The 57,671-nt window shown below is 73.6% G+C and carries 47 protein-coding genes and 1 tRNA gene (1 of these 48 running past the window's edge); 27 read left to right on the top strand and 21 right to left on the bottom strand.

Going from position 1 to position 57,671, the window contains the following annotated elements:
- The 3 genes from B124_RS01820 to B124_RS01810 all read right to left on the bottom strand — a co-directional run.
- Positions 1–1,220, bottom strand: the 5' portion of a protein-coding gene (locus tag B124_RS01820; RefSeq protein WP_496501020.1) for a hypothetical protein. Its footprint begins 103 nt before the window's first position; the window shows 1,220 of its 1,323 coding nt (coding positions 1–1,220); its start codon is at positions 1,218–1,220; its stop codon lies beyond the left edge, outside the window.
- 60 nt (positions 1,221–1,280) lie between these two features.
- Positions 1,281–2,021 carry a cupin domain-containing protein gene (locus tag B124_RS01815; RefSeq protein WP_496500813.1) on the bottom strand — a complete coding sequence of 247 codons (741 nt, stop codon included), beginning with the start codon at positions 2,019–2,021 and terminating at the stop codon, positions 1,281–1,283.
- Between the two features lie 183 nt (positions 2,022–2,204).
- Positions 2,205–3,062 (bottom strand): polysaccharide deacetylase family protein, encoded by an 858-nt coding sequence (locus B124_RS01810; protein ID WP_496500812.1) that lies wholly within the window; start codon positions 3,060–3,062, stop codon positions 2,205–2,207.
- 479 nt (positions 3,063–3,541) lie between these two features.
- Between B124_RS01810 and B124_RS01805 the strand changes: the two genes are divergently transcribed.
- On the top strand, positions 3,542–4,681 hold the full coding sequence (locus B124_RS01805; RefSeq protein ID WP_496500811.1) for a site-2 protease family protein: 1,140 nt from the start codon (positions 3,542–3,544) through the stop codon (positions 4,679–4,681).
- Between the two features lie 121 nt (positions 4,682–4,802).
- Positions 4,803–5,222, top strand: coding sequence for an aspartate 1-decarboxylase (gene panD / locus B124_RS01800; protein WP_496500810.1), 420 nt, complete (start codon positions 4,803–4,805; stop codon positions 5,220–5,222).
- A gap of 84 nt (positions 5,223–5,306) precedes the next feature.
- Here panD and B124_RS01795 read toward each other — a convergent pair whose 3' ends face one another.
- The gene (locus tag B124_RS01795) at positions 5,307–5,849 is read right to left on the bottom strand and encodes a YceI family protein (protein WP_496500809.1); all 543 of its coding nucleotides are present in this window, start codon (positions 5,847–5,849) and stop codon (positions 5,307–5,309) included.
- Between the two features lie 113 nt (positions 5,850–5,962).
- Here B124_RS01795 and B124_RS01790 point away from each other — a divergent pair, with 113 nt between their 5' ends.
- Positions 5,963–6,523: a MarR family winged helix-turn-helix transcriptional regulator gene (locus B124_RS01790; RefSeq protein ID WP_496500808.1), complete on the top strand. Its 561-nt coding sequence runs from the start codon at positions 5,963–5,965 to the stop codon at positions 6,521–6,523.
- 135 nt (positions 6,524–6,658) lie between these two features.
- Here the strand turns inward: B124_RS01790 and B124_RS01785 are convergent, their stop codons facing one another.
- Positions 6,659–7,666, bottom strand: a complete 1,008-nt coding sequence (locus B124_RS01785) for a M28 family metallopeptidase (protein ID WP_496500807.1) — start codon at positions 7,664–7,666, stop codon at positions 6,659–6,661.
- 223 nt (positions 7,667–7,889) lie between these two features.
- Between B124_RS01785 and ppgK the strand changes: the two genes are divergently transcribed.
- The 6 genes from ppgK to B124_RS01755 all read left to right on the top strand — a co-directional run bounded on the left by ppgK (position 7,890) and on the right by B124_RS01755 (position 15,653).
- A complete protein-coding gene (ppgK, locus tag B124_RS01780; protein ID WP_496500806.1) occupies positions 7,890–8,633 on the top strand; it encodes a polyphosphate--glucose phosphotransferase in 744 nt (247 codons plus the stop codon).
- Between the two features lie 84 nt (positions 8,634–8,717).
- Entirely contained in the window at positions 8,718–10,517 is a 1,800-nt protein-coding gene (locus B124_RS01775) for a BCCT family transporter (protein ID WP_496500805.1), read from the top strand.
- Between the two features lie 94 nt (positions 10,518–10,611).
- Positions 10,612–12,822 (top strand): MMPL family transporter, encoded by a 2,211-nt coding sequence (locus B124_RS01770; protein WP_496500804.1) that lies wholly within the window; start codon positions 10,612–10,614, stop codon positions 12,820–12,822.
- A 5-nt stretch (positions 12,823–12,827) separates the two neighbouring features.
- Positions 12,828–14,186: a sensor histidine kinase gene (locus B124_RS01765; RefSeq protein ID WP_496500803.1), complete on the top strand. Its 1,359-nt coding sequence runs from the start codon at positions 12,828–12,830 to the stop codon at positions 14,184–14,186.
- Between the two features lie 13 nt (positions 14,187–14,199).
- Complete coding sequence (locus B124_RS01760) at positions 14,200–14,850, top strand: response regulator (RefSeq protein WP_496500802.1); 651 nt, start codon at positions 14,200–14,202, stop codon at positions 14,848–14,850.
- Positions 14,851–14,954: 104 nt separating this feature from the next.
- Positions 14,955–15,653 (top strand): S1 family peptidase, encoded by a 699-nt coding sequence (locus B124_RS01755; protein WP_496500801.1) that lies wholly within the window; start codon positions 14,955–14,957, stop codon positions 15,651–15,653.
- Here the strand turns inward: B124_RS01755 and B124_RS01750 are convergent.
- Positions 15,640–16,557, bottom strand: a complete 918-nt coding sequence (locus tag B124_RS01750; protein WP_496500800.1) for an alpha/beta fold hydrolase — start codon at positions 16,555–16,557, stop codon at positions 15,640–15,642. The two genes, B124_RS01755 and B124_RS01750, sit on opposite strands and share 14 nt — an antisense overlap.
- Before the next feature lie 137 nt (positions 16,558–16,694).
- On the opposite strand from B124_RS01750, the gene B124_RS01745 reads away from it, so the two are divergent.
- A complete protein-coding gene (locus B124_RS01745; protein ID WP_496500799.1) occupies positions 16,695–18,728 on the top strand; it encodes an AfsR/SARP family transcriptional regulator in 2,034 nt (677 codons plus the stop codon).
- A 207-nt stretch (positions 18,729–18,935) separates the two neighbouring features.
- On the top strand, positions 18,936–22,232 hold the full coding sequence (locus B124_RS01740; RefSeq protein WP_496500798.1) for a S8 family peptidase: 3,297 nt from the start codon (positions 18,936–18,938) through the stop codon (positions 22,230–22,232).
- A 79-nt stretch (positions 22,233–22,311) separates the two neighbouring features.
- Here B124_RS01740 and B124_RS01735 read toward each other — a convergent pair whose 3' ends face one another.
- From B124_RS01735 to B124_RS01725, 3 genes are all read right to left on the bottom strand, one after another.
- Positions 22,312–22,797: a pyridoxamine 5'-phosphate oxidase family protein gene (locus B124_RS01735; protein WP_496500797.1), complete on the bottom strand. Its 486-nt coding sequence runs from the start codon at positions 22,795–22,797 to the stop codon at positions 22,312–22,314.
- 128 nt (positions 22,798–22,925) lie between these two features.
- Positions 22,926–23,483 (bottom strand): CGNR zinc finger domain-containing protein, encoded by a 558-nt coding sequence (locus B124_RS01730; RefSeq protein ID WP_496500796.1) that lies wholly within the window; start codon positions 23,481–23,483, stop codon positions 22,926–22,928.
- Between the two features lie 37 nt (positions 23,484–23,520).
- Positions 23,521–24,120: a flavodoxin family protein gene (locus B124_RS01725; RefSeq protein ID WP_496500795.1), complete on the bottom strand. Its 600-nt coding sequence runs from the start codon at positions 24,118–24,120 to the stop codon at positions 23,521–23,523.
- A 197-nt stretch (positions 24,121–24,317) separates the two neighbouring features.
- Here B124_RS01725 and B124_RS01720 point away from each other — a divergent pair, with 197 nt between their 5' ends.
- Together B124_RS01720 and B124_RS01715 are read left to right on the top strand one after the other, a co-directional pair.
- Positions 24,318–24,734: a helix-turn-helix transcriptional regulator gene (locus tag B124_RS01720; protein WP_496500794.1), complete on the top strand. Its 417-nt coding sequence runs from the start codon at positions 24,318–24,320 to the stop codon at positions 24,732–24,734.
- Positions 24,735–24,744: 10 nt separating this feature from the next.
- Positions 24,745–25,161, top strand: coding sequence for a VOC family protein (locus tag B124_RS01715; RefSeq protein WP_496500793.1), 417 nt, complete (start codon positions 24,745–24,747; stop codon positions 25,159–25,161).
- Between the two features lie 35 nt (positions 25,162–25,196).
- Here B124_RS01715 and B124_RS01710 read toward each other — a convergent pair whose 3' ends face one another.
- From B124_RS01710 to B124_RS01700, 3 genes are all read right to left on the bottom strand, one after another.
- Positions 25,197–25,838 carry a hypothetical protein gene (locus B124_RS01710; RefSeq protein ID WP_496500792.1) on the bottom strand — a complete coding sequence of 214 codons (642 nt, stop codon included), beginning with the start codon at positions 25,836–25,838 and terminating at the stop codon, positions 25,197–25,199.
- Positions 25,839–26,021: 183 nt separating this feature from the next.
- Positions 26,022–27,485 carry a nitrosuccinate lyase gene (locus B124_RS01705; RefSeq protein ID WP_496500791.1) on the bottom strand — a complete coding sequence of 488 codons (1,464 nt, stop codon included), beginning with the start codon at positions 27,483–27,485 and terminating at the stop codon, positions 26,022–26,024.
- Entirely contained in the window at positions 27,482–29,443 is a 1,962-nt protein-coding gene (locus B124_RS01700; RefSeq protein WP_496500790.1) for an FAD/NAD(P)-binding protein, read from the bottom strand. The genes B124_RS01705 and B124_RS01700 overlap by 4 nt, the downstream gene beginning before the upstream one ends.
- 283 nt (positions 29,444–29,726) lie before the next feature.
- Between B124_RS01700 and B124_RS01695 the strand changes: the two genes are divergently transcribed.
- The 4 genes from B124_RS01695 (at position 29,727) to sigJ (ending at position 34,486) form a co-directional block, all read left to right on the top strand.
- Positions 29,727–31,250, top strand: a complete 1,524-nt coding sequence (locus B124_RS01695; protein WP_496500789.1) for a DHA2 family efflux MFS transporter permease subunit — start codon at positions 29,727–29,729, stop codon at positions 31,248–31,250.
- A gap of 67 nt (positions 31,251–31,317) precedes the next feature.
- Positions 31,318–31,836 carry a nuclear transport factor 2 family protein gene (locus B124_RS01690; RefSeq protein WP_496500788.1) on the top strand — a complete coding sequence of 173 codons (519 nt, stop codon included), beginning with the start codon at positions 31,318–31,320 and terminating at the stop codon, positions 31,834–31,836.
- A complete protein-coding gene (locus B124_RS01685; protein WP_496500787.1) occupies positions 31,833–33,557 on the top strand; it encodes an AMP-binding protein in 1,725 nt (574 codons plus the stop codon). Before B124_RS01690 ends, B124_RS01685 begins: the two co-directional genes overlap by 4 nt.
- A 17-nt stretch (positions 33,558–33,574) precedes the next feature.
- Entirely contained in the window at positions 33,575–34,486 is a 912-nt protein-coding gene (gene sigJ, locus B124_RS01680) for an RNA polymerase sigma factor SigJ (protein ID WP_496500786.1), read from the top strand.
- Between the two features lie 36 nt (positions 34,487–34,522).
- Here sigJ and B124_RS01675 read toward each other — a convergent pair whose 3' ends face one another.
- The 7 genes from B124_RS01675 to B124_RS01645 all read right to left on the bottom strand — a co-directional run bounded on the left by B124_RS01675 (position 34,523) and on the right by B124_RS01645 (position 43,699).
- The gene (locus B124_RS01675) at positions 34,523–36,802 is read right to left on the bottom strand and encodes an ATP-binding protein (protein ID WP_496500785.1); all 2,280 of its coding nucleotides are present in this window, start codon (positions 36,800–36,802) and stop codon (positions 34,523–34,525) included.
- A 206-nt stretch (positions 36,803–37,008) separates the two neighbouring features.
- Entirely contained in the window at positions 37,009–38,268 is a 1,260-nt protein-coding gene (locus tag B124_RS01670; RefSeq protein ID WP_496500784.1) for a benzoate/H(+) symporter BenE family transporter, read from the bottom strand.
- Positions 38,268–39,569 carry a nucleotide sugar dehydrogenase gene (locus B124_RS01665; RefSeq protein ID WP_496500783.1) on the bottom strand — a complete coding sequence of 434 codons (1,302 nt, stop codon included), beginning with the start codon at positions 39,567–39,569 and terminating at the stop codon, positions 38,268–38,270. The genes B124_RS01670 and B124_RS01665 overlap by 1 nt, the downstream gene beginning before the upstream one ends.
- 11 nt (positions 39,570–39,580) lie before the next feature.
- Positions 39,581–40,537 carry a UbiA family prenyltransferase gene (locus tag B124_RS01660; RefSeq protein WP_496500782.1) on the bottom strand — a complete coding sequence of 319 codons (957 nt, stop codon included), beginning with the start codon at positions 40,535–40,537 and terminating at the stop codon, positions 39,581–39,583.
- Positions 40,534–41,349, bottom strand: coding sequence for a class I SAM-dependent methyltransferase (locus B124_RS01655; RefSeq protein ID WP_496500781.1), 816 nt, complete (start codon positions 41,347–41,349; stop codon positions 40,534–40,536). Before B124_RS01655 ends, B124_RS01660 begins: the two co-directional genes overlap by 4 nt.
- A gap of 29 nt (positions 41,350–41,378) precedes the next feature.
- Positions 41,379–42,497 carry a DegT/DnrJ/EryC1/StrS family aminotransferase gene (locus B124_RS01650; protein WP_496500780.1) on the bottom strand — a complete coding sequence of 373 codons (1,119 nt, stop codon included), beginning with the start codon at positions 42,495–42,497 and terminating at the stop codon, positions 41,379–41,381.
- Positions 42,494–43,699, bottom strand: a complete 1,206-nt coding sequence (locus tag B124_RS01645) for a DegT/DnrJ/EryC1/StrS family aminotransferase (protein WP_496500779.1) — start codon at positions 43,697–43,699, stop codon at positions 42,494–42,496. Before B124_RS01645 ends, B124_RS01650 begins: the two co-directional genes overlap by 4 nt.
- A gap of 559 nt (positions 43,700–44,258) precedes the next feature.
- Between B124_RS01645 and B124_RS01640 the strand changes: the two genes are divergently transcribed.
- The 9 genes from B124_RS01640 to B124_RS01600 all read left to right on the top strand — a co-directional run bounded on the left by B124_RS01640 (position 44,259) and on the right by B124_RS01600 (position 53,190).
- Positions 44,259–45,311 carry a Gfo/Idh/MocA family oxidoreductase gene (locus B124_RS01640; RefSeq protein ID WP_496500778.1) on the top strand — a complete coding sequence of 351 codons (1,053 nt, stop codon included), beginning with the start codon at positions 44,259–44,261 and terminating at the stop codon, positions 45,309–45,311.
- Positions 45,301–46,218, top strand: coding sequence for a sugar phosphate isomerase/epimerase family protein (locus B124_RS01635; RefSeq protein WP_496500777.1), 918 nt, complete (start codon positions 45,301–45,303; stop codon positions 46,216–46,218). Before B124_RS01640 ends, B124_RS01635 begins: the two co-directional genes overlap by 11 nt.
- A complete protein-coding gene (locus B124_RS01630) occupies positions 46,215–47,516 on the top strand; it encodes a M20/M25/M40 family metallo-hydrolase (protein ID WP_496500776.1) in 1,302 nt (433 codons plus the stop codon). Before B124_RS01635 ends, B124_RS01630 begins: the two co-directional genes overlap by 4 nt.
- Positions 47,513–48,643 carry an Ldh family oxidoreductase gene (locus B124_RS01625; RefSeq protein WP_496500775.1) on the top strand — a complete coding sequence of 377 codons (1,131 nt, stop codon included), beginning with the start codon at positions 47,513–47,515 and terminating at the stop codon, positions 48,641–48,643. The genes B124_RS01630 and B124_RS01625 overlap by 4 nt, the downstream gene beginning before the upstream one ends.
- The gene (locus B124_RS01620; RefSeq protein WP_496500774.1) at positions 48,640–49,569 is read left to right on the top strand and encodes a Gfo/Idh/MocA family protein; all 930 of its coding nucleotides are present in this window, start codon (positions 48,640–48,642) and stop codon (positions 49,567–49,569) included. The genes B124_RS01625 and B124_RS01620 overlap by 4 nt, the downstream gene beginning before the upstream one ends.
- Positions 49,566–50,012 (top strand): DUF6917 domain-containing protein, encoded by a 447-nt coding sequence (locus B124_RS01615; RefSeq protein WP_496500773.1) that lies wholly within the window; start codon positions 49,566–49,568, stop codon positions 50,010–50,012. Before B124_RS01620 ends, B124_RS01615 begins: the two co-directional genes overlap by 4 nt.
- Before the next feature lie 121 nt (positions 50,013–50,133).
- Positions 50,134–51,072: an alpha/beta hydrolase gene (locus B124_RS01610; protein WP_496500772.1), complete on the top strand. Its 939-nt coding sequence runs from the start codon at positions 50,134–50,136 to the stop codon at positions 51,070–51,072.
- Positions 51,065–52,537: an NAD(P)/FAD-dependent oxidoreductase gene (locus tag B124_RS01605; RefSeq protein ID WP_496500771.1), complete on the top strand. Its 1,473-nt coding sequence runs from the start codon at positions 51,065–51,067 to the stop codon at positions 52,535–52,537. The genes B124_RS01610 and B124_RS01605 overlap by 8 nt, the downstream gene beginning before the upstream one ends.
- Positions 52,534–53,190 carry a class I SAM-dependent methyltransferase gene (locus B124_RS01600; RefSeq protein WP_496500770.1) on the top strand — a complete coding sequence of 219 codons (657 nt, stop codon included), beginning with the start codon at positions 52,534–52,536 and terminating at the stop codon, positions 53,188–53,190. Before B124_RS01605 ends, B124_RS01600 begins: the two co-directional genes overlap by 4 nt.
- Positions 53,191–53,570: 380 nt before the next feature.
- Here B124_RS01600 and B124_RS01595 read toward each other — a convergent pair.
- Positions 53,571–53,646, bottom strand: a tRNA-Arg gene (locus B124_RS01595).
- A gap of 1,008 nt (positions 53,647–54,654) precedes the next feature.
- On the opposite strand from B124_RS01595, the gene B124_RS01590 reads away from it, so the two are divergent.
- Positions 54,655–55,488: a hypothetical protein gene (locus B124_RS01590; RefSeq protein WP_496500769.1), complete on the top strand. Its 834-nt coding sequence runs from the start codon at positions 54,655–54,657 to the stop codon at positions 55,486–55,488.
- 144 nt (positions 55,489–55,632) lie between these two features.
- On the opposite strand, the gene B124_RS01585 is transcribed toward B124_RS01590, so the two are convergent.
- Positions 55,633–57,671 (bottom strand): hypothetical protein (locus B124_RS01585; RefSeq protein WP_496500768.1); only part of this gene is annotated, 2,039 nt, incomplete at its 5' end.

The raw sequence follows: 57,671 nt of genomic DNA, 5'->3' as shown, positions 1-57,671 counted from the left end.
TCGAAGTCGGCGCCGGTCTGGTCCCCGCCCTCGTAGCCGTCCCCGCCCGCCCCGCCGCCCGGGGCGTACATGGTCTGCCCCAGCATCGTGCCCACCAGCAGCCCCGGGAGGAGGCCGCCGCCGAAGTAGCCGCCCGCCCACGGGGCGTAAGCCGGGCCGGCGTTCCAGTAGGGCCGCGGGCCGCCGGCCGTCTCGACCGTGCGGGTCATCGGCTCCTCGCCGGCGGCGAGGAGGTTCGCGTCCGCCGTGCACGCCGGCACCGTGCGCGGCGCGGCGCCCGGCGGGGCCCACTGCACGTCGGCGGTCGACGGGCCGTGGCGGGGGTCGAAGAAGCACGGGGGGCGGTGCTCGGGGAGCGCCGCGCCGGTGCGGCGCGCCTCCAGCGTCGCCAGCGCGAACCGCCCCTCCTCCAGCGCCTGTGTCACCCCGCGCACGTCGCGGGGGACGCCGGCCGCGTCCATCCGGGCCTTGGCCTTCTCGTACGCGTCGAGCGCCTTCTGGTAGTCCTCGCGCATCGCGTCGTCCGCGGCCGGGTCGGCGGGGTCGAAGGCGATACGGGTCATCTCCTCGCCGTACGCGGTGATGTCCTCGTCGACGACGGTGCGCAGCCGCGCCAGCTCCGCTCCGGCCCGCTTTGCGCTGCGGCGCTTGCCGCGCTGATGGACGAAGAGCGCGCCGCCGGCGATCAGCAGCACCGTCACGCCGAGGACGACGACCCCGGTCGCGCTGATGCCCACGCTGCCGTTCCAACCGGAGGGCGCGCTGCCGCGGGCCTGCCGGGCGGCCTCGTCGGCGAAGGTGACCACCTGGCCGGTGGCGTCGCCGGGGTGGGCGCCGATCGCGGCGCGGCGGAGGTTGTCGACGGCCCGGTCGGGCAGCACGCGGGAGTCGGCGGCGGCGCCGAAGCCGTCGCCGAGGCGGACGGCGTAGACGCCGGCGATGCCGGTACGCGAGCGGAGGTTCGGCAGCACGTCGCGGGCGGCGACACCGGAGTCCGCGGGGAGCACGGCGACGAAGACGGGGCGGTCCTCGTCCTTGATCCGGGCGGCGAGCGCGTTGGCCCGGCCGACGGACAGTTGGCCCCGGACGTCGGGGTGGACGTAGACGGGGCGCTCGCGCAGCGCCTGGGCGGCGTCGCCGACGGGGTCCTGGGCGTGCGCGGGGGACGCCGTGAGGAGCGTGGCGAGGAGGGCGAGGAGTGGCGCCAGGAACCGGTGCATACCTGACATTCTTCCGGTGTGGTGGGCGGACGCCACCCGGGTTCCGGCCGCTGCCTCCCGCTACGTCCCGACCATCACCGCTCCGTCCAGGTCGCACGCCTGGAGCCGCCCGCACATGCCGAGCCGCGCCGCCGCCCCCGTCCGCTGCACCGACGCCGCCCGCAGGTGGCCGCCGTCCGTGCGCAGCGCGTCCAGGTGCGCGGCCGTCGCCGCCGCGGCGGCGGCCGGGCCCCGTTCCCAGCGGGTCCGCCAGTCGTCCAGGTGCGGACGTACGAGCTCCACCGCCCGCGCGTGGAACGCCGCCAGCGGCCCGGTGTCGCCCGCCCGCGCGGCCCCGGCCAGCTCGGCGAAGCCGGCCAGCGCCAGGTCGCGGCGCGCCTGCGCGGACTTCTCCGGCTCCGCCGGGTCGAGCGCGGCGGCGCGGGCGTAGGCGGCGTCGTCGGAGAGGACGTCGGGCGGGAAGGGGAAGACGGCGTCGCCGGCCTCGGGCAGGCCCGCGTTCTGCATCAGGACCAGGATGTCGAGCCGGCCGTCGGCGTTGACGAGCCGGTGGATGGTGCCGGGCGTGAACCAGACGACGGCGTCTTCGGCCAGCTCGGTCTCGGCGTACCCGGAGGTGGTCAGGGTCTGCACGGCGCCGTGGCCGCCGAGGACGACGTACGCCTCGGTGCAGGCGAGGTGCAGATGCGGGGTGCCGCCGCGGAGGCCGTCGGGGGCCTGCCAGTCGTAGACGCGGAGCCGGGAGACGCTGACGCCGCCGGGAAGGGGCGGGAGTGCGGGATCGGCCATGGGCACCAGCATGACGCAAGCGCTTTCTACGGGCCAGCCCCCCGGACCGTCGGATCTCCGGCCGTGCCGCGGCACGGTGCGGGAGGCGGCCGGCGTGCGGTCCGCCGGCGGCCGGTTCTGTCAGTGGGGCGGCCTACCCTTGGGCGGGTGTGCGGGGGGCGCAGGGGAAGGCAGGGGAAGGCAGGGTTTCGGGTGTTACGCGGGCTGCGCCAGCGTGTAGCCCTCGTCCAGCAGCCGCGGCAGGTAGTACTCCAGCGCCCGTACCGTCGCCCATCTGTTGCCCCCGCCGTCGTGCGCCAGCACGATCGCGCCCGGATGCGCCTGCCCGAGCACGGTCGTCTCGATGAACGCCTGGTCGCGGAAGTCCCAGTCGAGGGTGTCGATGTCCCACTGGAAGGGCTCCATCTGCAGTTGCGCGCAGATCTCCAGGCTCGGCGGGTGCCACATCCCGTACGGCGCCCGCGCCAGCCGCGGCGGCGCACCCAGCTCCTTCGCCACCAGCTCGCAGGTCCGCTCCAGTTCCTCGCGCACCCGCGGGGTGCTGATCAGGTCGAGCTGCGGGTGGGTGTAGGAGTGGTTGCCGACGACGTGGCCGTCGGCGGCGATCCGGCGCAGCACGTCGCGGTTCCAGGGGATGTTCTCGCCGATGACGAAGAACGTCGCGTGCGCCCGGTGGCGTCGCAGGATCCGCAGGATCTCCGGCGTCTGCGTCGCGTGCGGGCCGTCGTCGAAGGTGAGCGCGATCTTCTTGCCGGTCTCCCGGAGCATGGTGTGCGGCGCGGCGCGCACCGCCACCGGCCGGGTCGGTCCTGCGATACGGGCCATGCCGCCGGACGTCGTCATCGGAGCGGCGCCGGTGCGGCCGGCGGCCGGGCGCAGCGGGTACGAGGCGTGGCCGAGCGGCTTGCCGTTCGCCAGCTCCGCCCCGTCGGCCGCTCCCGGCCTGGGGGTGTGTGCGTCGGGGGCGATGGCGAGCTGGTACGCGCCGAGCAGGCCCAGGCAGAGCGCGGTGCGCCGGGGCAGCCCCCGGGTGGGGTATTTGTCATATTTCATGACCAACTGGTCTCACAGGGCGGAGCCCGGGAAGGCCAGCGACACGGGGCGGCGGAGGGAAGCACCGGATCGGGCCCCGGAGAGTGGCGCGCGGGTCCGTAACGGGGTAGTCGTGAGGGCGTCTTGAGCGTCTTGCCCGCCTGCGGAGGCGGGGTGCGCGAGCGTCGCGTCTGCCCCGTGCCGTCGGCCGCACCCGGCACCGACCCCGTCATCCGGCAATTCATCCGACCGGCCCGTGTGCTGTTCTGCCGCCTCCCGGGCGCCCGCCCGGGAGGGCCCGTCGCGGCCCTGTCCCCGGGCTCGTTCCGGTGCCTCCGAGAGGGTCCGGCTACGCCGAACGGCCCAGGTGGCGCCCCTTCGACAGCGTGCCGGGGCGCGGACGGGGCTTCACTGGAGTCATCGGGTACGGAGCCGGGCGCGGCCGGGGAGCGGGCCGCGCCGGTCCGTGCCGCGCCGGGTGCGAGCGGAGGAGTGACGCTGTGCGGGCGACGTTCACGCTGGGGCGCATCGCCGGCGTCCGGATCGGGGTCCACTGGAGCGTGGTCCTCATCTTCGGCGTCATCGCGGTCGGGCTCGCGCAAGGCCAGCTCCCGGAAGCCGAGCCGGGCCACGTCTGGGCGCTGTACTGGGCGGCGGGCCTGGGAGCCGCCGTGGTCTTCTTCGTCTCCCTGCTGGCCCACGAACTGGCGCACGCCTTGGTGGCGCGGCGCAACGGCGTTTCCGTGGACGACATCGTGCTGTGGCTGCTGGGCGGGATGGCCCGGCTGAAGTCGGAAGCGTCGAACCCGGGGGCGGAGCTGCGGATCGCCGGTGTCGGGCCGCTGGTCAGCCTGCTGCTGGGCGGACTCTTCGTGCTGGGCACCTGGCTGCTGCACCTGGCGTCCGCGCCGGCGCTCCTGGTCCTTGTCATGGGGTGGCTCGCGGGTATCAACCTGCTGCTCGCCGTCTTCAACGCCCTGCCGGCCGCGCCGCTGGACGGCGGGCGGCTGCTGCGCGCCCTGCTGTGGTGGCGTACGGGCGACCGGCTGCGGGCGACCGCCGGGGCCACCGCGGCGGGGCGGGCCCTGGGCTGGCTGCTCGTCGTGCTGGGGCTCGTGACGTTTCTGAGAGGCGGCGGGTTCGGCGGGCTCTGGCTGGTCCTGATCGGCTGGTTCCTCATCGGGGCCGCCACCGCAGAGGCGCGGCAGGCGCAACTGCGCGGCCTGCTCGCCGGCGTCCCCGTGCGGAACGCCATGACGCGGGATCCGGTCGTGGTGCCCGAGGAACTGGACGTCGCGGAGCTGCTGGACAACCTGTACTACCGGCACGGGGCGTTCCCGGTGACCGCCGGGAACGGGGAACCGGTCGGGCTGGTGACGCTGCGCGACGCCCGGCACGCGCGGCCCGAGGGCGGCGGGACGGTGACCGTGGGCGAGGTGATGGTGCCGGTGTCCGAGCTCATCGTCGTCGGCCCGGACGACTCCCTCGCCGACCTCCTGCCCCGCATGGAACCCGGTCCCGAGCACCGCGTCCTGGTCACGGAGGAGGGGAGGCTCGTCGGGATCCTGTCGCTGTCGGACGTCAGCCGTACGGTGACCTACCTGATGGAGACCGCCCCCCGCGGGAGACGGGGCCTCTGACCGCGCGCCCCCGGGGCGCGGTGGCGTCGCTCACAGTTCGGCGTTCGTGCTGCCGGGTCGTCGCGGCGGCGCGGTTACCCTGGCGTCGATCCCGTACCCCTGACCGCAGACGAGGCCGCACGTGTTCCGGACGATGCTGAAGTCCAAGATCCACCGCGCCACCGTGACGCAGGCCGACCTGCACTACGTCGGGTCGATCACCATCGACGAGGGGCTCATGGAGGCCGCGGACCTGCTGGCCGGCGAGCAGGTCGACGTCGTCGACATCGACAACGGCGCCCGGCTCACCACGTACGTCATCCCCGGCCCGCGGGGCAGCGGCGTGATCGGCATCAACGGCGCGGCGGCCCGGCTGGTCAGCCCCGGTGACCTCGTGATCGTCATCAGCTACGCGACGGTCGCGGACGCGGACGCGAAGGCGCTGCTGCCGCGGATCGTGTTCGTGGACGGCGACAACCGCCCCGTCCGGCACGGCTCGGACCCGGCCGAGGCGCTGCCGGGCACGGGCACGGTGCGGGGCGACTCCGTGGCCGGCGACTGAGCGGTCGTCACCCGGCGGGGCGGCCCCGCACCGCGGTCGGTGCGGCGGGCGGCGCATGGCCGCCCGCTGGCGTGCGTACGGGCCTCAGGGGCGGCCGGCCTCGATGTCCAGCGTGATCTTGATCGAGTCGCTCACCGCCGCGCCGGCCGCGCCGCCGGTCACGCCGAAGTCGCTGCGGCTGATCTCGGTGCTCGCGGAGAACCCGACGACCGTGCTGCCCTCCGGCCCCGGCGCGAAGCCGCCGAGCTCGGTCTCCAGGGTCACGGCGCGGGTGATGCCGCGCAGCGTCAGGTCGCCGTCGATCAGGTAGACGCCGTCCTTCTCGCGGATGCCGGTGGACTTGAACGTCATCTCGGGGTACCCCTCGACGTCCAGGAAGTCCGTGCTGCGTACGTGGTTGTCACGCATGTCGTTGCGCGTGTTGACCGAGGTGGTCTGGATGACCGCGTTGACCTCGGACTGCAGCGGGTCCTCGTGGGTCACGATCGTGCCCTCGACATGGTCGAACGTGCCGCGGACCTTCGTGACTCCCAGGTGCCGGACGACGAAGGCGACGTCCGAATGCACCGGGTCGATGGTCCACGTGCCGGTCTGGTAGGTGGGGATCTGGTCGGCGTGGGTAGCCATGGAGTACGCCTCTTCCGTAGCGGGTGCCCTCCACCGGGGGCAGGTGGTTGAAAGTTCACTCAAACCCTAGCACATGCTCTGGTTGAGGGCTCAACTATAGGTATGCTGGACGCATGACCGACGTACGCTGGCTCACCGATGACGAACAGCGGATATGGCGCCTCTTCATGAACGCCGTCCGCGACTTCAACGCGCATCTGGACCGCCAGCTTCGGCGTGACTCCGGGATGCCCGTGGCCTACTACGAGATCCTCGTGCACCTCTCCGAGGCCCCCGAGCGCAGCCTGCGCATGAGCCAGCTCGCCGAGCTGGCCCGCTCCTCGCGCAGCCGGCTGTCGCACGCGGTGGCGGCGCTGGAGAAGGCGGGGTACGTCTCCCGCTGCGCCACCGACGCCGACCGCCGCGGGTCCGTGGCACAGCTCACCGACGCCGGGTTCGGCGTCTTGGAGGCGGCGGCGCCCGGGCATGTGACGGAGGTGCGCAAGCACCTCTTCGACGTGCTCACGCCCGAGCAGCAGCAGATGCTCAGCGAGATCAGCGGCGCGGTGCAGGAAGGGCTGCGGCCGATCTGCCGGCAGGCGCTGGCCGAGGATGCGGAGGAAGCCGAGGACTGCGTGGAAGCGGGGGATGCCGGGGACGGGGCGGGGGAGGCGCCGGGCGGGGCTGCCGCCTAGGAAGCAGCTCCGGACGCCGTCCCGGAAGCCTGACGTGCGCCCCGGCGCTGCTGTCCGGGCCCGCCGCCGCGCGGGTGCCCGCCCCGCCGCCGGGGAGCGTGTCCGCCGGAGCGGAGCGGGCGGATGCGTACGGAACTACTCGGCCAGCGTCCACACCGCGTGCGCGAGCGCGTCGCTGTTGCGGTCCAGCGCCGTGTCGTTCACGTTCGACGTGGTGTCGCAGGAGCTGTGGTAGCACCGGTCGAAGGGCTGGCCGGCCGTGCCGCCCCACTTCGCCGCCTGTGCCGACGACTTCGTCGTGCTCGCGCCGGTGAACAGCCCGCCGACGGGCACGCCCGCGCTCTTGAACGCCGCGTGGTCCGACCGGCCGTCGCCCTCGGTCTCGATCTCGGTGGGGACGCCGAGGCCGGCGAAGTAGTCCTTGAAGACCGTCTCGATCTGCGGGTCGTCGTCGTAGACGAAGTACCCGGCGTTGGGCGAGCCGATCATGTCGAAGTTCAGGTAGCCGGTGAGCGCGGCGCGGTCGGCGGACGGCAGGTTGGAGACGTAGTACCGCGAGCCGACGAGGCCCAGTTCCTCCGCGCCCCACCAGGCGAAGCGCAGGTGCTCGCGCGGCTGGAAGCCCGACTCGGCGACGGCGAGCGCGGTCTCCAGTACGGCGGCGGAGCCGGTGCCGTTGTCGTTGATGCCGGGGCCCGAGGTGACCGAGTCGAGGTGCGCGCCGGTCATGAGGACCTGGTCCGCGTCGCCGCCGGGCCAGTCGGCGATGAGGTTGTAGCCGGTGCCGCCGCCCGCGCTGAACTGCTGGATCTGGGTGGTGAATCCGGCGGCGTCGAGCTTGCTCTTCACGTAGTCGAGCGAGGCCCGGTAGCCGGGGCGGCCGTGGGCGCGGTTGCCGCCGTTGGCGGTGGCGATGGACTGGAACTGCGACAGGTGCGCCTTGACGTTCGCGACGGGTATGTCCGGCGCCTGCTCGGGCGCGAGGCGCGCGGCGGGTGCGGCAGTCGCTGCGGGTGCGGCGGTCGCGGGCTGGGCGGTGGGTTCGGCGGCGGCCGAGACCGGCACAAGCAGCGCGGTCAGCAGCCCGCCGGCGAGCAGTGCGCCGGCCGGGCGTGACCCGAGGCGTACACGACGGAGGGGCATGAGTGCTCCCAACGGTGGGGGATTGTCGTGCACATGAGGCTGGCGGAGCTGATGAGGCCGCGTCAAGAAGCTATCCGGTCGCGCGGAACCGGATATCGGACGGGCAGGGGGTGCGTGCCGTACGCGGACGGGCCCGCCCCGCCCCCGCCGGCCGCCGGGTCCGTACGACCCCGCCGGCCGTCCTGACCGGCACCGGGCCCCCGCCGCCGTATTGTCTGGGGCTATGAACATCATGGGAGTCGACATCGGCGGCTCGGGCATCAAGGGCGCCCCGGCCGACCTGGACAAGGGCACCCTCGCCGAGGAGCGGTACAAGGTGCTCACCCCGCACCCCTCGGCCCCCGACGCCGTCGCCGAGGGTGTCGCCGCGGTCGTCGAGCACTTCGCCGGGCACGAAGGGCCGGTCGGCGTCACCTTCCCCGGAGTGGTCACCGACGGCGTCGTACGCAGCGCCGCCAACGTCGACAAGAGCTGGATCGACGTCGACGCCGCCGCCCTCCTCGGCGACCGCCTCGGCCGCCCCGTGCACGTCGTCAACGACGCCGACGCCGCCGGCATCGCCGAGCTGACGTTCGGCGCCGCCCGCGGCCGTACCGGCACCGTCATTGTGCTGACCTTCGGCACCGGCATCGGCAGCGCCGTCTTCACCGGCGGCCGGCTCGTCCCCAACACCGAGCTGGGTCATCTGGAGTTGCACGGCCACGAGGCCGAGAAGCGCGCCTCCGCCAAGGAGCGCGAGGACAAGGACCTGAGCTGGAAGCAGTGGGCGCACCGGGTGGAGCGCTATCTCGCGCACCTGGAGATGCTCTTCACGCCGGAACTGTTCGTCATCGGCGGCGGCGTGAGCCGCAAGGCGGACAGGTTCCTCGACGACATCACCGGCATCCGCGCCGCCGTCGTCCCGGCCGAACTGCAGAACAACGCGGGCATCGTCGGCGCCGCGATGGCCGCCGCAGCCGCGCACTGACGCCGCCGCTCCCGGGCGCTCCGGCCGCTCTCCCCTATGGTGAGGGGGTTCTGTACGCGGAGCGTAGGGGGAAGGTGGCCGTACGTGCTCGACGAACGGGCGGAGACGCCCGCGGAAGGCGGCGGCGCCCGGGGGCACGCGCCGCGTACCGACGCGGTGGTCTTCGGTGTCGCCGCCGCACTGACGCTGGCGTTCGTGCTCTGGGGCGCGGTGGCGACGGACTCCCTGGAGGACGCCTCCACGTCGCTGCTCAACGACACGATGCACTACGGCGGCTGGGCCTTCGTGCTCGCCGCCTCCGGCTTCGTGATCTTCGCGCTCTGGCTGGCCTTCAGCCGCTACGGCCGCATCACCCTCGGCCGGGAGGGCGAGCAGCCGGAGTTCCGCACCGTGTCGTGGGTGGCGATGATGTTCAGCGCCGGCATGGGCATCGGCCTGATGTTCTACGGCGTGAACGAGCCGCTGTCGCACTTCGCCTCGCCGCCGCCGAGCACGGTCGACGGCGGCGCCGGGGCCGCCGAGCGGATGGAGACCGCGATGGCGACCACCCTCTTCCACTGGACGCTGCACCCCTGGTCCATCTACGCCGTCGTCGGGCTCGCCATGGCGTACAGCGTCTTCCGCCGCAACCGCCGGCAGACCATCAGCGCCGTCTTCATCCCGCTCATCGGCGAGCGGCGGGCCAACGGCGGCATGGGCAAGGTCATCGACATCCTGGCCATCTTCGCCACCCTCTTCGGCTCCGCGGCCTCGCTCGGGCTCGGCGCGCTGCAGATCGGCAGCGGCGTCAAGGAGGTCGGCTGGACGTCGAAGGAGGTCGGCGAGGGGCTGCTGATCCTCGTCATCGGCGTGCTCACCGCCGCGTTCGTCGCCTCCGCCGTCTCCGGCATCGAGCGGGGCATCCAGTGGCTTTCGAACATCAACATGGTGCTCGCGTTCCTGCTCGCCGTCTTCGTCTTCGTCGTCGGCCCGACGATCCTCATCCTCGACCTGCTGCCGACCACCATCGGCTCGTACGTGGGCGACCTGCCGCGGATGATGGCGCGTACGGAGGCCAGCGGCGGCGAGGACGTCGCCGGCTGGCTGTCGGCCTGGACGGTCTTCTACTGGGCGTGGTGGATCTCGTGGACGCCGTTCGTCGGCATGTTCATCGCGCGTATCAGCCGCGGGCGCACCATCAGGCAGTTCATCGGCGGCGTGATCCTCGTCCCCAGCGTCGTGAGCCTGCTGTGGTTCTGCATCCTGGGCGGCACGGCGATGCGGCAGGAGGCCGAAGGGGCGGGCATCACCGAGGAGTCGACGCCCGAAGGGCAACTGTTCGCGGTGCTGAACGAGTACCCGATCGCCGGCGTCACCACGCTGCTGGTGATGGTCCTTGTCGGCATCTTCTTCGTCTCCGGTGCGGACGCCGCGTCGATCGTGATGGGTGCGCTGTCGCAGAAGGGGACGCTGGAGCCGGCGCGCGGCGTGGTCGTGGTCTGGGGTGTGCTGACCGGCTCCGTCGCCGCGGTCATGCTGCTGATCGGGGGCGGCGGGGACGCCGCGCTGACCGGGCTGAAGAACCTGACGATCCTCGTCGCGGTGCCGTTCACGCTGGTGATGATCGCGCTGTGCGTGGCGCTCATGCGCGACCTGCGGCACGACCAGCTCATTCTCATCGACAAGCGCGGCAAGCAGGCCGTCGCGACGGCGGTACGGGCCGGACACCGGCGCTACGCCGGCGAGTTCGAGCTGCAGATCCGCGGGCGCCCGAGCTGGCTGCGGGCCGGCCAGGGCGCGCCCCCCGGCACAGCCCCGGACACGGATACGGACACGGGCGGGGATACGGCTCCGGGCGCGGTGGAGGACGTCCGCCCGCCGGACGACGAGCCGCCCGCCGGCTGAAGGCGGTGGAGGCCGGGGTCCACCGACCGGTGGACCCCCGGTTCCACCGTCCGCGGCTGTCGGGGACAGGGCCCCGGTCGCGAGCATTTCCGGCATGAGAAAACTTCCCGTCCGCACGGCCCGTTGGAGCGCCCGGCACCCGTGGCGCGCGGTCGCCGGCTGGTTCGTCTTCGTCGCGCTCTGTCTGGCCACCGGCATATCCGTCGGCGGCAACCCCGCCACCACGGAGGACTTCTGGGTCGGCGAGGCCGGCCGCGCCGAACAACTGGCGACCGAGGGCGGCCTGCAGCGCACGCCCACGGAACACGTCCTCATCCGCGCCGAGTCCGGCGGTTCCCTCGACCCCGGCGCCGCCCGCGCGGCGGCCCGGGACGTCACCGCCCGGATGGAGAAGCTGCCCGAAGTGGCGTCCGTCGGCAGCCCCGTACGCGCGCAGGACGGCGGCGCGCTGCGCGTACCGGTCGTCATGAAGGGCGCCGAGCTGGACGGGAAGGAGAACGTCGGGCCGCTGCTGGAGCAGACGGAGAAGACGGCCGCCGCCCACCCCGGCGTCGTCGTCGAGGAGACCGGATCGCCCGCGATCAGCCAGGGCGTCAACGATCAGCGCGGCGAGGACCTGGCGCTGTCCGAGCGCATCGCCCTGCCCGTCACGCTCGTCACGCTGCTCGTCGTCTTCGGATCCGTCGTCATGGCCGGCGTGCCGCTGCTGCTGGCGCTCACCTCGATCGCCGCGGCACTCGGCCTGGCCATGGTCACCTCCCACCTGCTGCCCGACCCCGGCGTCGGCACCAACCTGATCCTGCTCATCGGCCTCGCCGTCGGCGTCGACTACACGCTCTTCTACCTCAAGCGCGAGCGCGAGGAACGCGCCCGCGCGGGCGGCCGGCTGTCTTCCGCAGCCCTTGTCGAACTGGCGGCGGCGACCGCGGGGCGGGCCATCGTGATCTCCGGTCTCGCCGTCATCGTCTCCACCGCCACCCTCTACCTCGCTACCGACGTCATCTTCTCCTCCCTCGCCACCGGCACGATCCTCGTCGTGGCCGTCGCCGTCGCCAGCTCCCTGACGGCGCTGCCCGCGCTGCTCGTGCTCATCGGCCGCCGCACCGAACGGCGGGCCGAGCGGCGCGCCGCGCGCCGGGCCGCGCGCGGCGGCGACCGGCGCCCGCGGCGCGAACGCCCCGAGCACGGGCGGGTCTTCGCCGCCCTGTTGCGGCCCGCGCAGCGCCGCCCCGCCGCCACCCTGGTCGTCGCCGTGCTGGCCATGCTCGCGCTCGCCGCGCCCGCGCTCGGCATGAAGCTCGTGGACCCCGGCAAGGACACCTTCTCCCGCGACATCCCCGCCATGCAGACGTACGACCGGCTGACCACCGCCTTCCCCGAACTGAAGGTGCAGCATGAGGTCGTCGCCCGGGCCCCCGCGGAGCGCGCCCCCGAGGTGCGGCGGGCGCTGGCCGACCTGGGCCGGCGGGCGTCGGCCGACCCGCTGTTCGTCCAGGACGCCGAGCCCGCGGTACGCACCTCCCCGGACGGCCGGACCAGCGTGCTCGTGCTCTCCGTACCGCACTTCGCCAACTCCCAGCCCGCGAAGGACTCCCTGGAGCGCCTGCGCGACGACCACCTGCCCGCCACCGTCGGCAAGCTCACCGGCGTCGAGACCGCCGTCAGCGGCGACGTCGCCCGCGGCGTCGACTACGTCGAGCACGAGCGCGGCAAACTGCCGCTGATCATCGGCGCCCTGCTGCTGCTCACCTTCGTGATGACGGTGATCGCGTTCCGCTCGGTGGTCATCGGGCTGGTCGGCGTCGCGCTGAACCTGCTCTCCGCCGCCGCCGCGCTCGGCGCGCTCGTCCTCGTCTTCCAGGGCACGTGGGCCGAGGGTCTGCTGGACTACGACTCGATGGGCGCGATCGCCTCCCGCGTGCCGCTGTTCCTCTTCGTCATCCTCTTCGGGCTTTCGATGGACTACCAGGTCTTCGTGGTCAGCCGGATCAAGGAGGCCAGGGACGCGGGGATGCCGGCGCGGGAAGCGGTGACCGCGGGCATCAGCGCGTCGGCGAAGGTCGTGACCAGCGCGGCGATCGTGATGGTCACCGTGTTCGCCGGGTTCGTCGCGCTGCACCTGACCGAGATGAAGCAGATGGGCTTCTGCCTGGCGCTCGCCGTGCTGCTCGACGCGGTGGTGATCCGGATGATGGTGCTGCCCGCGGCCCTGCTGCTCCTCGGCGAGCGGGCCTGGTGGCCGGTGCGGCGCCGCAGGCCCGCCGCGGCAGGGCCGGTGGCGCGTACGTTGGAGAACGTACGCTGACCAGCATGCTCCCTCGACCACGGCGCGGCGACCCCCTCTGGATCTGGATGCTCCACGGCTGGGACGTCTTCTCCTGGGCGATCATCGGTCTGCTGACCCTGATCACGATCCTGGGAGACGTCCCGGCAGGTGACCGGTACGGGTCGCTGGCGCTCGTGGCCGTCCTCGGCCTGGCCTACGGAGTCGTACGCAGCCGCCCCGGGAACCCGGTGCGGCTCGCGTACGGCTACCTGGTCCTGCTGATCCTCGTCCTGGGGTGGCTGTCGTGGCTCCGCGACGGCTTCGGAGCGCTGTACACGGTGACGCTGTCCCACTTCGTGATCTTCGTGGACAGCCTGCGGGCCGCCGTCCTCTACAGCGGCCTCGGCGCCGTCGCGATCACCCTCGGCGGCGCGCTGCGCGAGGGCTGGAGCGTCGACAGCGTCACCACCAACGCCCTGTCGTCCCTTGCCGTCTACGCGGTCAGCGTCGTGCTCGCGCTGCTGACCCCCCGGGCACTGGCGGTACGCGACGAGCGCGCCAGGCTGCGCAGCCAACTGGCCGACGCCGAGGAGCGGCTGGTGGAGGCGCAGCGGCGGCAAGGCGCCGCCGAGGAGCGGGAGCGTATCGCCCGGGAGATCCACGACACCCTCGCGCAGGGCTTCGCGTCGATCGTCGTGCTCGCCGAGGCGGCGCGCGCCGGTCTCGCCGACGAACCCGACAGGAGCGCACAGCAGTTGCAGTCCATCGAACGCACCGCCCGCGAGAACCTCGCCGAGGCCCGGGTCCTCGTCGGCGCCGCCCCGCGCAGCGGCGTCGCCGCCGGCTCCGTCGCCACTACGCTGCGGCGCACCCTGGACCGCTTCGCCGAGGACACCGGGCTCGTGGTCGAGGCCGAGCTGCCGGACGTCGACTGCGACCAGCCGACCCGGATCGCGCTGCTGCGCTGCACGCAGGAGTCGCTGGCCAACGTGCGCAAGCACGCGCGGGCTTCGACGGTCGGGGTGGTGCTTGCGGCGGGCCCGGAGGGGGTCGAGCTGGAGATCACCGACGACGGGAAGGGGTTCGTGCCGGGGGCGGTGGGACGGGAGGCGGCCGGTGGCGCCGGGCGGGAGGAGGCCGCACCGGCCGGGGGCTTCGGGCTGGACGGGATGCGCCGGCGGCTCGCCGAGTTCGGCGGCGAGCTGACCGTCACCAGCTCGCCCGGCGAAGGCACCCGCATACTCGTCACCGTGCCCACGGCCGGGCTCACCGCGGACGGAACCCTCCCGGACGGGACGCGCGCGGACGGGACCCGCGCCGACGAGACCGCCGACGAGACCGCCGACGGGACCTTCGCGGACGGAACGCGCACGACCGGACTCGCCACGGACGGACAGGTCTGACATGACGACGCCCATGCCCATACCCACGCCCGCCACGCCCCTTCGCGTCATCGTGGCCGACGACCACACCGTGATGCGCGCCGGCCTCGTCGCGCTGCTCGCCGCCGAGCCCAGCATCGAGGTCGCCGGCGAGGCCGGCGACGGCCGCGAGGCCGTCTCGCTCGCCGCCCGCCTCGACCCGGACGTCGCCCTGCTCGACCTGCGGATGCCGCTGCTCGACGGCGTCGGCGCCACGGCCGCCATCGTCGCGGAGGCCGCGCGCACCCGGGTGCTGATCCTCACCACGTACGACACGGACACCGAGATCGAGCGCGCGGTCGAGGCCGGCGCCACCGGCTATCTGCTCAAGGACGCCACCCGCGCCCAACTCGTCGACGCCATCCACGCCGCCTCCCGCGGGGAGACGGTCCTGGCGCCCCGCGTCGCCCAGCGGCTGGTCGCCAAGATGCGCAGCCCGGCCCCGGTGACGCTCACGCCGCGCGAGTCCGAGGTGCTGGCGGGGGTGGCCGAGGGGCTGTCGAACGCGGAGATAGGCAAGCGTCTGTTCATCGGCGAGGCCACGGTGAAGACGCACCTGCTGCGCATCTTCGCCAAGCTCGACGTCAGCGACCGCACCCGCGCGGTCGTCGTCGCCCTGGAGAAGGGCCTGCTGCCGAGCCGTTGAGACCCGGCGCCTCCCGATCCCCCTCCCGGCGCAGCCCCTTCCCGGTTCCGCGTGCCGCGCGCACAATGCGGTCGAGACCGTCGCCGCCCGGAAGGCAGGGACCCGTGAGCCGACGCCGTACCGCTTCTCCGTTACGCACCTTCGCCACCGGCACCGTCCTCGCGGTGCTCGGCGCGCTGCTGACCCTCCTCGCCCCGCCCGCCTCCGCGCAGCGCGCCGCCGCGGCCGAGCTGCGCGGCGGCGACGCGCTGTACGGGGCCGGGTACTCCTGCACGCTGGGCTTCAACGCCGTGGCAGGCGGCGCCTCGTACGGCATCATCCCCGGCCACTGCGCCACTGTCGGCGACTCGTGGGCCGCCGACGTGGAGGGCAGCCGGGTGTCCGTCGGCCAGACCGCGGGGTCGAGCTTCCCCGGCAACGACTACGGCGTCATCCGCTACACCAACACCTCCGTGTCGTACCCCGGCGAGGTCAAGGGCGCCGGCGGCACGCCGGTGGACATCACCGGCGCCGTCGACCCGTCACCCGGCATGGCGCTGTGCCACTACGGGCGGGTCACCGGCTACCACTGCGGCCTGCTCCAGCAGATCGGCGTCACCGTGAGCTACCCCGACGGCGTGGTCACCGGCCTCTTCCGCGCCGACATCTGCTCCGAGCCCGGCGACACCGGCGGCCCCGCGTTCTCCGGCGGCAGGGCCGTCGGCATCATCGTCGGCAGCACCGGCGACTGCACCAGCGGCGGCACGACGTACTACCAGCCCATCAGGGAGATCCTGTCGGCCTACGGGCTCACGCTGCCGTAGCCGCGGGCGTACGGGCGAGGAGGCCGCGCAGCGCGGCGGCGACCTCGTCCGGCGCCTCCTCGGCCATGAAGTGGCCGCAGGTCACGGTGGCGTGCCGCAGGTCGGGGGCCCAGGCGCGCCACAGTCCGGCGGCGTCGTAGCCGAGCGCGGCACCCCAGTCCTGCTGGAGGACGGCCACCGGCATCCGCAGGCGGTTGCCGGCGTCGCGGTCGGCGCGGTCGTGCTCGACGTCGGCGCCCGCGGACGCCCGGTAGTCCGCCACGATCGACGGCACCGCGGCGCGCGACGCCGCCAGGTACGCGGCGCGTACGTCGGCGGGGATGGCGTCCCCGCCGCCGGACCAGGCGTCGAGGAAGTGGCCGAAGAACGCGTCCGGGGCGGCGGCGATCATCTCCTCGGGCAGGCCGGGCGGCTGCGCCATGAGGTACAGGTGGAAGCCGACCGCCGCCGACGCCCCGTGCAGCACGTCCCACATGTCGAGCGTCGGCAGCACGTCCAGGCACGCCAGGTGGGTGACCGCATCGGGGTGGTCGAGCCCGGCGCGGAACGCCACCAGCGCGCCGCGGTCGTGCCCCGCCAGCGCGAAGCGCTCGTACCCCAGCGCGCGGGCCAGCGCCACGACGTCGTCCGCCATGGTGCGCTTTGCGTACGTGCCGCCGCCCGGCCCGCCGGCCGCCTCCGCCGGTTTGTCGCTGGCGCCGTAGCCGCGCAGGTCGGGGCAGACGACCGTGTGGTCGGCGGCGAGGCGGGCGGCGACGTGCCGCCACATGAGGTGGGTCTGCGGGAAGCCGTGCAGCAGCACGAGGGGGCTGCCGTCGGGATTGCCGCCGACGGCGGCGCTGAGGGCGACGCCGCCGGCGACGGTCACGCGGCGGTAGTCGAAGCCGGGGATGCGGGGTGACATGGGGTTTCCCTTCGTAGCCGATTCGTAGCCGATCGCTGTCCTCAGCGTGCGCGGCGCGGATGAGCAGCGGATGAGCGCGCTGTACGGTGGCGCCCGGCGGGCCCCGGGCGGGCGGGTGCCGGGAGAGGTGGTCGGTGGTGCGGGTCCGGTTCGGCGTGCTGGGGCCGGTGACGGCGTGGGGTGCGGACGGTGGCGCGGAGGGCGGCGAGATCGCGCTGAAGGGGCCACGGCACCGGGCCGTGCTGGCCCGCCTGATCGTCGCGCGCCGCCGCGTCGTCCCGGTCGGCCTGCTGGTCGAGGACCTGTGGACCGACCCGCCCGCGGACGCCGTGGGGGCGGTACGTACCTTCGTCGCCGCGCTGCGCCGCGCCCTCGAACCCGAGCGCCCGCCGCGCGCGCCCGCGCGGCTGCTGGTCACGCAGGGCCCGGGCTACGCGCTGCGCGCCGAACCGGACGCCGTCGACGCCTGGCGCTTCGAGACGGCGGTGGCCGGCGCGCGGACCCTGCCGCCGCGGGCCGCGGCGGCGAAGCTGGAGGAGGCCCTGGGCTGGTGGCGCGGGCCCGCGTACGCGGAGTTCGCGGACCTGCCGTGGGCCCGTACCGAGCGCTCCCGCCTCGCGGAACTGCGCCTCGTCGCCGTCGAGTTGCACGCGGAGGCCCGGCTGTCCCTGGGCCGCGCCGCCGAGACGGCGGCGGACCTGGACGCGCACGTGGCCGAGCACCCCTGGCGCGAGGGCGCCTGGCGCCTGCTGGCGCTGGCGCTGTACCGCACGGGCCGCCAGGCCGACGCGCTGGCGGTGCTGCGCCGGGCGCGCACGATGCTGGGCGAGCAGTTGGGCGTGGACCCGGGCCCGGCGCTGCGCAGGCTGGAGACGGACATCCTGGCGCAGGCGGACCACCTGGAGGAGCCGGGCGGGGAGGGCGGCGGTGGCGGGGGCGAGGAGGCGCGGCGGGTGTGGGCCGAGGCGGCTGCGGCGTACGACCAGGCGGTCGCCGGGGGTGCGCGCGCCCGGCTGGAGTCCACCGTCGGCCTGCTCCGCAGCCTCGCCGTCACCGGCGGCGGCGGGCTGCAGGCCGCCCGCCGGCACCGGGTGGCCGCCGTCGAGGCGGCCGAGGAGTCGGGCGACCCGGAGCTGACCGCCCGGGTCATCGGCGCGTACGACGTCCCCGCCAACTGGACCCGCGTCGACGACCCCGAGCAGACGGCGCGCGTCGTGGCCGCGGCCGAACGCGCCCTCGCCGCGCTGCCGCCCGCCGAGCACGCCGCCGTACGGGCCCGGCTGCTCGCCACCGTCGCCGTCGAGTCCCGGGGCACCCGCTCCGAGCGGGGCCCGCAGGCCGCCCGGGAGGCGGAGCGGCTGGCCCGCGGCCTGGACGATCCGGCGCTGCTGGCGTTCGCGCTGAACGGCGTGTTCATGCAGACCTTCGAGCGCACCGGCCTGGCCGCGGAACGGGACCGGACCGGGGCCGAGCTGGTCGGGCTCGGGGCCCGGCACGGGCTCGTGACGTACGAGGTGCTGGGCCACCTCATCCGGCTGCAGGCCCGCGCCGCGCTGGCGGACTTCCCCGGCGCCGACACGCACGCCGCCGCCGCGGACCGGCTCGCGGCACGCCACGAGCTGCCGCTGGTCGGGGTGTTCACCACCTGGTACGCCGCCCTCCGCCGCACCGAGACCGGCACCGCGCCCCTCGCCGAAGCCGAGGCCGCCTACCGTGCCGCCGCCCGGCGGCTCGACGGGGCCGGGATGCCCGGACTGGAGCGCGGGCTGCTGCCGTTGGCACTGCTCTGCCTCCGGCTACGGCACGGCCTCGCCGCCCCAGTCGACCCGCCCGCCGCCACCGCTACCGACTGGGGCCCGTACAAGCCGTGGGTACGGCCCCTCGTGCTGCTGGCCGAGGGGCGCCGCGCCGAGGCCGCGAAGGCGCTGCGCGCCGTGCCCGAGCCGCCGCGCGACCTGATGCAGGAAGCCCTGTGGTGCCTCGTCGCGCGGGCAGCCGTCGAACTCGGCGACCGCGAGACGATGGCGCGCGCCCGCGACCGGCTCGCGCCCGCGGCGGCCGAACTGGCCGGCGCCGGAACCGGGCTGCTCACGCTCGGCCCCGTCGCCGGTCACCTCGCCGCGCTCACCGCGGCCCTGGGCGGCACCCCGCCCCCGGCATCCCCGTCGTAGCTTTTCCTCGCCGCCGGTCATGGCTGACGGGCCGGTGCGTGCGCCTCATGCGCACTCTGTTGCGTGAGCGGCATCACTGCTAGGTTGCGGACGTCCGGGGGCCTACCGCACAACCCCAAGGGGTGTGTGATGCCGAAGTGGCAGAGGTACGTCCGAAACGCGGCCCTGTTACAGGTGAGAAGAGGCCCGACGCCACGGCGGCGGGGCATGGCCGCCGGGACGGCGGTCCTGGTCCTGGCTCTGGCCGCGGGGTTCTCCGCCCCGGCCACGGCCGACGACATCGACGTGCGGGACGCAGCCGCCTCCGCGGGGATACCCGAGAGAGCTGACGAGGGCCGGCGGCAGGTCACGCTCATCACCGGCGACCGCGTGGTGCTCAACGCCCGGGGCGAGGTCAGGGGCCTGATACGCGCCCGGGGCCGCGGAGACGTTCCGGCCCGTGTGCTGCGGAGCGAGGACGGCACCCATGTGATCCCGGCGGACGCGCAGCCGCTGATCGCGGACGGTTCGCTGGACCGCCGCCTGTTCAACGTCACCGAACTCAGCCGCGAGCCGTACGGCACCGACGAGGAACTGCCGCTCATCGTCGTCTACGAAGACGACGCGCGGGCGGAGGACACCCGCGCCGGGCTCTTCGCCGCGGCGGAGGTCCCCGCTCCCGAAGACACCACGGAGCTGGCGTCGATCAACGCCGAGGCGATGACCGTCGACGCCGGGGACGCGGCCGGTACCTGGCGGGCGTTCACGCGGCGCGACGGCGACCGGACGACGCTTGCCGCGGCGCCCGGCATCGCCGCCGTCACGCTGGACGGCGCCGTCCGGGCGAGCCTGGACGAGAGCGTGCCGCAGATCGGCGCACCGGAGGCGTGGGCCGCCGGCTACGACGGCGAGGGCACCACGATCGCCGTTCTCGACACCGGCGTCACCGCGAACCACGAGGACGTCGCGGACCAGGTCGTGGCCGAACGGAACTTCAGCGAGTCCCCCGACACGGAAGACCGCTCCGGGCACGGCACTCACGTCGCCTCCACCGCCGCCGGCACCGGCGCGCACTCCGGCGGCACCTACACCGGCGTCGCCCCCGGCGCCCGGCTGCTCGACGGCAAGGTACTCGGCGACGACGGCCGGGGCTTCAACTCCGACATCATCCAGGGCATGGAGTGGGCCACAGGCCAGGGCGCCGACGTCGTCAACATGAGCCTGGGCGGCACCGCAGGCACCGGGATCGACCCGATGGAGCAGGCGGTCAACACCCTCTCCGCGGACACCGGCGCCCTCTTCGTCATCGCCGCCGGCAACGACGGCCCCGCCGAGTCCACCCTCCACAGCCCCGGTACCGCGGACGCCGCGCTGACCGTCGGCGCGGTGGACGGCTCCGATCAGCTCGCCGACTTCTCCTCGCGCGGCCCGCGGCTGCGCGACGGCGGAGTCAAGCCCGACGTCACCGCCCCCGGCGTGGACATCGGCGCCGCGGCGTCCCCCGGCAGCAGGGTCGAGGAGGAGGGCAACCCGGTCGCCGACGGCTACGTCGCCATCTCCGGCACCTCCATGGCCACCCCCCACGTCGCCGGCGCCGCCGCCATCCTCGCCCAGCGGCACCCCGACTGGACCGGCGAGCAGCTCAAGGCCGCGCTCGTCGGCTCCGCCAAGCCGGGCGACCACACCCCGTTCCAGCAGGGCACGGGCCGCATCGACATGCCCACCGCCATGGACCAGACGATCGTCACCGAGGAGGTCTCGCTCAACTTCGGCCTCGCCGAGTACCCGCACGACGACGACGAACCGATCACCCGGGAGCTGACCTACCGCAACCTCGGTGAGGAGGACGCCACCCTCCAGCTCTCGGCCGAGGCCACCGGCCCCGGCGGCGACGCCGCGCCGGCCGGCACGTTCACGCTGAGCGCGGACGAGGTGACCGTCCCCGCCGGCGGCACCGCCACCGTCGAGGTCACCGCCGACACCACCGTGCCGCAGGTCAACGGCGCGTTCTCGGTGGCCGTCACCGCCACCGACGGGCAGCAGACAGTCCGCACCGCCGGGGCCGTGGAGCGCGAGCAGGAGATGTACGACCTCGCCCTGGAGGTCACCGGCCGGGACGGCGGCACGTCCGGGAACTGGTCGGCCAGCCTCTCCGTCGGCCAGATCTCGGGGTGGCTCGACCTCACGCCCGGCTCCCCGGTGCGGGTGCCACCCGGCGACTACGTGCTGGACGTGGCCGTCTTCACCGGCGGCGGAGAGACGGACTTCGCCGGCGTCGACTGGCTCGTCCAGCCGCGGCTGACCGTCGGCGAGGACACCACCGTGACCGTCGACGCCCGGGACGCCGAGCCGATCGACGTCACCGTGCCGGACGCCCAGGCGGAGCGGACCGAGACCAGCGTCTCCTTCGAAGCCCTCACGTACGAGCCCCCCGGCGCGTACGTGTCGCTCAGCATGCTCGGCGGCCCGGCGCCGGAGGGCCTGCACACCGCGCAGCTCGGCGCGCTGCCGCAGGACTGGGAGATGACCTCCCTGGTCCGCACCGACTGGGCCGGGGACAACCGCGAGTACCACACGGCCGATGTCCTTGAAGGCGGCTTCCACACCGGGCTGGCCCAGGAGGTCACGCGGGACCAGCTGGCGCAGGTCACCCTCGGCGAGGGCGCGACCCTGCCGGACCGCACCGGCAGGCTGCTGGTGGCCGGCGACCGCTTCGCCGTGGGCACCAGCCAGCACGCCTACCACCCGCTGCCGCGCACCACGGAGGTGTTCGTGCAGGCGGACACCGGCATCGGATGGGCCATGGAACTGCGGCAGGCCGACGCCGAGTTCACCGACGACTCGGTCTACACCACCGGCTACCGGGCCTACGAGGCAGGGAAGGAGTACCGGGAGACCCTCAACGTCGGCGTCTTCGGCCCGATGCTGGGGGAGTACGACGGCCTGCGCCGGTTCCGCGAGAGGATCTACGGCGCCGTCAACCCGCTCACCGACGGCGCCGGTCACCTCGGCGACGGGGCCTACACGTCCGCCGCCACCACGCTCTACCGCAACGGCGAGGAGTACGCCACGGCCGACGACATCATCGACTACGCCTCCTTCACCGTCCCCGACGATGAGGCGGAGTACGAGCTGGTCACCACCCTCACCCGCGACTCGGGCGTGAGCACCGAGATCACTGCCTCCTACACCTTCACCTCCGCCGCCCCCGGGCCCCAGGATCAGCAGGACGTCCCCCTGCCCACGAGCGCGGTCCGCTTCGCCCCCGAGCTGACGCTGGCGAACACCGGCCCGGCAGGCTCCACCGTGCCGGTGCCCGTCACCGTGCAGGGCACCGGGGGCGACCTCACCGTCTCCGTCTCCTACGACGGCGGCGAGACCTGGGAGGAGGCACCGGTCGAGGGCGGGGCCGTGAAGGTCACCAACCCGGCCGCGGGCGGCACCGTCTCCTTCCGCGCAACGGTCGAGGCGGCCGACGGCAGCGCCACGACCCAGACCGTCATCGACGCCTACCGAACCGCCTAGCCGGCCGTCACGCCCGCAGGCCCGACCGGCCGGCCCGGCGCGCCCTCATGACCACGCAAGGGCGCGCCGGGCCGCCGGCTCAGAGCCGGACCTCGCGGCGGGTGTCTATGCCCGTTCCGTACTGCGGATCGCGGCCGGGGACATGGACCTCCCAGCTCACCGCCCGGGCCCGGTAGAGGCGCAGCCCGGCGTCGCCGCTCAGCTCCGCCGGCCGGAACCGCGTCGCCGCGGGGTCGACGGCGCCGCCGAAGGCCTCGTCGCACGCCGCCGCGAGTTCTGCGGCCGGCACCTCCGCAGCCGTGGCGCCGACGTAGACCGCGCGGCCGGCGCCGATCGGGGCGGTGGAGTCGTAGACGACGAACTCGACGCCGGGCCGGGCGGCGACGTTGGCGGAGTGCCGCGCGTGGGGTGAGGAGACCCAGTAGAAGGTGCGGTAGCCGGCGTGGGTGAAGAACACCGGCGAGACCCGTGGCCGTCCGTCGGCTTCCGTGGTGCCCAGGGTGAGATAGCGGTTCGCGTCGAGCACGCTGCGCGCCATCCCGGCCAGGTCGTCGGGGAGTGTCACGGCTCTCCTCCTTCACTGTCAGCGGTCGCCCTCGACCACTGACGGCGAAGGTATCGGACACCACTGACAGCCGCCGCGCGCTCAGCACTGGGTACGGGTGCGGGGCGGCCCCGCTCAGCCGGCCCCGCTCAGCCGGCGCCGCTCGTGCGCTTCCGCTCCCGGTACGCGGTGACGTGCGCGCGGTTGCCGCAGCTCCTGGCGTCGCAGTACCGGCGCAGCCCCGGACGGGAGGCGTCGACGAAGACGTGGGCGCAGCCGGCGCCTTCGCAGATCCGCAGCCGCCCCGCGCCGCCGTCGGCGATCGCGGTGAGCAGCGCGACCACGCACGACGTGCCCACCCGCTCGCCCAGCGGCGCCCGCGGGTGGGTGTAGCGCCAGTGCCAGCCGCCGTCGCGGTCGGCGAGCTGGGGCTGTGCGCGCAGCTCGCGCAGGAGCGCGTTGAGGTCGGCGACGGACTTGTGCACCGGGGTGCTGCCGAAGACGAACCGCAGCCGCGGCCGGAGGTGCCGCAGCCGCTCCAGGTCGGCGGCGGACACGGTACGGCCGACGTCCCAGCCGTGCCGGGTCAGGAGCCCGGCCGCGTCCTCGGGGGTGCGCAGCCGGTCCGTACCGGTGATGACGTCCAGGCTGTTGACCAGGTCGACGGCCGTGAGCGCGGCCTGCCCCGTGTAGTCACTTACGGCCATGGAGACTTCCGTTCGTACCCGTGAGCGGGCCGGCGCGTCACGCGATGCCCAGCGCCGCCCGCCCCGCGAGGACCACGGCGGTGTGCCGCGCGACCCGCCGGCCGAGGTGGTCGGCGGTGGCGATGTCGGCCTTGTGCACGGAGACGGTGCCGAGGTCGCTCCTCGTGGCTGCGGCGGCGCCGTGCTTGGCGCCGCCGGGGCGGTCGGGGCCGTTCTTGCCCTCGTGGCCGGCGTGCCAGCCCGGGGCGAGGCCGAGGTTGACCCAGTGCATCTGGTGCTGGGCGGCGAGCGTGGCGAAGTACCGGAGCGTGACCTGCTTGTCGCCGGTCCTGCACGACGAGTGGGTGAACCCCGCCCCGATCTTGTCCTTCCAGGACTCGGTACCCCAGCGGGTGCTGGTCGCCTCGGCGAAGGCGTGGAACGCGCCGGACGCGGACCCCATGAGCGTCGGCGCCCCGAACACGATGGCGTCCACGGCGTCCAGGGTCTCCCAGTCGCCCTCCCCCATCTCCTCGACGGGCACCATGGTCACCGCGGCGCCCTCCGCCTCGGCGCCGGCCCTGACGGCCTGCGCCAGCACGTGCGTATGGCCGCGGCGCGAGTGGTAGGCGATCGCGATTCCGGGTGACGTGTCCATCGAGTGTCTCCTGAGGCGGACCCGTACCGGCATCGCCGTGACGACGCCCGCTGCCGGTCCATGGCCGATGCTCCGAGGGGACATGATCAGCCCGGTGGTTTGGCTGAGACTATCCGGCGACTTGGCGCCCACTTGGCGCCGCCGGGCGCCGTCGTGCGCGCACGAGGGTCGGCGGGGGGTGTGGCAGGGTGGGTGGGGTGAGGCTGGAGGAGATTGTCCGGTTGCGGCGGGCGCGGGATGCGATGGACCGCGACTACGCGCAGGCCCTGGACGTGCCCGGGCTGGCGCGGATCGCGCTCATGTCGCCGGGGCACTTCTCCCGCAGCTTCCGCGCCGCGTACGGAGAGACGCCGTACAGCTATCTGATGACGCGCCGCATCGAGCGCGCCAAGGCCCTGCTGCGGCGCGGCGACCTGACGGTGACCGAGGTGTGCTTCGCGGTCGGCTGCTCCTCGCTGGGGTCGTTCAGCTCGCGCTTCACGGAGCTGGTCGGCGAGAGCCCCAGCGCCTACCGGGCCCGTACCCACGACGACGGTGCCGCCATCCCGGCGTGCATCGCCAAGATCCACACGCGGCCGGTGCGGAGGCGGGGCGCGCAGGGCCGGCTCCGGTAGCGTGAGCCGCATGGGAATCGTGCTCTCGCAGTGCTTCATCGCCGTCGACGACCACGACAAAGCCCTCGCCTTCTACCGCGACGCCCTCGGTCTGGAAGTCCGCAACGACGTCGCCTTCGAGGGCATGCGCTGGGTGACCGTGGGTTCGCCCGCGCAGCCCGACGTGCACATCGTCCTCGAACCGCCGCTGCCCGACCCGCACGCCTCGCCCGCGGACCGCGAGGCCATGGCGCAGTTGCTGGCGAAGGGCCTGCTGCCCGGCGTCATCTTCGCCACCGACGACTGCGACGCGACGTTCGAGCGCATCGCCGCCGCCGGCGCGGAGGTGCTGCAGGAGCCGGTCGACCAGCCGTACGGGGTACGGGACTGCGCGTTCCGCGATCCGTCGGGCAACCCGCTCCGCTTCAGCCAGCCGCGCCGTTCCTGACCGCGGCGCCTGACCGCCGTTCCTGGCCCCGGCGCCTACCGCGCGCCCTCCAGCCGGGCCGAGCGGGCGGCGGCTGCCTCCGCGACCCGGCGGCTCTCCCGCGCCTGGCGCTCGGCCTCCGCCACCCGCCCGCGGGCCTTCTCCACCTGCCAGTGCGCCGCGTCCCGCGCCGTTCCCGCCGCCTCCATCTCCCGCTCCAGGACGCCGATGTACTCCTGCGCCTGGCGCAGTCCCGCCTCGGCCCTGGCCTGCTGCTGTTCGGCCTGCCGCACCTCGCCGTCCAGCCGGACGGCCTGCCACTGCGCCTCCTCGGCCTCCTGGCGGGCGCTGAGCATCTCCAGGAACCCCGCCAGGTTCCGCACCGCGCCGGCCATCTGCTGGAGCAGGAATGCGGCGGAGGCCACGTCGTGCACCTCGAAGTTGTTCGCGCTGTCGGCCTCGTCCGACACCCGCAGGAACGGCCGTCCCGGGCGCCCGTCGGTCAACGAGTACGCGCACAGATCCACATCGAACCCCACTGTCTGGCGGGGGTCGCCCCGCCCCTGAAACATCGCCCCGGCATTCCAGCCCAGGTGCAGCACCCGGGACAGGTCGTCACCGAGAGCCCCGAAGTGGTCTTCCGGTGAGTCGGCCAGGTTGCACCACGGCGGACAGACGAATTGGAGGCATTCATCCATGACGGTCACCCCCCTTGTATCGTCACGGGCTGCCCCGGCCTGGAGTGTTGTCGCCCGCAGGGGGTACGCGGGCGGGCGCGGCGGCGACGGACGGCGCCGAACTCGCCGCGCCCGCACCGGTGATGGCGCCGCCGGCCGCGCCGGACGCACCTGCATGCGCATGCGTACGCAGCAGCAAGTCCCTTAGATGACAGGGGAGTTGGCAGCCGCGAGTGCCCGGTCCACCAGCGCGCCGGCCGCGCCGGTGTACGAAGCGGGGTCGAGGAGCGCCGCCAGGGCCGGTTCGTCGAAGTGTTCGGCGATCGCGGGCACTGCCGTGAGGAGCGCCGGCAGGGCCCGTCCCGTACGCTCCGACTCCGCCGCGGCGTCGGTGAGCACCTGCTTCGCCCGCGCCTTGCCGAGCAGCGGGGCGAGGACCGCCGCGACGCGCTCGGAGGTGACCAGGTGCTCCGTCATCCGCATGTTGGCGCGCATGCGGTCGGGCCTGACCTGGAGCCCCTCGGCGAGTTCGGCCGCGGTGTGCGCCGCGCCGCCGGCCAGCCGCAGGCACTCGCGCAGCAGGTGCCACTCGGCGTGCCACGCGCCGGCGGAGCGCTCGTCCTCGGTGACCATGCACTGCGTCACCGCGGCGGCCAGCGCCGGGACCTGGAGCGCGGCGCTGCGGACGAGGGTGGCGAGGACCGGGTTCCGCTTGTGCGGCATCGCGGAGGAGCCGCCGCGCCCGGCCACCGCGGGCTCGGCCACCTCGGCGACCTCGGTCCTGCCGAGCGACTGCACGTCCACGGCGATCTTGCCGAGCGCCCCGGCGACGACGGCGGTGGCGGCGGCGACGTCCGCGACGGGGGTGCGCAGGACGTGCCAGGGCAGGGCGGCGGGCGCGAGCCCGGTCTCGTCGGCGAACGCGGCGGTCAGCCGCTCGGCGTACGCGCCGGAGTCCGCCGCCCCCGCGCCGTCCAGCGCGGCGTACTCCAGGTATCCCGCCAGCGTCCCCGCCGCCCCGCCGAGCGACACGGGCAGCCCGCCGTCGAGCACCCGCGCCACCCGCTCGGCCGCGTCCAGCGCCAGCGCCCGCCAGCCGGCGGCCTTGAGCCCGAACGTCGTCGGCACCGCGTGCAGCGTCAGCGTCCGCCCGGCCATCAGCGTGTCGCGGTGCTCCGCCGCCAGCCGCTCCAGGGCGTGCGCGGTGCGCAGCAGGTCGGCGTGGACGAGGCGCAGCGCCCGGTCGCAGACGAGCATCGCGCCGGTGTCGAAGACGTCCTGGCTGGTCGAGCCCCGGTGCACGTACTCCGCGGCGGCGGGGTCGCGTTCGGCCACGACCCCGCTGAGCGCCTTGACCAGGCCGACGACGGGATTGGCCGTCTCCCGCGCGGCGCACGCGAGCGCGCGCAGGTCGAGCAGGTCGGCGCGGGCCGCGGCGGTGATCGCGGCGGCGGCGGGCGCGGGCATGGTGCCCGTACGGGCCTGGGCGCGCGCCAGCGCCGCCTCGGCGTCCAGCATCGCCTGCAGCCACGCCCGGTCCGACACGGCCGCCTCGACGGGGGTGCCGGCCCGTACGGGGGAGAGAAGGCCGGCGTCGAGGCCGGCGGGCGGGGATTCGGCAGGTCCCGGGGATGCCGGGGAGGTTGGGGAGGTTGGGGTTGGCGTCATGACAGCTCCTCGGTGGCGTGGGGGCGGGGGCCGGCCGCGGGGGTGAGGGCGAGGACGGCGCGGGCGATGGCGTCGGAGTCGCCGAGCGTCACCGAGTTCACCCCGGGGCGTATGCCCGCGGCGGTCACCCAGTGCACGGTCTCGGTCGGCACGCCGTAGGCGAAGCGGCGGGGGTGCGGCCGGCCTTCGGCGTCGATCACGCGGTACGGGCGCTGGCCGACGGCCAGCCCGCCGGTGACCACGTCGGCGCCGGCGTCGCTGGAGATGCGGTACGGGCGGCACTGGCCGGTGGCGAGGAGGTGGGTGAGCAGCGGGTCGGCGGTGCGCCGCACGTCGGGCTCGGGCAGCCGCGCCTCGATCAGCGCCGCGGCCCGCACCGGCGGGCCCTGGACCCGGCTGGACTCGGCGACGAACGCCGGTTCCCCGCCCGTACGGTCGATGCGTACGTGCAGCTCCGGGCCCATGAACTGAAGGACGCCCGCGTTGGCCAGCGCGATGGTCTCCTCGATCCGGGAGGGGGGCGGGCCGATGGACAGGTAGGCGTTCAGGGGCGTGTACCAGTTCTGCAGGTCGTCCCGGTAGGAGATGCCCTCCAGGCCGCCGTGGTCGACGACGAGGCGGATCTCGTTGCGCAGGTCGCGCAGCACGTCGAGCGCCGCCTTGAGCGGGCCGCTGACGTTGCCCTCGCGGGCTTCGCGTACGTCGTTGGCGAGGTGGCCGAGCAGCCAGTCGCGGAACTCCCCCCGGCTGGCGAACTCGCGTGTCGCGTACGGCCGGTCGATACGCGCCCAGTTCCAGCGGTCCGCGGCGGGGATCCCGTGCTCGTCGAGCAGTGCGGCCTCGACCTCGGCGGTGGGCGCGGCGAGATACCGCGCGACGAACGCCTCGCGCTCCGCTTCCCGGCCCCGCACGGCGAGGAGGGCGCCGTAGTAGACGCTCGCGACCTCCTTGGCGATCAGCGGCCACAGGTCGACGGCGAAGTACACGCGCCGGCCCGCGGTGCCGCGCTCGCGCAGCCGGGCGATGACCTCGGGGGTGAGAAGCCGCGGCTCGTAACGGCCGTGCGCGCCCTTCTGGTTGTGGCCGCGGGCCTGGTACGGGACGCCGCGCCGCGAGCCGGCGTAGAGCCGGGGCTCGCGGCCGGAGGGCCGGTACACCAGCCGGTCGCCGCTGCGCTCGAACCGGCCGCCGCGGCCGGTGGTGAGCAGGGCGAGGTGGTCGAAGAAGTTCAGCCCGAGCCCGCGCAGCACCACCGTCTGACCGGGCCGGATCCCGGAGAGGTCGGCGTCGGCGGGGTTGACGGGCGTGACGAGCACGAGCCCGCACTCGGCCGCCTCCCGCGCCAGCTCCTTCTCGCGCGCGGTGGGCCGCGCCGGCAGGTGCCCCTGCGCGAGGACGACGGCGTCGAGGTGGCCTAAGCGGGTGCCGTCGGCGAGGGTGAGGCGCTGGCCGGCCGCGCCCCCGCCCCCGTCGTCCTCCTCGTCCAGCGCGACCGCGGTGGACCGGTGCACCTGCACCGTCACGTGCTCCGGCGCTTCGGCCACCACCCGGCGGAAGGCGTCCCCCAGGTAGTGCCCGTAGAACGCCCGCGTCGGATAGTCGTCCGCCCCGAGCTGCCGTGCCTCGGCCAGCACCCCGTCCGGCACCGCGGGCCCGGCGCCCCGTACGACGGACTGCGCCCACTCGTACAGGCTGGGTCCGGTCTCGATCGGCCCCTCCATCTCCACGCTGGCGTCGGTGTAGACGGTCACCTGGGAGGCGACGGTGTTCATCAGCAGCAGATCCGGCTGGTCGGTACGCCACACCCGGCCCGCCCCCGGCGGGTGCGGGTCGACGACGTGGATGCGCAGCTCCTCGTGGGCGGGGGACTTGCGCTCGTTGGCGCAGATCCGCTCCAGGACCGACAGACCTCGCGGCCCGGCGCCGACGACGCAGACGTTCAACTGCCCGTGGGACATGGACACCTACTCCTCGGGGGCGACGTTTCAGGACCTGCGGAGGAGAATTCCACAATGCCGGATCTCACAGCGATGACAAGTTCCTGTGAGGAGAACGCGGATGGCACCAGGAGAACCGCGCTGACGTGCGCATTTCCCCCGGCTCTGCGGCGTGGAAGGCCTCACCCGGCCCCGGGCGCGCGGCCGTCACGCCGGTACGGGCGCTCCCGTGTCACGGTTCCGCGGCCCCGCTGCGTCGGTCATGTACGGACGCTCCACACGCGACGCACGGGAGGCGACGGCAATGGCCACGGACGTGACCGAGTCACGGCAGCGAAACCCCTGGCTGGTACTGGCCGTACTCTGCGCCAGCTTCTTCATGACGCTGCTCGACACGACGATCGTCACGATCGCCATTCCCGAGATGGCCGAAGGGCTCGACGCGTCGCTGGACGACATCCTGTGGTTCGCCAACGCCTACATGCTCGTCTTCGCCACGCTGCTGCTGCTCTCCGGCCGGCTCGGCGACCGGTTCGGTCCGCAGCGCACCTTCATCGCCGGCCTCGCGCTCTTCACCGTGGCCTCGGCGGTGTGCGGGATCGTGGACACCCCGGGGCAGATGATCGCCGCCCGGGCCGTCCAGGGGCTCGGCGCCGCCGTGATGATGCCGCAGACCCTGACCCTGATCACCGCCGTCTTCCCGGCGGAGCGCCGAGGCGCGGCGTTCGGAGTGTGGTCCGGGGTCGCGGGCCTGGCCACGGTCGCGGGACCCACGGTCGGCGGCGTGCTGGTCTCCGGTCTTGACTGGCGCTGGATCTTCTTCATCAACGTCCCGATCGGCGCCGTGGCCCTCGTGGGGGCGTTCCTGGTGGTGCCCGACGTCCGTACCGGCCGGGAGAGTTCGCTGGACCTGATGGGCGCCCTGTTGTCCACGGCCGGCCTCAGCCTGATCGTGTACGCGCTGATCGAGGGCGAGCGCTACGACTGGGGCACCATCGAGTCGTTCGTCAGCATCCCGCTGGTGCTGGTGCTCGGCGTCGCGCTCCTGGGGCTCTTCACGCTGCACCAGCGGGCCAACCAGGGCGGCCTTCCGCTGGTCCCGTTCGAGCTGTTCCGCAGCCGCGGGTTCACCGTCTCCGCGATGCTCGGGGCGATGCTGCTCTTCGGCTCCATCGGCGTGCTGCTGCCGCTCACCCTCTACCTGCAGTCCGTCCTCGGCCTCTCCGCGAGCGAAGCCGGCCTCGCGCTGGTGCCCGGGCCCCTCGTCTCGCTGTTCATCGCGCCCGTGGCGGGCACCGCGGTCGGCAGGCTCGGCGGGCGGAAGATCCTCGTCCCCGGGCTGGTGATCTTCGCCGGCGGGATCGCCCTCACGGCCGCCATGGCGCAGGCAGACTCCAGCGTGTGGGCGGTCATCCCGGGTCAGCTCGTGTTCGGCGTGGGCATGGGCCTGGTCTTCGCGCCCACCGCCACCCTCGCGATGCAGGAGATCCCGCCCCGGCTGGCCGGCGTCGCCTCGGGCATGTTCACCACGTCCCGCCAGATCGGCGCGGTCATCGGCGCCGCGGCCGTCGGCGCGGTGCTGCAGAGCCGGCTCGCCGCCGAGGGCGTCCCGGAGGAGGTGCAGCAGCAGGCCGGCCGGCTCGCGGACGCCGCGTTCGCCGGCGGGCTGACCGACGCCGTGCACTACGGCCTGTACCTGACGGCCGTCGTGGCGCTCGCAGCCGCCGCGGTCGCGCTGCTGCTGCCGCCCGCCCCGCCGCAGCCGGCGGCTGCTGCCGGCCCGGGGGAGCCTCTCGCCGGCAAGGACGCCGCCCCGGCCGTCGACTGACTCCACCGTTTCCCTGGCCGGATTTCAGCGACCCGTGTTCCCCTGTGATTCCCGAGGAGGAGTTCCCGTGCCGGAGAAGACCCTTGCCCAGAGGTACATCACCGCGCTCGGTGACCAGGACTGGGCCGCCCTGGAGAAGTTGTACGACCCGGACGTCACCATGTACGCGCCCACCGCCTGGGGCGTGCAGGGCGTCAGGTTCGTGCTGGGGTTCTGCCAGGAGGTCCACCGCGCCCACCCCGGCGTCCGCGCCGTACTGCACGACGAGTTCTACAGCGCCGACGGCACCCGGGCGGCCCTGCGGTTCGCGCTGCACTGGCACAACACCGGCCCGTACTTCGGCAACGCGCCCACGGGCGAGTGCGGTTCGAGCATCGAGCAGCACACCCTGCGGCTCGCGGGTGGGCAGATCGTCGAGCAGGTCGTCGCGGCCAGCACCCTGGGGCTGCACTTCCTGCAGAAGGAGGCGTGGCAGGTGGAGTACGTGACGGACGTCGCCGACCCGGCCCCCGAGATCGTCTCCGCGCCGTCGGAGCCCCCGGCCCCGACGCCGTCCCGCGCAGCCGCGCCCGGGGACCGCCGGTGACCGAGACGCTGGTCGAGGGGCCGTGGACCGCGCAGGGCCTGGACGGACTCCGGGTCCCCGGCGACGTCGCCGCCCGGTTCCGCAAGCGCGGCCTGTGGCGCGACACCTCCGTGCTGCACGACCTCTTCCGGGTCAGCGCCGAGCGCCCCGACCACCCCGCGATCGTCGTCTTCAGCGCGCAGGACGGCCGTACCAACACCGTGCGCTACGCCGAACTGGCCTTCCATGTCCGCAGGTTCGCCGCCGCGCTGACCGACCTGGGGGTGCGCCGCGGTGACCGCGTCGCGTTCCAACTGCCCAACTGGTGGGAGGTCGCCGCCCTCACCCTCGCCTGCTCCTGGACCGGAGCCGTCGCCGTCCCTCTGCTGCCCACGCTGCGCGTGCTGGAACTGGAGCGCATGCTGCAGGTGGCCCGCGCCCAGGTGTGCATCGTGGTGGACTCCTGGGAGGGCTACGACTGCGCGGCCGCGCTGGAGGAGATCGCTCCCCGGCTGCCCTGGCTGCGCCACGCCGTGGTCCACGGGGACTGGGTCCCGCCGTGGGCGGTCGACTTCCGCGAGCACTTCCTCAACACCCCGCACGAGGAGCGGTACCCCGCGCCGCGCCTGCCGACGGGGGACGAGCTGGACCGGATCTGCATGCTGCTGTTCACCTCCGGCCCCACGGGCGAGCACAAGGTGGTGCTGCACACGGAGAACACCCTGTTCGCGGGGACCGGGGCGGGCGCAGGACCGGTCGAGCGGGGCTGGGGCACCGGCGAGGTGTTCAGCACCCCGCACCCGATCACGTGCCAGATCGGCATGCTCTACTGCGTGTGGGGCCCGCTGCTGGCCGGGGGCACCGGCGCGTACCAGGACGTGTGGACGCCCGAGCAGTACGTGGAACTGCTGTCGGCCGCCTCGGTCACCCAGACGCTCCTGGCCTCCTACTACGTCCAGCCGCTCCTCGACGAGCAGCGCCGGCGCCCTCGTTCGCTGCCCTCCCTGCGGCTGGTGCGGACCGGCGGGGCGCGGGCGGATCTCGTCCGGGAGATCCGTGCGCAGATGCGCGTCCCGGTCCGCGCCTGCTGGGGGATGACCGAGGTGGGCATGGGGGGATTCCGGACCCGCGAGGACGACCCGGGCGACGGCCCCGGCGACCGCGCCGCCGGCACCTACGGCGCCCCGATACCGGGCCTGGACATACGGCTGCCCCCGCGGGCCGGCGGCGAGGACGTGCACCGGCTCCAGGTCCGCGGCGCCTCGCTCGCCGTCGGATTCTGGGAGCCGGGCTCCGGAGGCCCGGTCCACGAGACCTGGCGGCACGACGACGGCTGGCTGGACACCGGCGACCTGGTCTGCGACGACGGCGGGGGCGGCATCCGCTTCGTCGGCCGGGCGAGCCGGCGCATCGGCAGCACGTTCATCATCCCGGTCGCCGAGGTCGAGCAGGAGATCATGCGCCACCCGGGCGTCCGGGAGGTGGCCCTCGTGCCCTACCAGGGGGAGTCGGGCCACGAGAGCTCGTGCGCCGTGGTCGTGGCCGCCGGCGAACGCTGTCCGACGCTGGCCGAACTGGTGGGCATCCTCGTCGAACGCGGCATGACGCCCTGGTATCTGCCGACCCGACTGCTGGAGGTGTCCCCGGAGTTGCCGCGCAACGAGAACGGCACGATCCACTACGAGAGGCTGGAGGCCCTGATTGTAGAATCGGCGGACAGTCTCGATATGCGCCGATCCTGACGACGTAGCGGGGAGCCATGGCCGAGTTGACAGCCGTCTCCGAGCAGTCCGGGACCACGGACCCGTTCGAACAGCACCGCAAGCTGATGCTCGGGATCTCCTACCGCATGCTCGGCACCGTCACCGACGCGGAGGACGTCGTCCAGGAGACCTGGCTGCGCTGGCAGCGCGCCGACCGCGGCGCCGTCCGCGATCCCCGCGCCTATCTGGTACGCGCCGTCACCCGCACGGCCATCGACCAGATGCGCCGCAGCCGGGCCCGGCGCGAGGAGTACGTGGGACCGTGGCTGCCCGAGCCGATGCTGGTCAGCTCCGATGCGCCGGCGGAGTCCTCGCTGCTCGGCGAGTCGCTGAACATGGCCGTCCTCGTGATGATGGAGACGCTGTCGCCGCTGGAGCGCGCGGTGTTCGTGCTGCACGAGGTGTTCGGCTTCAGCTTCCCCGAGGTCGCCGCGGCCGTCGACCGCAGCGACGCGGCGGTACGGCAGCTCGGCAGCCGCGCCCGGCGGCATGTGCGGCTCGGCCGGCGGCGGTTCGAGCCGGACCAGCAGCAGGTCCGTGAGATCACCCAGCGCTTCCTCGAGGCCTGCCTCAACGGCGATGTGGAATCGCTGATGGCGGTGCTGGCCCCCGACGTGACGATGTGGGCGGACGGCAACGGCAACGCGGAGACCCCGCGCGCGCCGCTGCACGGCGCCGGCGCCATCGCCGAGTACTTCGCGTCCGTCGCGGGCAGCTACCCGGCCGGGATGACGGTCCGCATGCACGAGCAGCACGACGGCACGCCCGCCGCCGTACTGTCCGCACCCGCCGGCGTGTTCGCCGTCGTCGTCGTGGACGTCGGGCTCAGCGGCGGCCGGCCGTACGTCACCGCCGTACGCGCCGTGCGCACCCCGGAGAAGCTGGGGCGGGTGCCGGCGGCGCACTGAGCGCTGCCGGCACGGACCCGCCACGGCAGCCGTCCGTCACTCCGCCGCCGTGCCCACTCCGTTGCGGCGCCGGCGGTCCATGACCCACTGCGCGACATGGATGCGGGAGGGCACCTCCAGGCGGCGCATGACCTCCCGTACGTGGTTGACCACCGTCCACTCCGACAGCCCGAGCTTCTGGGCGATCTGCCGGTTCGTCAGCCCCTGGCTGACCAGCATCGCCACCTCGTACTGCCGCGCCGTGAGCTGCACCGGGCGGGACGTCTCCGACTCGGGCTCGGCCGCCGGCGGGCTGACGGCCAGCGCCTCGCTCGCGGCGGCGTGGGCGGTCAGCACCTGCCCTTCCCGCCGGGCCGCCTCGTACGCGGGGCCGGACAGCAGCCGGCGCGCCTCGCGCAGCGCCCTCTCGGTCGCGCTGGCGATGAGCGGCGGACGGGCGCCGGTCACGTCACGCAGCGCGGAGGCCGCGGCGAGCAGCCGGGCGACCCGGTGCCCCTGGTGCGGCAGCCGCCGCCACACGTGCAGCGAGTGCACCTCCAGCACGGTCGGCAGCATGGTGTGCTCGCCGACGGCCCGCAGCCGGTGCAGGCTTTCCCACAACAGCCGCTCCGCGAGCACCTGGTCGCCCCGTGAGTCGGCCAGCCCGCCGCGCAGGGCCAGCACCAGCCCTTCGCCGCGGACGTCGCGGGCCCGCATGAACAACGTGTGTGCCGTCTCCGTCAGATCCCCGGCGAGCTTGGGGTCGCTGTGCCGGCAGCCGGCGGCCAGCACCAGCGCGGCATGCGCCGCTTCGGCGTCCGCCGTGCCGGTGTCCGCCCCTTTGACGGACGCAGCCCCCGCGTGCGCCGCTTCGGCAGACGCCGCCTCGCCGGCCGTCGCGTGCAGGATCTGCTCCGCCGCCCTGCGCACCGCCGAAGGCTTGGCCGGCCGGTGGCTGATCGCGAGCTGTGCCAGGGCGGCGTGCTCGCGGAGGGCGTCGCCCACATCGTGGAAGGCGTGGGCCGCGTGCCGGAAGCAGTCCGCCGCCAGCCGCGTGTCGCCGCGCGCCAGCGCCAGCTTGCCGCGTGCCGCCTCGGCCTGTGCGGTCAGCTCCGCGTGCCCGGGGGCGGACCGGAACGCCGCCGACGCCTTGGCCAGCCACTGCTCGCCGAGCACGAGATGACCGCGTACCAGCCAGAAGCGGTGCAGCGCGAGGGCGGCACGGGCCGTGTCGGTGCGGCGCCCGCGCGCCTGAACATGCGTCAGTGCGGCCAGCAGGTCCTCGTGCAGCGGCGCCAGCCGCTGGAACCACTGGGCCTGCTGCGGGCCCGTCAGCCCCTCCTCGACCTGGCGGATCAGCGCAAGGTGGAACTCCGCGTGCCGGTCCCTGGCGTCCGCCAGCCCGCCACTCGCCGCCAGGCGCTCCAGGCAGAACTCACGGACGGTGTTGAACATCGTGAACCGCGGCTCCCGCCCACCCCGCGTCACCCGGAGCAGATGGTGGTCGGCCAGCGCCTCCACCACCTGCTCCGTACGGTCCGCGGGCAGGTCCCAGAGCTTCTCGACGGTGGCGAGGTCCACGCTGCCGGTGAAGACCGCGAGCCGGGTGAGCAGGGTGCGCTGCTCCTCGTCGAGGAGCCGGAAGCTGTGCCCGGTGATGGTCCGGATACTGCGGTGCAGCGGCGACTGCGCGGCATGGGCGCCGCCGAGCACCGCCCGGCCCTCCCGCAGCCGGGCCAGCAGGCCGTCCACGCCGAAGAGCCGCAGCTTTCCCGCGGCCATCTCGATCGCCAGCGGCAGCCCGTCCATCCGGGTGCAGATCTCCGCCACCGCCGGGGCGTTCTGCGCCGTCAGGGCGAACGACGGGTCGAGTGCCCGGGCCCGGTCGACGAAGAGCTCGACCGCGGCGTGGTCCTGGAGGTCCCGCACGTCCAGCCGGTACGGCGGCGTCGGGCTCGGCAGCGGCAGCACGGGGAAGAGCCGCTCCCCGTACAGCAGCAGGGGCCGGCGGCTGGTGGCGAGTATGCGCAGCCTGGAAAAGCGGGTCAGCAACGTGTCGACGGCGGCTGCCGTGGCGGTGGCGGCCTGGTCGAAGCCGTCCAGGACCAGCAGAGTCGGTTCGTCGGGCAGCCGTTCGGCCAGGGCTTCGGTCAGGCCGTCGCCGCCGACCGTCTGGTGCAGGTCGAGGTACGCCACCCTGGGGAACGGCGCCTCGGCCGCGACCGCCCGGGCCAGCCGGCTCTTGCCGACTCCACCGGGGCCGGTCAGGGTGATCAGCCAGTGTGCGTCCCGGCCGAGTTGGGCGGTGAGGGTGAGGATCTCCAGATCGCGGCCCACGAGTGCGGTGCGCTGCCTCGGGAGCCGCGTCGGCGAGTCGATGATTAATCCGGGGGACTGCTCCCCGGTGTTGAGCGCCCCGGCCGTCACGCGGACACTCCGATCGCGGACCGGCTGTTTCCGGACAGCCGTCGTCTGGTGCTCGGCACGATTCCCCCGTTCCGTCACCTCGCCTGAGGTGCCAAAAAGTATAGGTCCAGCGGTTTTCAGGGAGCTTTCCGGTCAATTCGCCCGGCGGGTTTGTGCGGCTCCGCGCCCTCGGCCGTCGATGTGCCCCGTTCCGTCACCCGCTGCACCACCAGGCAGGCGATTCCGAACACCAGCCCCCAGAACGCCGCCGCGAGCCCCAGGAGCGTGAGCCCGGAGGCGGTGGTGAGGAAAGCCACGAGCGCGGGGGTACGGTCGCGGGTCTGAGCGAACGCCCCCGACAGGCTGCCGCCGAGCGCGCCGAGCAGGGCGACGCCCGCGGCCACCGACACCAGCGCCGGCGGCAGCGTGGCGAAGAGCGCGGCGACCGTCGTACCGAACAGGCCGACCGCGACGTACAGCACCCCGCAGCTCAGCCCGGCCACGTACCGGCGGTCGCGGTCCGGGTGCGCATCCGGCCCCGCGCAGATCGCCGCGGTGATCGCGCCCAGGTTCAGCGCGTGCGCCCCGAACGGCGCGAAGGCGGCGGACGCCACGCCCGTGTCCCGTACCAGCGGGCCGGAGGGCAGCGCGTACCCCGCCTCCCGCAGCGCCCCGACTCCCGCCGCGTTCTGCGCCGACATGGTGACCAGGAACAGCGGCAGCGCCAGGCTCACCAGCGCCTCGCCCGGCCACGCGGGGGCCGTGAACACGGGTGTCGCCGGGGACAGCCGGACCCCGTCCGGGGACAGCGTGCCGTCGAGCGCCGTCACCGCGACGGCCGCGGCGAGCGGCACCGTGATGGCGTACCGGGGCGCCACCCGCTGGAGGACGACGTACCCCGCCAGCATCACCCCTGCCACCGCGGGCGCGTCCTCCAGCGCCTGCAGCGCCTCCAGGCCGAACCGCAGCAGGATCCCGGCCAGCACCGCGGAGACGACGGCGGCCGGAATCCGCCGCATCAGCGCCTCGAACCAGCCGGTCACCCCGACCAGCACCGTCAGCGCGGCAGCCGCGAGATACGCCCCGACGGCCGCCGCGTACGGCACCTCGTCCAACTGCGTGACCAGGAGCGCCGCCCCGGGCGTCGACCAGGCCGCGACGACCGGCGCGCGGTACCGCCAGCTCAGCACGAGCCCGGTCACGCCGCTGCCGACGGCGACAGCCCAGATCCACGACGAGAGCTGGTCCTCCTCCAGGCCGCCCGAGTGGGCTGCCTGCACCACGACGGCCAGCGGTCCCGCGAACGAGACCACGACCGCGACCGCCCCGGCGACCACCGCCGACAGTGACGCGTCCCGCCACACCCGCCGCGCGTGGCCGCCGAGGGCGGTCGCCATCACAGGATCTCGACGTTGGCGGCCGGCCGCAGCCGCCGCCGGCAGTCCAGGACGTGCCGCGCGCCGCGCAGCACCACGTCGTAGTCGAAGTCGTCGTGGTCGGTGAGCAGCACCACCGCGTCCGCGGCGGCCACCTCCTGTTCGGTCAGCTCCACCCGGCGCACCCTGCTGTCCAGCGGCGCCGTCTCCCGTACGTGCGGGTCCACCGCGTGCACCTGCGCGCCGGTGCGCAGCAGCAGCTCCGCGACCTTCAGCGACGGCGACTCCCGGGCGTCGCCGCTGTTGCGCTTGTACGCCAGCCCCAGCAGCAGCACCCGGGAGCCGTTCGCCGGCCGCTGGCGCTCGTTGAGCGCCTCGACCAGGCGCTGCACCACGTACTGCGGCATCTGGCTGTTGACGTCGTTGGCGAGGTCGACGAACCGGAAGCGGCGGCCCAACTGGCGCTCCACCCGCCAGGACAGATAGCGCGGGTCGACCGGCAGACAGTGGCCCCCCACCCCGGGGCCCGGGGTGAAGGGCATGAAGCCGAACGGTTTGGAGGAGGCCGCGTCGATCGCCTCCCAGGCGTCCACGCCGAGTTCGCGGGCGATCACCGCCATCTCGTTGACCAGGGCGATGTTGACGTGCCGGTAGGTGTTCTCCATCAGCTTGGCGAACTCGGCGACCTTCGGGTCGCGCACCGGCACCGTCCGCTCCACCACCGTGCCGTAGAACTCCTCGACCCGGCGCAGGGACTCCTCGTCCGTCCCCGAGACGATCTTGGGAGTGGTCTCCAGCGTCCAGCGCGGGTTGCCGGGGTCGATGCGCTCGGGGCTGTAGCCGAGGTGGAAGTCGACGCCGGGGCGCAGCCCGCTCTCCTTCTCCAGCAGCGCCCCGAACACGTCCTCGGTGGTGCCCGGGTACGTGGTCGACTCCAGCACGACCAGGTTCCCGGTCCTGATATGCCCGGCCAGCGTGAGTGCCGCATCCTCGATGCAGGTCAGGTCGGGGACGTCGTCCAGGAGCGGCGTCGGTACGGTGACGACGGCCACATCGAAGCCGGCGAGTTCGCCGGCGTCGGTCGTGGGGCGGTAGGCACCGGACTCCAGCGCCTTGGCCAGGCGCCCCTCGTCCACGTCTTCCACGAAGGACTCGCCCGCCGCCAGCCGGGCGATCCGGGAGGCGTCCACGTCGTAGCCCACGACCGTGTGGCCGGCTTCCACCGCCCGTACCGCCAGCGGCAGCCCCACGTACCCTTGGCCGACGACCGCCACGCGACGCCCCGGGCGCCGGGGCGCGCGGCCGTTCCTCGATTGGGACATGGTGTGCCCTTTCAGCCGTAGTGCACGACGACAAGGTTCGCCGCGATCAGGAGGACGACGCCCCAGCGGTGGATGGTGACGCCTTGCTTGCGGGCCGACAGCACCTCACCCGCGAAGAGCCCGGTGTACGCCTGCCGGGCGCGCATCCCCACCACCGGCACCAGGAACGCGCAGAACCACCACGGCACCGCGCCGACGGCCGCGGCCAGGACGATCGCCGCGGTCTCGGTGAGCGAGAGCAGGGCGACGAAGCTCCGGTAGCCGCCCGGGGAGATGCTCGTGGCCAGGTTGCGGCGGCCCGCCTCGCGGTCGCCGTCCACGTCGTTGATGTTGGAGTAGACCGAGACCATCAGGCTCCAGAGCCCGAACAGGAAGCACTCCAGCCAGGCCGCGCCGGTCATCTCCCCGTTCAGCAGCGCGAAGGGGATGAGCACGCACAGCCCGGTGCTCATCCAGATGACCGCCTCCTGGCCACCGCGGTAGCTGAGTTTCAGACCGTACGAGTACTGCACGCTGATGACGACCGAGAAGCCCGCCGCCACCAGCACCCACCACGGCCGGTGCGGCGCGACCCACGCGGTCAGCGCCCACAGCGCGCTGCCCCCGAGGGCGCAGCCCCAGCCGAAGAGCAGCGCCTGCCGCAGCGTGATCCGCCCGTCGAGGAGCGGCTTGCGGTCCCGGGAGCGCAGCGAGGCACCCGGGTCGTAGTTGCGGGCGTCGCTGCCGTCCCTGAGCCCGGTGACGTCGTCCAGCGTGACCGTCGCGGCCACCACGCCGACCCAGCCCGCGTCGAAGAGGACCAGCACCCACCAGGTGCGCGGCTCCTCCCAGGCGGCGGTGGGCAGCAGCGCCAGGACCACCAGGACGCACAGGTAGTAGTCGAAGAACGCCAGCTTCGCCAGCTTCGCGTACGCGCCCAGCCGGTCCCGTACCTCCGGACGGGCGGGCGCCGAGGCCGCCGCCGTCACCGCCCCGGCTCCGGTCCGCCGGCCTTGCGGGCGACCGTGCTGATCAGCACCTGGCTCAGCCAGCGGTTGGCCGGGTCGGCCATCTCGGCCAGCGCCGCGTCGATCCTGGCGTCGTCCAGCAGCCCGGCGCCCACGATCCGCGGGCGCATGAACTCCAGCCACAGCATGTAGTGCCGCGCCTGGTCGGAGCCGCCCTGCACCATCACCGCCCGGCCCTCGGCGGTCGCCTTCAGCCCGGCGTCCAGCACCAGTTGCAGGTCGACGTGGCCGCCGCGCGGATCGTGCCCCGACTTGCGCATCAGCCCGTACCCGGCGGCCCGTACGTCCTGGAGGAAGTCCTCCGAGACGACGGAGCGGAAGAGGGTGGAGGAGTCGGTGTCCTCCAGGAACAGCACCCCTCCCGGCCGCAGCGCGCGCACCATGCGTGCCACCGCGGCGGGCCGGTCGGGCAGGTGCTGCAGCACCATGCGGGAATGCACGAGGTCGAACGCCGCCGCCGGCAGCTCCTCCGACCGCAGATCGTGCCGTACGACGTCCACCTGCGGCAGCTCGGCCAGCGTGCGCAGGCGCTCGGTCTGCAGGTCGGTGGCGAGGACCCGGCCCGTCGGGCCGACCAGGTCCGCGAGCTGCCGCACCATGGAGCCCGAGCCGGCCCCGATCTCCAGGCAGTGCCAGCCAGGGCCCACGCCCAGCGCGGCCAGCCGCTCTGCGGTGCCCGGATCCCAGATCGCCTCGTTCGTGCGCAGCCGCTCCGTCTCCTTCTCCCAGACCGGGTCGAAGACGTAGTCCTGCTTGGCCGGCGCGTGCGTCATCGCGGTCTCCCTCGCTCGTGCGCGCGTGCTCATGCGTAGAACTCACAGACGGTGTCGGCGATGAACTCCGCCTCGGCGTCGGACAGATGGGGCCAGATCGGGATGGCCAGGTTGCGCGCGGAGGCGAGTTCGGCGTTCGGCCAGCGGCCGTCCGGGTCGGCCCACGGCGCGAAGGCAGGCTGCCGGGGGAGGGGCACGGGGTAGTAGATATGGGTGCCGATGCGGCGCTCCGTCAGATATGCGCGCAGGTCCTCGCGGCGGTCGACGAGCAGTGAGTAGACGTAGTAGCAGCGGCCGTTGCGCCCGGCAGGCGGGGCGAGGACGCCGCGCTCGCGCAGCGGCTCGAAGCGCTCGGTGTAGTAGTCGGCGATCCGGGCGCGGCGCTCCAGCCGGTCCGGGAAGCCGGGCAGCCGGTGCAGTTGGAACGCGGCGAGCACCTCGTCGAACCGGCTGTTCTGGCCGATGCGGTGGTGCAGGAAGCGGTGCACGCCGTCCTGCCCGTGGTTGCGCAGCATCCGTGCGGCGCGGGCCAGTTCGGGGTCGTCGGTCAGCACCATCCCGCCCTCCCCCGCCGTGCCGAACGCCTTCACCTGGAAGAACGAGAAAACCCCGAGGTCCCCCCAGCGGCCGGCGGGCCGGCCGTCCAGGACCGCGCCCTGGGCGACGGCCGCGTCCTCGATCAGCGCGAGGCGGTTTTCCCGGGCGATGGCGCCCAGCCGCTCCATGTCCGCCATGATCGAGAAGACATGGGCCGGCATCAGCGCCTTGGTGCGCTCGGTGATCAGCGACTTCGTCGCGTCGGGGTCGAGCACCATGGTCCACGGGTCGACATCGGCGAAGACCGGCGTGGCACCGACGTTCGCCACCGAACTGGCCACCGGCTGGCAGCAGAAGGCCGGGACGATCACCTCGTCGCCCGGTCCGATGCCCAGCGCCCGTACGGACAGCTCCAGCGCCCCCGTGCCGCTGGAGCAGGCGACGACATGTCCGGCGCCCGTCGCCTCGCGCAGGGCCTCCTCCAACCGGGCGGTGCGCTCGCCGAGGATGAACTTCTGCTCGGGGCCCGTACCCAGCTCGTGGACCGCCGACAGCAGCGCCTCGCGATCCTCCTCGAACAGATCGGGGGGAAAGAAGGGCAGGGTCTTCACGATGCGGCCCCCGTGTAGAAGCGGCGGACGGCCTCGCAGACCCGCTGTACGTCGTCGAGGCTGAGGTCCGGGTGGAAGGGAAGGGCGACGGTGCGCTCGCAGGCGGCCTCCGCATGGGGGAAGTCGCCCCGGCGGTAGCCCAGTTCCGCGAAGCAGGGCTGCAGGTGCAGCGGCGTCGGGTAGTAGGTCTCGGTGCCGATGCCCTCGCGGGTGAGGTGCTCGACCAGGGCGTCGCGCCGCTCGGCTTCGATCACGTACACGTAGAAGACGGGGTCCGCCGGCACCTGCCGTTCGGCCACCGTGGGCAGCCGTAGGATGCCGGGCGTGCCGGTCAGCAGCTCGGTGTACGCCGCCGCCAGCTCCGCCCGGCGCGCGATCGCGTCGTCGAGCCGGGGCAGTTTGCCGAGCAGCACGGACGCCTGGATGTCGTCCATCTTGCTGTTCGTACCGGAGGCTCCGGAGAGGTTGGAGATGCCGGCGATGTGATCGACCGTGCGGCCCATCCGCCCGTGGTGGCGCAGGATCGCCACCCGCTCCGCGATCTCGGCGTCGTCGGTCAGGACGGCACCGCCGTCGCCCAGCGCGCCCAGGGTCTTGGTCGGGAAGAACGACAGCACGCCGCCGTCGCCGAGCAGCCCGGCGTGGACGCCGGCGCGGCGCATGCCGATCGCCTCCGCGCTGTCCTCCACCACCCTCAGCCCGTGTCTCTCGGCCAGGGCGCCGAGCGCTCCCATGTCCGCGAGCTGCCAGAACAGGTGCACCGGCATGATGGCCTTGGTACGCGGCGTGACGGCAGCCCCGACGGACGCCGGATCCATCGCGTACGTCTGCGGATCGATGTCGGCGAACACCGGAGTGGCGCGGGCCAGCGCCACGGACGAGGCCGAGGCCACGAAGCTGAACGCCGGCACGACGACCTCGTCGCCGGGCCCGACGCCGCAGGCCCGCAGCAGCAGGACGAGGGCGTCCGTCCCGCTGTTGACCGCCACCACGTGCCGGGCGCCGGTGTATTCGGAAAGCGCCTTTTCCAACTCGGCGACCTGCCGGCCGTGCGAATACTTGCCGCGGTCGAACATCTCGTTGAGGTGGCGTTTGATGTCTGGCCAGCAGTCGTCGAAAGTTTCGGCCTGAGTGAAGAACGGGACCGGATAACTGCTTTCCGGTTCCGTGTTTTCGGCGGTACTCCGGGTGGTGGATATCACGCGGTAGTCCTCCGTTTACCGGGCGGAGACATCGATGTTTGCAGTAGAGCCCTTCGCTTTCACGACGGCAACGGGCAGATCCCTGTCAGCGCCTGTGGCAAGCACCCGGCAAGCATCAGCCATACCGACTGTTCGGAACGTTGAACATGCAGATCAGAGACGGGAAGCCGACGCCGTGCGAGGGCCGTGCGGGGGCCGTGGCGACGGGTGCCGCCGACCCGTGCTTGACACCCCGGCCGCCTTAACGCAACTTTTTCGAAGCGCCGTTGCGTCGTTGCGCCACGAATGTCCGTCTCCCCAGCGGGTGACGGAGGAGGTGCCTTCCTTGAATTCATCGGTCCCGGAATTCATCGGTTCCGGCCCGCGTCGTTCCAGCCGTCGTGGCCCGCCGACCCCGAGTCGCCGGCCGTCGACATTACCTGCTCCCGCGTCGCCGGCACGTGCCGGGCGTCCTGGAGATTCCGCCGACGACGGCCTCGCTTTTCCCCGGCGGGCACCGAGCCGACGGCCCCTCGCCACACCGGTGGCGTACCGGGACCGCTGAGAGGAGCCGTACCACATGAAACGGACACTGATCATCGGGCTCGGGCGAGCCGGCCTGGGACTGCACTGGGCGGTCCTGCGCCGGCTGCGCGCCGCCGGGCGGCATCCCGACCTCTTCGACCCGGCCCCCGTCCTCACCCTCGACCCCCTCGCCCCCGCCGCACCCGCGCCCGCCGAGGAGCTGCGGGCCGTCTCCTCCATCGCCGAGGCGCGCGGCCTGCTGGACCCCGAGCACACCGTCGTGCACCTGTGCACGCCGCCCGTCGCCCGCCTCGGACTGCTGCGCGAGCTGGCCGCCGCCGGCTTCCGGCGGATCATCGTCGAGAAACCCCTCGCAGCCGACCGGAGTGCCGTCCAGGACATCCTCGGCCTCGCCCGCGCCGAGCGGCTGCACCTGGCAGTCGTCGCCCCGTGGCTGGCCAGCTCCCTGACCGCGCGCCTCGTCCGCGTGGTCGAGGAGGGCGAGCTGGGCGAGCTGCGGTCCATCGACGTACGGCAGAGCAAGCCGCGGATGAGCCGCACCCTCGCCACCGAGGGCCACCCCACCGCGTTCGACGTCGAACCGCCGCACTCCGTCGGGGTGTGCCTGCAACTCGCCGGCGACGCCGTCCTCACCAGTGCCGGACTGACGGACATGCGCGTCGGCGACACCGTCGTCCCCGGCATGGGCCGCGCCGAACTCCTCCTGCAGCACCGGTCGGCCACCAGCCGGATCACCTCCGACCTCACCGCCCCCGTCCGCGAGCGCCGCATCCAACTGCGGTTCACCGGCGGCCGGGCGGTCGCGCACTACCCGGGAGCCGACGACGACCACTACGCCCAACTGCGGTTCAGCCGTTACGGCCGCCCCGAGACCTGGGAGGTCTTCCCCGACGACGCGCTGTCCGCGTACTTCACCGACGCCTACCGCGCGCTGCGCGACGGCACGGATCTGGAACCCCGACTGCTCAACGCCGCCCGCGTGGTGGAGCTGCTCGCCGACGCCAAGGAGGCGAGCCGCCGTACGGATCCGGCGGACGCGCTCCCGCCCGCCGCGCCGTCCGGACGGAGCGTGAGCCATGCGGGCTGACACGCCGGCCGGACCCGCCCCCGGCATCTCCCGGCCCCAGGCGCCGCCCGGCATCCGCTACGCCGGCATCGGTGACGAGGCCGCCCCCGACCTCGACGGCCAGCTCAGTGCCGTCCGGCAGCTCGGCTGGACCGCGGTGGAGCTGCGCGACGTCGACGGGACGGCCCTCGCCGACCTCGACGCCGCCGCGTTCGACCGCACCGCCGCGGCGCTGGACGAGGCGGGCCTCGACGTGGTGTGCGTGGACTCCCGCATCGCCAACTGGGCCCGCCCCATAACCGGCGACTTCGAGCTGGACCGCGCGGAGCTGGAGCGCCTGGCCACCCGCTGCGCCACCCTCGGCACCCGCTACGTCCGCGTCATGTCGTACCCCAACGACCCCGACGCCCCCCTCGGTGAACCGGAGTGGGCCCGCCGGACCGTGGCACGGATGCGGCGCCTGGCCCGGCAGGCCGAGGACGCCGGTCTGGTGCTGCTGCACGAGAACTGCGCCGGCTGGGCCGGCGCCGACGCCGCGCGCTCGCTGCGGCTGCTGGCCGAGGTCGACAGCCCGGCGCTGCGGCTGGTCTTCGACACCGGCAACGGGGTGGCGTACGGCTACGAGGCCTACGACCTGCTCGCCGAACTCGTCGACCACGTGGAGCACGTCCAGGTCAAGGACGCCCGCGCCGAAGCCGGCGAGGCCGTCTACACCCTGCCGGGCGAGGGCACGTGCCGCGTCGCGGACTGCCTGCAGTTGCTCCTCGACCGCGGCTACACCGGCTGCTTCTCCATCGAGCCGCACCGCGCGGTCCGTCCCCACGAGGGCCGTACCGACGCCGGCCGGGACGGGATCGCCGGGTTCGTCGAGTACGGCCGTGCCCTGGAGGTCCTGGCCGCCGGGCTGACCCGGAAGGCGGTCCCGTGAGCGGCGTCCGGCTGGCTCCCGGGGAGCGGGAGCTGCTGCTGCACCTGCTGGAGCTGCCCACCGCCGGCCCGCTGGAGGGCGGGGCGGAGCCGCGGCTGTGGGAGGCCCAGCACGCCTACGCCGACGCCGCCGAGCTTCTCGGCTTCGACGCCGTGCACCACGCCGCCGCCGACCCGGCGGAGCTGACGGACGACCAGGTGCCGCTGGCCGTGCGCCGGGCCGTCGCGGACGACCCCGGCTTCCTCGCCGCACAGCCCTCCCTGGTGCTGGCGCTCGGCCCCGAGCTGCCGCCGGCGGACACCGTGATGTTCAACGTGCACCTGGACACCGTCGCCGGCGTGGAGCCGGTCGGCTTCGACGGGCAGCGGTTCACCGGCCGCGGCGCGACCGACGCCAAGGGCCCCGCCGTGGCACTGCTCGCCGGGATCCGCGCCGCCCTCGACGCCGCCCCCGGCCTGGCCGACGGCACCCGGGTGCTCATCCAGGCCGTCGCCGGCGAAGAGGGCGGCGCCATGGGGGTGTTCGGCACCCGCCCGCTGATCCGCCGCGGCTTCTACGGCCGGCTCAACCTGTTCTGCGAACCGACCGGCCTGCGGCTGCTGCGGCGCGCCACCGCCGCGATGACCGCCTGCGTACGCGTCGACGGCGACGACGCCATCGACGACCGGCCCGCCGCCGGCCACAACGCCACCGTCCTGCTCGGCCACCTCGCCCAGCGGCTCGCCACCCGGCTCCCGCAGCACGCCGCCGGCGGCCAGGTCTGCGTCGCCGGCCTCCACACCGGCCACCTGCACAACCGGGTGTACGGCAGCGGCCGGCTGCTGCTCAACTGCTCCTACCCCGACTCCGCCGCCGGCCGGGCCCTGGCCGGACACCTGGAGCGCGAGGTCACCGACGGGCTGCGGGAGTTCACCGCCGCCTACGCGGGCCACCGGGACCTGGCCCGTACCGCGGCCGACGCCGCCTCGATCACCCGCGTCGAGTGGCACAAGCGCGGCCTGCCCGCGCTCGCGCCGACCGACGACCCATGGGCGGCCGAACTCCTGGAGCGCGGCGGGGACATCGCCCCCTGGCCCGCCGACGAACCCGCGTTCACCTGCGACGCGCTGTGGGCAGCGGGTCTGCCCGGCACGTACACCGCCGTCCTCGGCCCCGGAGACCTCGACCGCAACCATGCCCACGCGGCGGGGGAGTTCGCCGACCTGACCGATCTCGAAGCCTTCGCCGGGGCGGTGAGCGGGATCCTCACCCGGTTCGCCGCCCGGCGCCACGCCGTCACGGGAGGAACACGACAGTGACCCAGCCGACCGACGCCCCGCCCCACGCCGGGGTGAGCGTCCCCTACGACGCCCTCGTGGCCTTCACCGCCGAGGTCTTCGCAGACCGCGGGGTGCCGGCGGAGCGGGCGCGCACCGCCGCCGAGGCACTCGTCCACGGCGACCTCACCGGCACCACCTCGCACGGCCTGGCCAACCTCACCCGCCTCTACCTGCCGGCCCTGGACGCCGGCCGCATCGACGCCACCGCGGAACCGGCGAAGATCACCGACACCGGTGCCGCCGTCTACCTCGACGGGCGCCGCTCCCTCGGCCTGTGGGCCGCCACCGAGGCGCTGGAGCTGGCCGCCGACCGCGCCCGGGAGTCCGGCGTCGCCATGGTGACGATGCGCGACGCCACCCACTTCGGCTGCGCCGGCTACCACACCGCGCGTATCGCCCGGCGCGGCATGGTCGCCGTCCTCGCCTCCAACTGCGGCCGGCAGCGCATCGCCCGCCCGCCGGGCGGCCGGGCGGCGATGCTCGGCACCAACCCCTTCAGCGTCGCGGCACCGGCCGGAGACCGGCCCCCGTACGTGCTGGACATGAGCACCACCGTCGTCCCGACGGGCCGGGTGCGGGCCGCCGCCCGCGCCGGCGAGCCGATCCCCGAGGGGTGGCTGGAGGACGCCGAAGGCCGCCCCGTCACCGACCCGCACGCGCTGGACTCCGGCGAGGGCTTCCTGCGCTGGCTCGGCGGCGACCCCGCCACCGGCGCCTTCAAGGGCTACGGGCTCGGCCTGATGGTCGAGGTGCTGGCCGCCCTGGTGCCCGGCGCCGGACTCGGCCCCGCCCCCGAGGCGCTGACCGGCGACGGCCGGCCCACCGGGCAGGACGACGACATCGGCCTGACCGCCCTAGTGCTGGCCCCCGGCGCGCTGCGCCCCGAGCCGGACTTCCGCAGCGACGCCGACGGCCTCTTCGGCGCCCTGCTGGACTGCCCGCCGCTCGACCCCGCCCGCCCGGTCGGCTACCCCGGCCGCCCCGAGGAGCTGGCCGCCGCACACCACCGCCGCACCGGCGTACCGCTGTCCGCCGAACGCCACGCCGAGCTGACCGCCCTGGCCGACGAGTGCGGTCTGGCCTTTCCCGGGGCAGGTGCCCGATGAGCCGCCCCGCCGCCCCGCCCCGGCGCGTCGGCCTCATCGGCCTCGGCGTCATCTCGAAGTTCTACGTGGCCGCCTTCGACCGGCTCCCAGGACTGGAGCTGGCCGCCGTGTGCGACCTGCGGCCCGCCGCCCTGGGCCCGTTCCACGGCACAGCCGCCTGCTACACGGGCCACGCCGACCTCCTGGCCGACGCCGCCGTCGACGCGGTGGTGGTCAACGTGCCCAACGACGCGCACGCCGCGGTCTGCACCGACGCCCTCGCCGCGGGCGTCGCGGTCTGCGTCGAGAAGCCCCTGGCCACCCGGGTCGAGGACGGCCGCGCGCTCGCCGCGCTGGCCGCCGGCAAGGGCGTCGCCCTCCTCACCTCCTTCCACCGCCGCTACAACTCCTCCGTCCAGCGCCTGCTCCACAAGGTCACGGCCGCCGGCGCACCCGTGCGCTCGATGACCGTCCGCTATCTGGAGCGCATCGAGGACCACGCCGGCAGCGACCGCTGGTACCTCGACGCCGAGCGCTGCGGCGGCGGCTGCGTCGCCGACAACGGCCCCAACGCCTTCGACCTGGTACGGCTGTTCCTCGGCGACGTCGGCCTGGAAACCGCCGACGTCGAACGCGACGAGTCCGGCACCGACCGCCGGGCCGACGTCGTCCTGGGCGCGGCGTCCGGCGCGACCGCCCGCGTCGAGCTGGACTGGTCCTACCCCGGCGAGGTCAAGGACGTCGAGGTCGAACTGGCCGACGGCACCCGGCTGTACGCCGACATGCTCGCCGGCCACCCGGAGTTCAAGGGTTCGCTGTGGCACGAGTACGTCGGCGTGCTCACCGACTTCGAGAGCCGGCTGCGGGCGCCGGACACCGCCGACGGCGGACTCGCCGCCCTGGAACTGGTCGACGCCGTCTACCGAGCAGAAGGAGCACTCCGGTGAACCCGTACGAGGACGGCGCCAAGCGCGTCGTGCCCGCCACCGTCGTCAAGGTGCTGACCCACCGCCGCTTCGAACGGGGCATGCGGCTGGAGGAGTTCACCAGCCGCTGCGTCCGCGTCGGAGAGGTGCACGAGCTGGTCACCACCGACCAGACCGGCAGCCCGCCCGGTGCCCGCATCGACCGCGTGGGCTTCCTCGGCTTCGCCGAGATCCAGGGCGCCGGGGTGCTCGACCGCGGCGACGAGGTGTGGATCGGCGACCGGCTCGTGGGCACCGTGCTGGGCTTCGACGCCTGCCACTTCCCCAACCACTACAACGTGCTGATCGGCGTCGAGTACCTGGTGACCGGCCCCGATCTGGCCCTGAGCCCGGAGGCGCGGGTGTCGTTCCGCCAGGTCACGGCCGACCTGGGCGCGAGCCGGCGGGTGGGCACCGGGAGCTGACGGTGGACCCGCCGGTACGTACCGCGAGATCCGCTCCCGCCACGACGCCCGGCCCGCCGCCGCCGTCGCCCCTCTCCGGCGTCTCGCCGTCAACCCACTACAGCAGAAGGGAGCTGTTCGTATGAGCACCGTCGTGAGCATCGACGTGGCACCTCCGCACGACCCCGGCACCACCTGGCGGCTGGAAGGGGAGCTGTTCCTGCCCGCGGGCGACCCGCCCGACACCGTGCAACTGCTGCTGCCGGGTCTGACGTACGACCGCCGCTACTGGACCGCCCCGGGAACCATGGACTACACCCGGCACGCGGCCTGCGAGGGCTACGCCGTCCTGGCCCTGGACCGCCCCGGCACCGGCGGCAGCGTGCACCCGCCCGCCGGCCAGGTCACCGTGGACAGCAACGTCGCCGCGGTGCACCAAGTGGTCACCGCCCTGCGGCGGGGCGCGCCGGGCCTGCCCGCGTTCCGCCGCGTGGTGGCCGTCGGCCACTCGCTCGGCTCCGGGATCGCCCTGATCGAGGCGGCCCGCCACCGGGACCTGGACGCCCTGGTCGTCACCGGCCTGCTGCACGCGTTCGGCCCGCTGTACCCGGAGGCGATCCCGGCCCTGTACCCGGCCGCCGGGGACCCGGTGCTCGCGCCGACCAGCCCCCCGGAGGGCTACCTGACCACCCGGCCAGGCCGCCGCGCCGCACTCTACGAGCACCGCGCCGGCATGCACCCCTGGATGTCCGAGTACCACGAGGAGACCAAGTCGACCGTGACCGGCGGCGAGGGCGCCACGCTGGAGGCCATCTACCAGCCGGAGGCGGCCGCCGGCGTGCGCGTACCCGTGCTGCTCGTGATGGGCCGGGAGGACCGGCTCTTCGGCGGCGGCGAGGTGTCCACCGACGACGCCGCGTCCGTCGTGGCGTACGAGCGGAAGTTCTACACCGGCACCGCCGACCTGGAGGCGTTCGTGGTGCCCAACGCCGCGCACTCCCTGAACGTCCACCGCACCGCGCGGAGCTGGTACCGCGCCGCCCACCAGTGGCTCGCCCGGCGGAGTCCGGCGCATGACTGAGGCGAAGGGGCCGAAGATGAACGACCTCACGGCAGCCCGGGACGGCGGCAGCCACGCGATCGTGCTCGGGGGCAGCCTCGCCGGGCTCTGCGCCGCCGCCGCGCTGGCTCCGCACGTCGACCGGGTCACGCTGATCGAACGCGACCGCTACCCCGACGAGCCGGGCTGGCGCCGCGGCGTACCGCAGTCCCGGCACGTCCACAACCTGTTCGGCGCCGCCCAGAACGCCCTGGAGCTGCTGCTGCCCGGACTGCTCGGCGAACTGCGCGACCTCGGCATGGTCGACCTGCGGATGCCCAAGGACATGCTGCTGCTGATGCCGGGCGGCTGGGCGGAGCGCTTCGAGAGCCGGCACGTCATCCTGTCCGGCTCCCGCGACCTGCTCGACTGGGCGGTCAGACGCCGGGTCAGACAGTTACCCACCGTGCATGTGCGCGAGGAGACCGAGGCCGTCGGGCTCCTCGCGGGAGCCGGCGACTCGGTGCGCGGCGTACGGGTGCGGGAGCGGGACGCCGCGGCGCGCACCGGCTGGGGGGAGTCCCACGAGCTGGCCGCCGACCTCGTCGTGGACACCACAGGACGCGGCTCCCGCACCCCGGTGTGGCTGCGGGACCTCGGCTACCAGGCCCCGGAGAAGTCCGTCGTGGACGCCCGCTGCGCCTACGCCACCTGCCTCTTCGAACCCCCGGCCGGGCATGCCGCCGACTGGAAGTGCATCCTGCTCCAGTCGACCCCCGCAGAACCCCGCGCCGGCATCCTGAACCCCATCGAGAACAACCGCTGGATGGTCTCCGTCTCCGGCTTCGGGGGCGAGCGCCCGCCGCTGGACATCGAGGGCTTCTTCGACTTCGCCAAGGGCCTGCGGAGCACCGTGCTGTACGACGCGATCCGCGAGGCCAAGCCCCTCGACGAGGTGTACGGGTCGGGCCGTACGGAGAACAGGAGGCTCCACTACGACCGGCTGCCGCGCTGGCCGGACCGCTTCCTCGTCCTCGGCGACGCCGTCGGCGCCTTCAACCCGGCCTATGGCCAGGGCATATCCGTAGCCGGAAACTGCGCCCTGGCCCTGCGCCGCGCCCTGCAACGGGCCGGCACCCGCGGCACCGGCCGTATCCCGGCCGGCTTCACCGGCCCGCTCCGCAAGCGGATAGCCCGCTGCGTGGACGACGCGTGGGCGCTGTCGGGCAACGCCGACCTGGCCTACCCCGGAGCCGCCGACGGCCGGCTGCCGCTGGCCGCCCGGCTCGGCAAGCGCTACACCGACCGGCTGCTGAAGGTGGCGACCACCGACAGGACCGTGGCCACCGCCCTGTTCGACATGACGCACCTGCTGGCCCCGCCGAACGTGGTCATCCGGCCCCGGGTGCTGGCCTCCGTCCTGCGCGGCCCGAAGCACACCCGTTTCCCTGCCACTCCGCCTCCCGGCCCGCCGACGGGGGCCGGCCTGCCCGAGGAGCACGCATGACGACGGAGTCCGAGCGCATGGTCAAGGTCTACCGCAAGCGCGCCAAGCGCTACGACCTGACCTCCAACCGCCTCTACCTCATCGGCCAGCGCACCATGGCCTACAAGCACCTCGCCCTCAGGCAACTCGCCCTGCGGCCCGGTGACACGGTCGTGGACGTCGGCTGCGGCACCGGCCACAACCTGCCGCTGCTCGCCGAGGCGGTGGGCCCGGCCGGGCGGGTGATCGGCGTGGATCTCACCGACGCGATGCTGGAGCAGGCCGAGGACCGGGTGGGGCGAGCGGGGCTCAGCGGCCGGGTTGAGCTGGTGCAGGAGGACCTGACCACGTATCAGTATCCGGAGAACGTCCACGGCATCCTCGCCTGCTTCTCGCTCACGCTGATCGGCGAGTACGCCAAGGTCGTCAAGCGGGGCTACGAGGCGCTGCAGCCCGGCGGGCGGTGGGTGGTCCTGGACTACAGGCTGCCGCGCTGGTGGCCGGACCGGCTGATTCCGGCGCTGGGTCCGATGATCGCCCCGTTCGGCGGTGACACCAGCATGGTGCAGCGCCATCCGTGGGAACCGGTGGAGGACGGCGCGGCCCGCCACCAGACGCAGACCCGCTACGGGGGGTGGGTCTACGTGACGACGGGGGTGGCGCCGGGGCGGTAGCCCCGGGGGCGGTCACCGGCCGGTCCACGGGGGGAACGGCCGGCCGGCACGTCTGGCCCGCGGCCCGCACGCCGGGCCTGCGGCCGGCGCGTCCGGCCGGCCGTACGTCCTGTCTGTCTGCACGTACAGCGTGCTGCCTGCACGTATGGCCTGCTGCACGTATGGCCTGCTGCACGTCTGGCCTGCTCTGGCCTGCTCTGGCCTGCTCTGCTGGCCTCTGCGCACGTCTGGCCGGCGGTACGTCCGGCCTGCCCGCATTTCTGGCAGCACAAGAGAGGCTCTGACCGGCGTTCTGGCTGGTCAGAGCCTTGTGCTGGGGTCGTGACGGTGGCCGGGTCCGCAGGTTGGGCCCTCCCTGGGGGAGGAGGGCAGCCCTGCGCCCCCGGCAGGACTCGAACCTGCGACCAAGCGCTTAGAAGGCACGTGGTCTATTTGCACGCAAGTGGGGGCTGACCTGCGTGTATAAAGCTTCTTGACGCTGGCCTTCTGGGCGAGGGGGACCCATGGGGGAATGACCAGGGCAGCATCAGCGCCCTATGGAGTGGCACATCCGCTGATGCAAGGCGCTTCGCCGTCGGTACCTATGCCTGGTGCGGCAGCGCGAGTAGTCCAGGGCAGCCGGGTACACCGCGCCCCACCCCACCAGCCGATTAGGACGGGGCCGTCTGCGTACGGTGTGGCGACGACCACTCCGTGCAGGCGATGCGACGACAAGCTTCGCCGTCGGTGAACGCTGGCGCCCTCTACGCGTGGGCCCTCGACCGTGATCACGACGATGGCACTGAACACGAAGGAAGTGCCGATGAGTGCCTGGGTGCGTTTCCCATGCCCACGTTCTTGCCTCGAACGGCTCCCGCCCGCACGAGTGGACGTTGGCGATCCTCGCCAGCGCGGTCTAGTACGTACTAGATCCGTACGACGGCGGACGCGTGGAGGACCGCCTATCCGTCGGAGGCGCTGACCGCGAAGGGGGTCTGCACGGCGACCACAAGCGACGACAGGCGCGTCAGCGGAACAGTCCCGCGCCTGCGGGGAGTGCACCTCGGTTGCTGGCCCGCTGCTGGCCCGAAGGGCGCGTGAGCGCGTGGCTCGGGGGGCCGACGCGGACAGCGGTGACCCGACGGGGCGCGGGGGCCAGCTCCATCGCCGCCTGGCCGCGTTTGTACGGTGACGCGCGGGATCCTCCTCGGCAGTCGAACTGGCCAGCATCACTCCGGTTCCGCGACGGACTAGCGCCAGCCCCCAGGAATCCCGCGGGTCACCGGGCGCGTCGCGTTGTCTGTCGCCCGTGATTCGGTATCGTCGCCTGGCAGGCCAGGGACGGCCTGGAGGCGAGCGATCCGCCCGGGCGGAGCCGCAGATGCCCCAAGGGTGCGATGCCCAGTCCCCGCAGTACGCGTTCTCGGTGTCCGTGCGTGCCTTCCTCCACGGCTGCCGCCCGGGGGCAGCCGGAGCAGGAACCTCATGCCGCACACGACCGACAAGCGGATCCGCGAGGAACTCGCCCGCCTTCTGTACCTGCGACGACTCCAGGCAAAAGACCGCCGACCCACCCTGGATCCCACTGACCGCGGGCAACTCGCCTTCCAGGCCCTCCTCTTCGAGTGCCTGATGAGTAACCGTGAACACCCGCACCCACTGGAACAGCCGCGGAAGGGCGCGATGGCCAGCATCAGCGGTTACCTGAACGCAATCTGCCTTCAACCCGGCCATCTGGAGATCCACACCAACACCGCCTGCCGCGTCGCCAGCCGCCTCCTGCCCTTCCTCCACGAAGACCACGGCGTCTGCGGCATCCCCGGCCTCCGGGTGATCGACTTCGCCTGCCGACGGGTCCGCCTGATCCACCTGCCCACGGGAGCACGCCTCGACCTCGTCGACGGGTACCGCTTTCAGGGCAAGGACCTTGCGCGCCTGGTCTTCCGACAGGAGACCGATTGGCATCACAAAGACGGGCGCTCGCCGCTGTGGCGTCACGACGACCTCGTCGGCGAAGAAGCCGCGCACCATGCGTGCTGGGCCTACACCGCCAGCACACCGCTCCGCAGCGCCCTCCTGATGCGCTCCATGCCGCTTTGGTACCGCTTCGACCTTGTCCCGGCCTGGGTGGCCGGCCACCCCACACGCCCGGACCGGCTCATCTGGGACGCCTCCTCCGGCAATGGCGTCGATCAGGTAGTCGAGCTGCTGACGCGCTCCGCGGCCCGTATCCCGGGAGCCCTCTACCGCGAGAAGACGGCCTTCTCCGGAGTTCTTCAGCTCGGCTCGGCGCGCGCGCAGTTGATCAGCAATAGCTAGGATCCTCCGGCCGATGCATAGCGGGCTGGTACTTCGAAGCTGCCCTCTACCAGGCGGTGAACGCTCCGACCCCGCCGCACCCTGACGAAGAAGCCCAGAGAGCGCCGACTGCGTCTGGGACGGGCCCACGCCCCGGGTGGTGGCTTAGATCGCGGCGTACTCGCGTAGGGCGGCCAGGAGCACCGTTGCGTCTGCGCGCGCTGGGCCAAGACCCTCGCGAACCTTGACGCTCTGCTGGATCACGAACGCTCGCTGATCGTCGGGGAGATGATCTAGCACGGTCCGGTGCAGGCTGCGGCGATGTTGCTGCGGCAGTCTGCCTAGCACCGGCATCCCGTGCCGGGCCAGCTCGGTATCGACCATGGTGTCAAAGGCGTCCGGGCCGCCCTCATCGTGTGCACACCGAAGGAGGAGGCCGGACATGGGCAGATCGGCGAAGGGGACCCTGGCCAGGCAACTGTGCATCCAGGCAATTGCGGACTCCGCAGGATTCAGGGCGATGGTCCGGCGCTGCAGGCCCCCTGCGTGCACCGTGGCGCTCCTGGTCGTCCTTGGGAAGCGTCCGTCCGTGACGACGAGATGGTCGTCGGCCAGGGGAGAGAAGCCCAACTGGGGAAAGTCGGACCACTGGTTCTTCACCATGACGATGTGGTCGAACTCCGCGCGAGCGCACGCCAGGTAGGTCTCAAGTTCGCCGTGCACGTAGTCGGCCGTCCCCTTGAACATCGCACCGGATCCACCCGTCAAGCGCGCACGCTGCCACGAGGCTGTGATGGGACTGTTCTGGCGTCGGCTCTCCACTCGGAGTACCAGGGTGCGCATCCCCTGCTGCGCCCAGGCCGCGGCAAGTTGCTCAGCGGCGTCCAGTCGGTCGCTTCCCGAGGGATCGAGGAGTTGGAGTACATGCCCGGCGCGGCCCTCTCCGGTGCGGGCCGCAGGCTGCCCTTCGCGCAGGAACGCAGTGAGGACATGAACGCGGGCGCGGCCTCGTCGTCGAGCGGGGCGGGCATTCTCGCCATGGATCGCGCGGACGGTGAGCTGGCCAGAGTCATAGGTCTGGACGCATTGCTGCCCGTCGCAGTGGTGTCCGTCGGAGTCGGCAGTCAGTCCCGGTCCCGCCACTGACTCGGCGAGCGCGTTAGCTACGTCGTCATTGTGCAGCGGACGGTGTGGCGGAAGGCAGCGTTGTACCGTCCAGGTTAGGCCGGAGTCCTGCGGCTGGCTGGTGAATGTCACCGTGCTACTGGGGTCCAGTGACTCCCACAGATGCAGGCGGCGCAGCAGCGCACTGGCCAGGCGGGGCCCCACGCTGTGTGGGTCCGAGCGTTTCATCGATTGGCTCTTCGTCTGCACGGGTCTGCTGCGTCGGAAAGGCCGCGGCATCGGCTCGTGGGGGGTTTCCTTGGTCCACAACGGCACGTGCTGGCGGCGCTCAACCGCTGCCCGGTGGGCGCTCAGGGCTGCAGCGAGATCGCAGCCTGGGCGGCCAAGGAGGTGAGCGCGTCCGGCCCCGGTCCTGCCCAGGAGCAGTTCGATGCCTCGGCCACGGACTGAGGCCCGCAGGTCTAGGAGGCCGTGCCGGGAGCTGCGCCTATCTCGGTAGGGCAGCAGGAACAGCAGCGGGGCGAGAGACTCGGCCGATTCCATGCGCAGCACCAATTTATCGGGGTGCGGAACGACTTCGCTGATTCCCAGGGTATGGCGGCCTTGCCGCTCGCCGAGGGCTTGCAGCAGGTGGGATTCCAGCCGGGCCTGTTCGCTGTCCTTGGCCGCAGGCAGTGGGTCGGACCAGTCCCGAAGTTCGCATAGGCGGCGCCGTGCCCCCAGCAGACTCTCGCCGGTGAGTTGACGTCGGACGTCGACGATGTACTGCTCGATACGCATCACGCTCTCCTTTGTTTCTGCCCCGACCCGGCAGAAGGTGCGTGAAAGCAGGTCAGCGATCCAGCGCACCTTCGGTGCGCGCCGGGGGCGTGGTAAATCTCGTGGCGCGCGCCGGAAGTGCTTCTGTCCGCTCTGACGGGGCTGATGCCGGTCCGGGATGCTGGTGGGGTTCGTTCCGGCCGAAACCGATGCCTCTGTGATGCCGGTGAGCTCGCAGGTCAGCGTGGTGCTGGGGGCCTTCCACGGGAACCGTGGAGTGTTGCTGCGAAGCACGTGCGTCAGAATTCCTGATTCACCCT

The sequence above is a fragment of the Streptomyces sp. CNP082 genome, assembly GCF_059570535.1.
The sequence above is the reverse complement of the archived record's forward strand: the minus strand, read 5'-3'. Positions and strand labels throughout refer to the sequence as shown.

What these genes read in the sequence shown, in the direction of transcription:
- B124_RS01815 (WP_496500813.1), bottom strand. Translation starts at nt 2,021, where the DNA reads ATGCTGGTGCCCATGGCCGATCCCGCACTCCCGCCCCTTCCCGGCGGC.
- B124_RS01810 (WP_496500812.1), bottom strand. Translation starts at nt 3,062, where the DNA reads ATGAAATATGACAAATACCCCACCCGGGGGCTGCCCCGGCGCACCGCG.
- B124_RS01795 (WP_496500809.1), bottom strand. Translation starts at nt 5,849, where the DNA reads ATGGCTACCCACGCCGACCAGATCCCCACCTACCAGACCGGCACGTGG.
- B124_RS01790 (WP_496500808.1), top strand. Translation starts at nt 5,963, where the DNA reads ATGACCGACGTACGCTGGCTCACCGATGACGAACAGCGGATATGGCGC.
- B124_RS01785 (WP_496500807.1), bottom strand. Translation starts at nt 7,666, where the DNA reads ATGCCCCTCCGTCGTGTACGCCTCGGGTCACGCCCGGCCGGCGCACTG.
- ppgK (WP_496500806.1), top strand. Translation starts at nt 7,890, where the DNA reads ATGAACATCATGGGAGTCGACATCGGCGGCTCGGGCATCAAGGGCGCC.
- B124_RS01770 (WP_496500804.1), top strand. Translation starts at nt 10,612, where the DNA reads ATGAGAAAACTTCCCGTCCGCACGGCCCGTTGGAGCGCCCGGCACCCG.
- B124_RS01765 (WP_496500803.1), top strand. Translation starts at nt 12,828, where the DNA reads ATGCTCCCTCGACCACGGCGCGGCGACCCCCTCTGGATCTGGATGCTC.
- B124_RS01760 (WP_496500802.1), top strand. Translation starts at nt 14,200, where the DNA reads ATGCCCATACCCACGCCCGCCACGCCCCTTCGCGTCATCGTGGCCGAC.
- B124_RS01750 (WP_496500800.1), bottom strand. Translation starts at nt 16,557, where the DNA reads ATGTCACCCCGCATCCCCGGCTTCGACTACCGCCGCGTGACCGTCGCC.
- B124_RS01740 (WP_496500798.1), top strand. Translation starts at nt 18,936, where the DNA reads ATGGCCGCCGGGACGGCGGTCCTGGTCCTGGCTCTGGCCGCGGGGTTC.
- B124_RS01730 (WP_496500796.1), bottom strand. Translation starts at nt 23,483, where the DNA reads ATGGCCGTAAGTGACTACACGGGGCAGGCCGCGCTCACGGCCGTCGAC.
- B124_RS01725 (WP_496500795.1), bottom strand. Translation starts at nt 24,120, where the DNA reads ATGGACACGTCACCCGGAATCGCGATCGCCTACCACTCGCGCCGCGGC.
- B124_RS01715 (WP_496500793.1), top strand. Translation starts at nt 24,745, where the DNA reads ATGGGAATCGTGCTCTCGCAGTGCTTCATCGCCGTCGACGACCACGAC.
- B124_RS01710 (WP_496500792.1), bottom strand. Translation starts at nt 25,838, where the DNA reads ATGGATGAATGCCTCCAATTCGTCTGTCCGCCGTGGTGCAACCTGGCC.
- B124_RS01705 (WP_496500791.1), bottom strand. Translation starts at nt 27,485, where the DNA reads ATGACGCCAACCCCAACCTCCCCAACCTCCCCGGCATCCCCGGGACCT.
- B124_RS01700 (WP_496500790.1), bottom strand. Translation starts at nt 29,443, where the DNA reads ATGTCCCACGGGCAGTTGAACGTCTGCGTCGTCGGCGCCGGGCCGCGA.
- B124_RS01695 (WP_496500789.1), top strand. Translation starts at nt 29,727, where the DNA reads ATGGCCACGGACGTGACCGAGTCACGGCAGCGAAACCCCTGGCTGGTA.
- sigJ (WP_496500786.1), top strand. Translation starts at nt 33,575, where the DNA reads ATGGCCGAGTTGACAGCCGTCTCCGAGCAGTCCGGGACCACGGACCCG.
- B124_RS01670 (WP_496500784.1), bottom strand. Translation starts at nt 38,268, where the DNA reads ATGGCGACCGCCCTCGGCGGCCACGCGCGGCGGGTGTGGCGGGACGCG.
- B124_RS01665 (WP_496500783.1), bottom strand. Translation starts at nt 39,569, where the DNA reads ATGTCCCAATCGAGGAACGGCCGCGCGCCCCGGCGCCCGGGGCGTCGC.
- B124_RS01655 (WP_496500781.1), bottom strand. Translation starts at nt 41,349, where the DNA reads ATGACGCACGCGCCGGCCAAGCAGGACTACGTCTTCGACCCGGTCTGG.
- B124_RS01640 (WP_496500778.1), top strand. Translation starts at nt 44,259, where the DNA reads ATGAAACGGACACTGATCATCGGGCTCGGGCGAGCCGGCCTGGGACTG.
- B124_RS01635 (WP_496500777.1), top strand. Translation starts at nt 45,301, where the DNA reads ATGCGGGCTGACACGCCGGCCGGACCCGCCCCCGGCATCTCCCGGCCC.
- B124_RS01620 (WP_496500774.1), top strand. Translation starts at nt 48,640, where the DNA reads ATGAGCCGCCCCGCCGCCCCGCCCCGGCGCGTCGGCCTCATCGGCCTC.
- B124_RS01610 (WP_496500772.1), top strand. Translation starts at nt 50,134, where the DNA reads ATGAGCACCGTCGTGAGCATCGACGTGGCACCTCCGCACGACCCCGGC.
- B124_RS01605 (WP_496500771.1), top strand. Translation starts at nt 51,065, where the DNA reads ATGACTGAGGCGAAGGGGCCGAAGATGAACGACCTCACGGCAGCCCGG.
- B124_RS01600 (WP_496500770.1), top strand. Translation starts at nt 52,534, where the DNA reads ATGACGACGGAGTCCGAGCGCATGGTCAAGGTCTACCGCAAGCGCGCC.
- B124_RS01590 (WP_496500769.1), top strand. Translation starts at nt 54,655, where the DNA reads ATGCCGCACACGACCGACAAGCGGATCCGCGAGGAACTCGCCCGCCTT.